Genomic DNA, 56,108 nt, shown 5'->3' with positions numbered 1-56,108 from the left:
CGCGGTCACCACCGAACGGGGCGAGTACGCCTACTACATGGACACGCCGGGCCGGCTGGTCGAGGTGTCCTGGCTCGGCGAGGAGGGCTGGTCGGTCCATGACGTGACCTCCGGTGTCGAGGGGTGTCCGGCCCCCTCCGCGCTCAGCCGACTCGCCGCCGTCGGCCACGGGACCGACTCCCGCCTCGTGTTCTTCCTGGACGAGGACAACCGCCCGGTCCAACTGGAGCACACGGTCGTCGCGGGCACCAAGAAGCGGCCCGAGGGCGGCGAGGAGTGGCGGGTGCGCCGCCTGTCCGCGTACGGGGCGCCGGTTGCGGCGGCGGGCGGTCAGCAGGCGGTCGTGCTCTGCGCCGACGGTCATCCGCGGCTCTACTACCTGGACGTGGACCGGATGGTGGTCGAGGTGGGGTTCAACGGTCGCGGGTGGGAGGTCAACCACGCCGGGGCGGAAGCCGATCGGGGCACGGGGGCGCCCGCCGCGGCCGCGGCGAGTTCCCTGGCCGCCGTGCCGGAGGCCGACGGCCGGGCGGTCCAGGTGTTCTACCTGGGCGCCGTCGACCCGGGTGACGGCGCGGGCGCGGGTGATCACCACCTGATCGAACTGCGCGGGTCCGGGGCCCGGTGGAGCTCCCGCGACCTGGGCGCCGAGCTGGACCTCCCCGACGTCGCCACCGGCGTCCCCAGCCCGCTCGCCGCCATCCGCACCACCGGCCCGCGTGTCTACTACACCAGCGAGGAGTAGGCGGCGGCGCGGCCCGCGGGCCGTACGCGCGAAGGAGCGACCCATGCAGACGGACGACACGTACCGGGACGCCGTGAACGGCACGCTCGTGTCCGTGGACAACGGCAACCGGACCACCATGACGGTCACCAACGGGACCCCGGTGCACCTGCTGGTGTACTGGGTCGGCCTCGACGGCCTGCTGTACGGCCGCAACCCGCGGACCCGCAGGCTCGCCCCCGGCTACCCGGGCCAGCTCCTGGACCCCGGGGCGAACGCGACCTGGACGAACATCGACCGCTCGTACTACTTCGTCGCCAAAGCCGGGTACTCGGGCGCCTTCGCGGCGGTCTGGTGCGCCGCGGAGGACAACGCCGCGGTGACCCTCACCGGCCGGGACCTGAGGGATCCGGACGACGTCGGGGAGACCCCGGTGCCGACCAGGTCCGTGATCGTCCCCCCGAACGGGCCGAGGATCCTGGTGGGCGCGGGCACGCTGCCGAACGGCAATCCCGTCACCCGCGAGCAGTTCTGGCAGCGCCTGCCGGAGTCGTACAGTCTCGCGGCGGGTGAGGAGAAGGCCGTCAACCACACCCAGACACAGGGGATGCAGTCGAACTCCTCGGACACCAGGACGGTGACGGCGTCGGTCAGCGCGAGCGCGAGCGCCGGCTGGGGCCCGTTCAGCGCCTCCGTCAACGCCTCCCTGAGCAAGTCCTCGACCAGGACCCAGCAGGTCACCGTGTCCACCCAGACGACGAGCTTCACCTCCAACCAGTACAGCAACGACACCGCCCACGGACGGCTGTGCCTGTTCTGGCAGCTCACGGACGTCCTCACGGTGTTCGACGCGACGGGGACGCCGCTGTCGTCGGTCGTCTCCGCCAAGGGCCCGACGGTCGTCTGGGGGCCGGTCGACGTCGATGCGCTGGACGCCGGGAAGCCGGGCACTTCCGCGCAGCGCGTCGACGCACCGGACGTGCCCGAGCTCGTCTCGGTGCGGCCGGCGGCCGGAGCGCCCCGCCCGGCGCTCCCGCAGCGTGCAGGCACGGGCCGCGCTCCGGGCGCGGCGGCGTCCACCGGAAGCCGGAGGCCGTCATGACGACAACGCGTGCCCGCCCCCTGGGTGTGACCCCGGGCGGAGGCTACACGGCGGTCATCGAGGTGGCCCGGAAACCGGACGGCTCGTTCGGGTGGACCAACCTCAACATCGCCGCCGGGAAGGAGGTGGGCCCCGGCATCCTCCGGCCCGCCCCCTTCCCCTCCCTGACCGGCGGCTTCGCGGCGACCGGCTGGGGTACCGACAGCCGGCGGGTCTACTACGCGAACACCGACGGCGCCGTCGGCGAGTTCGCGACCGACGGGGACGGCTGGACTTACCACAACTTCACCAGCACCGAGGGGACGCCCGCGGCCGCCTGGAACAGCCCGCTGGCGACCGGCGGGATGCGGTCCGGGACGATGATGGTCCACTACGCGGACGAGACCGGCCAACTCGTCGTCATGAAGTTCACCGGCAGTTGGACCTGGGGCGCCAATCCCGCGCTCCCCCGGGTCCCGGAGTGGAGCCCGCTGACCGCGCTGCACAACGGGCGGGGCCGTTTCGGCTACTACTTCGACGCCGACGACCACCTCACCGAGGTGGAGGAGTACGGGGTGGCCGGCAGGTTCACCGATCTCACGAAATACATCGGCCTGCCCGCCGCGTCCCCGATCAGCGGACTGTCCGCCGTGGGCTGGGGCAGCGACAGCCGGCGCGTCTACTACGCCGACCGCGAGGACAACGTCGTCGAACTGGTGGGCTTCGGGGACGAACGCGGCTGGAGGTGGCAGAGCCTCACCCCGCTGAGCGTCAGGCAGGCCAAGGCGGGCAGCCCGCTGGCGGCCGCGGCGAGCTCCCAGGGCCTGGCGGGCGTCGCGCTGTGGAACCGGGCGTCCGAACCGTTCTGGGCGGGCCGGGTGGGCGGATGGCGGAGCCAGGAGATCCGCGCGACCGGGGACGGATCCCGTCCGGTGGTGGCCGCCAACAGCTCCGTGGCGTCCGCGGTGGCCGGCGACGGCCGCCCCTGGGTGTCCTACGTGGCCGAGGACAACCACCTCGCGCTGTGGCGGGGGCCGCAGGAGGACCGGCTGTGGTGGGACCTGACCGCCGACCTCGGCCTTCCGGCGGCCGCCAAGGTGGCCACGCAGGGTCCGCTGGCCCTGGTCCACACCGAGCGCGGTCCTCGGGTCTACTACCTGACCGACGAGCCCGAATTCTGACCGACCCCGCTCCGCGCGCGGACGCGCGGCAGGCGATCGGAGCCCACCATGCGCATGACCGAGACCTACCAGGCGGCCCTCGACGGGACCCTCGCCTCGCCCCCGAAGAAGTCCCGGGCCGAGGTCCTCGTGATCAACGACCTCTCGATCCCGCTCGACCTCTTCTACCTCGACCAGTCCGGCGACCTGTGCGGGCCCGTCAACGGGCGCTGGACCGCGGGCGTGCCCGGGCTCGTGCTGGAGCCCGACGGCGGCAGCGTGGTGATCAGCGGGGACTGCTGGGCGGACGGCTACTGGCTGGCCAAGTCCCACTACTCCGGTGCCTTCGCCGCCGTCCTGCGGAACCTGCCGGGCAAGAGCACCATGGCCTTCTCCGGATCCGACCTGCTGGACCCCAACAACATCGGACCGATCCCCGAGCCCACCGCCGACGTGCTCATCCCGCAGGACGGCCCCAGCGTCCTGGTGGCCACCGGTCCCGTCCAGCACGGCGCCACGACCCGCACGCCGGTGACCGTGCCGGGGGACGACCAGACCGGCCTCGGCGCGTCCGTCACCCGTGAGCAGTTCTGGCACTGCACCGGCGAGTCGTACAGCCTCGCCCCCGGGGAGAGCCGGACCGTGAGCTACACCGTCACCCAGGGGAAGCAGGACAGCAGTTCGGAGTCCGACACCACCAACGCCTCGGTCGGCGTGAGCGCGAGCGCCGGCTGGGGACCGTTCAGCGCCTCCGTCTCCGCCTCGCTGAGCGAGTCCTCCACCACCACCCAGCAACTCACCGTCTCCACCCAGTCGACCTCCTTCGTCTCCAGCACGTACATCAACCTCGGCCAGTACCCGGAGCTCAACCTCTTCTGGCAGCTGACCGACGTCGTCACCGTCCACGACCGGACCGGACAGCCCCTGGCCTCCGTGATCTCCGGCGAGGCGCCGTCCGTCGTCTCCGGCCCCTGGGAGGTCCAGGAGATCGAGGAGACGAAGAAGAAGAAGCTGGAGCAGAAGGCCGGCCACGACCGGCCCACCAGGAAGTGAGCGGACCACGGGTGCGCACGGCCGCCCTGCGGTCAGGCGCCGTGCCAGGACCTCCAGAGCGCCGCGTAGCCGCCGTCGGCCGCCAACAGCTCGGCGTGGCTGCCCAGTTCGGTCACCCGGCCGCCGTCCATGACCGCGACCCGGTCGGCGTCGTGGGCGGTGTGCAGGCGGTGGGCGATGGCGATCACGGTCCGGCCCTTGAGCACGGCCGCGAGCGAGCGCTCGGTGTGCCGGGCCGTGGTCGGGTCGAGCAGGGAGGTCGCCTCGTCCAGGATCACCGTGTGCGGATCGGCCAGGACCACCCGGGCCAGGGCGAGTTGCTGGGCCTGCTGGGCGTCCGGGCGGTATCCGCCGGGGCCGAGTCCGGTGTCCAGCCCGCCCGGCAGCCCGTCCACCCAGTCGACGTCGACGGCGGCCAGCACCGCGCGCAGCTCCTGGTCGGTGGCGTCGGGCGCGGCGATCCGCAGGTTGTCCCCGACGGTGCCGAGGAAGACGTGGTGCTCCTGGGAGACCAGCACGACGTGGCGGCGCAGCAGCGCCGGCTCCAGCTCGGCGACCGGCACCCCGCCCACCGTGACCCGGCCGGCGCGCGGCGCGTCCGCTCCGGCCAGCAGCCGGCCCAGGGTGGACTTTCCGGCGCCGGAGGGGCCGACCACCGCCAGCCGCTCGCCCGGGCGGACCGTCAGGTCGACGCCGTGCAGGACGTCCCGCTCCCCCTGGTAGGCGTACCGGGCGCCGACCACGTCGATCCGGTCGTCGGCGGGCCGCCCGCCGCCGGCCGCGACCGGCGCCTCGATCCGTCCGATGCCCTCCACCCTGGCGAAGGAGGCGTTGCCGCGCTGGAGTTGGTCGACCCAGAGCAGGACCTTGTCCAGCGGCTCGGCGAGCTTCCAGAAGTAGAGGGCGCAGGAGACCACCGCGCCGACGCTCACCGCACCGGTGCCGCGCAGGGCTCCGCCGATCAGCAGGATGCCCGCGACCGGCGCGATGTACGAGAACTCGACCACCGGGAACAGCACGCTGCGCAGCTGGAGCGTGTGGGTGCGGGTGACCCGGCAGCGCTCGATCGCCTCGGCGGCGGCGGCGATCCGGCGCTCCTCCAGGCCCAGCGCCTCGACCGTCCGGGCCCCGGCGGCGGTGGAGCCGAGCACCTCGGCGACCTCCGAGGTGGCGGCGCCCTCGGCGAGGTAGCCGGCGTGGGCGCGGCGCAGGTACCAGCGGGTGGCGAACCAGATCCCGGACAGGCAGATCACCCCGAAGGCACCCAGCGGCGGGCTGACCGCGAGCATGGCGGCCAGGATGAGGACGACCTGGACGAGCGCGACCGACACCTCGGGTCCGGCGTCGCGCAGGGTGGTGCCGACGGTGGTGACGTCGGCGGTGCCGCGTGTCATCAGGTCACCGGCGCCCGCGCGCTCGCCCACCGGGGCGGGCAGGGCGAGCACCCGCTCGACGAAGCGCTCGCGGATCCGGGCCAGGGTCCGTTCGCCGAAGCGGTACGCGGTGTACCGGGCGAAGCGGCCCAGCAGCAGCTGCGCCAGCGCGAAGCCGAGGATGCCCAGGGCCAGCCGGTCGACGTGGCCGGTCCCGGACCCGGCCCGGACGTCGTCGATGATCCGGCCGAGCAGCCAGGGGCCGCCCAGCCCGGCGATCGCCGCGAGCCCGTTGAGGGCCAGCATCGCGACGACCGCCCGGCCGTCCTGGCGCACCAGGCGCACGGCGGCCCGGCGGACCTCGGGGGCCCCGGCGACCGGGAGACCTCCGCCGCCCGGTGGTGTCGGAGCGGTCATCGCACAACCTCCTCGGGGAGCGTGGTTCCGGTGGCCAGGGGCTCGGCAGCGGCGGGCCCGGTGGCGCTGGACTCCGTGGCGGCGGGCGCGGCCGGCTCGCCGTCGCCGCGGGCCACCAGCGCGCGGTAGCCGGGCTGCGAGGCGAGCAGCCCCCGGTGCGGACCGGCGGCCACCAGGCGGCCGTCGGCGAGGTAGCAGACGGTGTCGGCCTGCTCCAGCAGGACGGGGGAGGTCGAGGTGAGCGCGGTGGTGCGCCCGGCCCGCGCCCGGCGCAGCCCGGCCGCCATGGCCGCCTCGGTGTGGGCGTCCACCGCCGAGGTGGGCTCGACCAGCAGCAGCACCTCCGGGTCGGCCAGCAGGGCGCGCGCCAGGCGCAGCCGCTGGCGCTGCCCGCCGGAGAGGTTGCCGCCCCCGGCTTCGACGGCCGTGTCGAGGCCCTCGGGCAGGGCCTGCACGACGTCCTGCGCGGCGGCGTCCCGCACGGCCCGGGCGATGGCCGCGTCGGTGTGCTCCGAGCGGCCCCCGACCACCGTCCGCAGCGGGCCGGCGAAGAGGTCGGCCTCGTTGTCCGCCACCAGGATCCGGCGGCGGACCTCGGCCGTCGTGACCTCCGCGAGCGGAACGCCGCCCCAGGTGGCGGCGGACTCGCCGTACCGGCCGAGCCGGTCCACCACGGCCGCGGACTCGGCCGGGCGGGCGCCGACGATCGCGGTCAGCCGTCCCGGGGCCAGTTCCACGCCGCTGTCGGGGTCGTACAGGGCCGCGGGGCCCTCGGGGGCCGGGCGGAGGGTCGCGGCGTCCTGGCCGGCGGGTGCCAGGTCGAGCAGGCGGACCACCCGTCCGGCGGCCACCAGTCCCCGGGTGAGGTCGTAGCCGCTCTCGATGAAGCCGGCGACCGGCACCACCAGGACGGCGACGTAGCCGTAGACGGCGACCAGGGTGCCGACCGTGATGGTTCCCTCGGCGGCCATCCGGGCGGCCAGCCAGGTCACCAGGGCGAGGAAGAGGGCGGGCAGCCCGACCGCGAGTGCCTGGATCCAGCTGGTCACGGCGCCGACCCGGTAGCCCTCGGCGCGCAGCCCCCGCGAGCCGTCGCGGTAGCGGCCGGCCAGCAGTTCCTTGCCGCCGATGCCGTTGAGGACGCGCAGGCCGCCGACGATGTCCCCGATCCTGGCGGTCAGCACGCCCTGCCGCTCGCGGTACTGCGCCTCCGCGCCCTGGAGCCGCTCCAGCAGCGGCCCGACCAGGACGGCGAGCAGCGGTACGCCGAGCAGGACGACGGCCGCGAGCAGGGCGGAGACCGGAAGCAGCAGCGCGGCCGCGACGAGGTACGCGACGACGGCGCCGACGCCCGGGCCGGTGATCGTCAGGGTCTGGCTGATCCGCGCGACGTCGCCGGTCCCGATGTTGACCACCTCGCCGACCGAGACCCTGCGGGGCAGTTCGGCCCCCAGCCGGGTGACGTGCGCGACCACGACCTTGACCGTCCGGAAGGTGGCGTCCATCCGGACCCGCGTCATGGTGCGGTGGCGCATGATGCCCAGCCAGGCGTTGAGCGCCGCGACGCCGACCAGTGCCGCCACCCAGCCGACCAGGACACCGGTGTTCCCCGGTTGGAGACCGTCGTCGATCGCCCGCGCCATGAGGTACGGCGGGAGCATCAGGCAGACCATCCAGCAGGTGCCCAGCGCCGCTCCGCCCACGACCCTCCGGCGCTGACTGGCCGTCAGCCACCACAGGTAGCGCGCCGCGCTCCGGTGATCGGGAGCACCCGGATCCGCGTACGAGTCCATCATGTGGGACACCCTAGGTGTCGCTCCGAAAGCCGATCAAGGTCTTTACGGTGATCGCGACCAGGGTGGATCTGATGATCATTCAGATAAAAGGCCTGGTCAAGGGGTGGTCAACCCCCGGGCCCGGCGGCCGATCGGGCGATCCGATCACGCTAAGATCATTTCGCAACACGACGCGAAGGAGAGCTTGTGGCGCGGGTTGCGGTGATGGGCGCGGGCATCAGCGGGCTGGGGACGGCACTGATGCTCGGGCGGCGGGGCCACACGGTCACGGTGTTCGAACAGGACACCCGCGAGGCCGGGGACGACCCGCACGAGGACTTCCACCACTGGGACCGGCCGCGGGTGCCGCAGGCCGTCCAGCCGCACTCGTTCCTCGCCCCCGTGCGCACCGTGCTGCGCGCCGAGGCCCCCGACGTCCACGCCGACCTGCTGGCGCGCGGGGCCCAGGAGTACCACGACTTCGACTGGTTCGACGAGCATCCGCCGCACCGGGACGGGGACGAGGAGCTGGTGACCCTGCGCACCCGCCGGATCGTGCTGGAGGCGGCCCTGGCGGCGGCCGTCCGACGGGAGGCCGGCGTCGAGGTGCGGCGGGGCCGCCGGGTGCGCGGCCTCACCGTCGAAGCGGGCCGTCCGCCCCGGGTCACCGGCGTGCGGACGGATGCCGGAGCGCACGCCGCGGACCTCGTCGTCGACGCGGCCGGGCGCCGCTCGCCCGTCCCCCGCTGGCTGGTCGCGGCCGGCTGCCGCCCGCCCGTGGTCGAGAGCCACCGCGCCGGGATCGCCTATCTGTGCCGCTGGTACCGGCTGCGCGCCGAGGGCCCGCGCGACCCCGGCCGGGTGCGGCCCGGCTCGGCCGCGCCGTTCGCGCTCGCCGGCGTCTTCCCCTCCGACAACGACACCTTCGCGGTGAACCTGGTGCTCTCCACCGGCGATCCGACCCGCGGCGCGCTCACCGACCCCGCCGTGTTCGAGGCCGCCGCCCGTCGCTTCCCCGCCACCGCCGCCTGGCTCGACCTGGCCCCCGAACCGCAGTCCCCCGTCCTGGCGATGGCCGGCCTGGACAACCGCTGGACCTCCCTCGTCGACGACGCCGGCCCCGTCGTCATGGGCCTGGTCAACGCGGGTGACAGCCTCATGCACACCAACCCCACCCTGGGCCACGGCGTGGCCCTCGGTCTGCGCGCCGCCCAGTACCTCGCCACCCACGCCGACCGGATCGCCGTCGACCCCGCCGGCTACCACGCCTGGACCGCCGAGGCCCTGCGCCCGTGGTACGACGCGCAGGTGACGGCCGACCGGGCCAACGAGCAGCGCCTCACCGACGACGCGCCGCTCCCGGACCGCCGCGCCGCCGCACTGGCCGCCTGCGCCTTCGACGACCCCGTCGTCATGCGGGCCCGCGCCCAGGTCCGCCACCTGCTGCGACCGGCCGACGACGCCTACGGCACGGACGAGGTCGACCGCCACGTCACCGCCTGGCTGGCCGCCCGCCCCGGGTTCGCCCCGACGCACGACGGCCCGACCCGCGACCAGTGGGACGCCCTGATCCCGGCCTGAGCGCCCACCGTCGGTGGTACGTCGTAGGGTTGCCGCTCGGATCCCGTCCACGCGACCACCCCGGGAGCAGCCCATATCCTCGCTGGAAGCCCTGCGGGCGCTGCTGGGCGCCCCCACCTGTCCGCACCGACCGGCCGGAGCGGACGGGTGGGCCGGGGTCGAGCGGTACGTCGGCCGGGCGCTGCCCGGGGACTTCAAGGCGTTCCTGGACGAGTACGGCAGCGGCGCCGTCTCCGGCGAACTCCTCGTCCTCCATCCGGAGGGGTCGATCCCACTGGCGGTCCGGATGGCCGGGATCCACTGGACGTTCTCCGAGCGCCGGCGCAGGGCGCTGGAGCGCGGCGACGCGCGGCACCTCCCCTACCCGTTCCACCCCGAGCCCGGCGGGCTGATCTCCTGGGGGTTCGACCAGAGCGGCCACGAGCACTTCTTCCTGCCGTGCGACCCCGATCCGGACCGGTGGAAGGTCGTCACCATGGTCCACGAGGAGGGCTGCGAGACCTTCGACGGCTCGTTCACGGACTTCGTCCTCGCGTTCGTCCGGGATCTCTCCGAGCTGGACCGGGACCACGGCATCGACCCCGCCGCGCTGGAGTTCCTCGAACCGGAGGACCTGGAGGAACTCGCCGCCGAGGAGGGGATCGGCCCCGTCCCGCCGGGCTTCGAACCGTTCTGACCCCAGCGGCGGGAACCGCGGGAGGAGCGACGGGAACCGCGGGAGGGCAGGGACGCGTGACGGGCGGTGGGGCCAGGGGGCAGGATGGGGCGCATGTGCGGTCGCTTCGTCTCCACCACCACCCCGTCCGATCTGGCGGACCTGCTGCGCGCGTCGGTGTGGCCGGCGACGGAGGCGTCGGCACCGTCCTGGAACGTGGCGCCGACCGACCAGGTCCCGAGCGTGCTGGAACGGGTCGACCGGGAGACCGGGGAGCTCACCCGGCAGGTGCGGTCGCTGCGGTGGGGGCTGGTGCCGTCCTGGTCCAAGGATCCCGGCTCCGGGGCGCGGATGATCAACGCGCGGGTGGAGACGGCGCACGAGAAGCCCGCGTTCCGCAAGGCGTTCAAGGAGCGGCGGTGCGTGGTGCCCGCCGACGGCTACTTCGAGTGGCGGCCGGTCCCGGCGGCCGAGGGGCGCAAGGCGTACAAGCAGCCGTACTACCTGCACCGGCCCGACGGCGGTCTGCTGCTGATGGCGGGGCTCTACGAGTTCTGGCGCGACCGCGCGGTGGAGCACGACGACGAGCCGGCCGCCTGGCTGGTCACCTGCACCGTGCTGACCACCGAGGCGACCGACGCGGCCGGCCGGATCCACGACCGGATGCCGGTCACCCTCGCCCGCGACGCGCTGGACGAGTGGCTGAACCCGTCCGTCACCGACCCGGGCGAGGTGCGTGACCTGCTGCACGCCCCGACCGGTGAGCTGCTGGTGCGCCCGGTGGCCACGACGGTCAACAGCGTGCGCAACGACGGCCCCCGGCTGCTGGACCCGGTCGAGGACCCGCTGCCGGAGGTCACCGGGGGCCACTACACCTGAGCGGCGGCCGCTCTATGACCTATCCGCGTCGTTCTTAGAATGGCCGGATGGAGGACATCGACGCGATCGCGCTGCTGCAGGACCCGGTACGCCGCCGCCTGTACGAGTACGTGGCGGCCCAGGGTCGCGAGATCGGCCGCAACGAGGCGGCCGAGGCGGCCGGAGTGGCGCGCACGCTCGCCGCGCACCACCTGGACCGGCTGGCCGAGGCCGGACTGCTGGAGACCGGCAGCCGCCGGCTCACCGGCCGTTCGGGCCCGGGGGCGGGCCGGCCCGCCAAGGTGTACACCCGGGCGCGGGCGGAGCGGACGGTGTCACTGCCCGCGCGCGACTACCGCACCGCCGCCGAACTGCTCGCCGAGGCCGCCGAGGAGGCCGGGCTGGACTCCGGGCTCGGCGCGGCCGCGCGCCGGCGGGGCGAGGCCCTGCGCACCGCGGCGGGCCCCTGCGACGGCCTCGCCGGGGCGGTGGAACTGCTGGCCGCCCGCGGCTACGAGCCGTACCTGAAGCAGGTCGGGGACGCGGGCCCGGAGGTCCTGCGGATGCGCAACTGCCCGTTCCACACCGTCGCCGAGCACTTCCCGCCACTGGTCTGCGGCATGAACCTGGCCCTGCTGGAGGGGCTGATCGGCACGGGCGGCCCGCTGCGCGCCCGGATGGACGCCCGCCCCGGCGAGTGCTGCGTGATCGTCGAGGTTTCTAAAAACAATGCTGATTGACATAGAAATCGGGGCCGTGCTGGAATGCGGGACATGACCGCGCCCACGCCCGCACCCGCGCCCGCCGTGCCCACCGCCCACCTCGCCCAGCTCAACGTCGCCACGCTCAGCCACCCGCTCGACGACCCGCGGATCGCACCGTTCGTCGACCTGCTGGACCCGGTCAACACCGCCGCCGACGGCGCGCCCGGCTTCGTCTGGCGGCTGGTCGGGGACGGCGCCGCGGACGCCACCGGACTGCGTCCGGCGGGCGAGGACGTCATCGTCAACCTGTCGGTGTGGGAGAGCCCGGAGGCCCTCTGGGACTTCACCTACCGCAGCGGGCACCTGGAGGCGGTGCGGCGGCGGCGCGAGTGGTTCGAGCGGCACGTCCAGGCGCACCTGGTGCTCTGGTGGGTCCCTGCCGGGCACCGGCCGGGCGTCGAGGAGGCGCTGGAGCGGCTGGCGGACCTGCGGGCGAACGGGCCCTCCCCGCGGGCGTTCACCTTCGCCTCGGCGTACCCGGCGGCCGACGCCCCTGTCAGTGCTGCGCGGTAACGTCGAGGCATGTCGATCACCGCGGTGTCGATCACCGCACATCTGCGCGCCTCGGTGGAGCTGCCGGACGGCGCCGCGCTGGTCAACGGCTTCGCCCTGGAGCGCCGCGGCAACGGGCCGCGCCGCGCGCTGCTGCGGCGCGGGCGGGAGTTGGAGGTGTACGACCTCGACCGGCTGCTCGCCGGGGATCCCGCGCCGGCCGGGGTCTTCCCGGTGCCCCGACCAGGGTGGGAGGACGGCGGGCAGTCGGTGAGTCCCGACGGATCGTTCGCGGTGTTCGCCGGCCAGCGCGCCGTGCGGGCCGTGGCCCGGGACGGGTCGACGCTCTGGGAGCACCCGCACACCTGCTGGGGATGCGGGAGCAACCACCCCCGCACCGCCGACGAGCGGGAGCCCTGCCCCGCCCGCGCGCACGGGTCCTGCCTGGTCTCCGACGACGGCCGGCTGGTCTGGGCGCACATCGCCTCGGTGTCGGCGGCGCAGCACTGCCGGGAGCACTGGGTGGTCCTGGACGCCGGGGACGGCGGGGAGTTGGCCCGGCTGCCCCTGCAGAGCGACTCCTCCGGCTCGTTCCAGCTCTCCCATCCGGACGGCGCCCACGTCGGCCTGGGCATCGGCATGGGCCAGGACGGCGTCCTGCTCCACTCGGCCCGGTGGGACGGCGCGGAGCTCAGCAGCTGGGACGTCAACCAGGAGCTGGACCGCATCCTGGCGGACGTCCACCCGGGCCACCCGGGGTTCCTGACGGTCGAGCACGGCGGCGCGGACGTGCGGCTGCACGCACTGGACGGCACCGTGCTCGCCGAACGGGAGCCCGAGCAGGGCGAGGACGAGGACCCGCCCTGCTGGGACCACGGCTGCGGCTTCGTCGACGCCGACACCGTCATCGCCTCCACGCTCGACTCCGACTACGACACGGACCGCGCACGGCACTGGCTGCTGGACGCCCGCACCCTGGAGATACGGGGCAGGGTCGACTATCCCGACGGTCCCGTCGACAGCTATGTGCGCCCGCTCGGCGACGGCACCTGGCTGACCTACGACGACAAGTACCGGACGCTCGACCGCTGGAGCACGACCGAGGAGTGAGCGCGGCCGAGGCGTGAGCCCTGCTGAGGTGCTGGCCCGTCAGTCCAGTGGGAGGGCCATCTCCAGCTCGCGGGCGGCCGGGTCGAGCGGGTACGGCTTGGTGGTGCCGGTGAAGGCGAAGCCGCGGCGGCGGTAGAAGGCGGCGGCCCGGCCGTTGTCCTCGTGAACGGTGAGCAGCAGGCGCCGCGCCCCTGCCTCGTCGCGCGCCCAGGCGACGACGGCGTCCAGCAGCAGGTCCGTCACCCCGCGCTCGCGACCGCGGTGCTCCGGGGCGACCCAGACGCCGACCAGCAGCGCCGCATCGGGCTCGGGGGTGAAGCCGATCATCGTACCGACCCACTCCCCCGGCGTCCCGGTGACGGCGACCAGACCGACGCTGCCGGGCTCGTTCACCCGGCGGACCCGGGCCTGCCACTCCTCGTCGCCGTGGGCGAGCGCCGTCTCGTGGGTCTCCAGGAAGGCCATGGGCGTGTCGAGCAGTTGCGCGAGACGCACCTCCCGCAGCCGCTCCCAGTCCTCCAGCCCGATCCGTTCGATCCGGTAGCTCATGGCCGTGCCTCCCCGTGAAGACGATCATTCTGTCGGCTCAGGAGCCTAGATCACCGGCCAGGGCCGCCGACAGGGCGTCGGCGCAGGTCAGGACGGCCCGGTGGATAGGGTGCAAAAGGGCACGCGGACCGTGCGTCCCGTTCCCCGCACCCGCGCCCGCACTCGCACCCGTCTCAAAGGAGCCCGCCATGCCGACCGCCCCCGCCGCCGAAGCCGTCGAACCGTCGATCGCGCGGTTCGGGCTGGGCACCGCGGCCGTCGGACGGCCCGGCTACATCACGCTCGGCCGCGACCTCGACCTGCCCGCCGACCGCACCGTCGACGCCCTGCGCGAGCGCACCCACACCCTGCTCGACGCCGCCTTCGCCGCCGGGGTGCGCTACTTCGACACCGCCCGCTCCTACGGGCGCGCGGAGGAGTTCCTCGGCGGCTGGCTCGCCGCCCGGCCGCAGGCGGCGCGGGAGGTGACGGTCGGCAGCAAGTGGGGCTACACCTACACCGCCGACTGGCGGGCCTCCGGCGTACCGGTGCACGAGGTCAAGGAGCACTCGACGGCGGTGTTCGAGCGCCAGATCGAGGAGACCCGGGCGATGCTCGGCGGCCTCCCGGACGTCTACCTGGTGCACTCGGTCACGCCGGACAGCCCCGCCCTCACCGACCCCGCGCTGCACGCCGGGCTCGCCGCGCTGGCCGCCGAGGGCGTCCGGGTGGGCCTGTCCACCAGCGGCCCGGCGCAGGCCGCGGCGGTGCGGGCGGCCCTGGAGGTGACGGTCGACGGGCGGCCGCTGTTCGCCGCCGTGCAGTCCACCTGGAACCTGCTGGAGCCCTCCGCCGGCCCCGCCCTCGCCGAGGCCCAGCAGGCCGGGTGGCTGGTGGTGGTCAAGGAGGCCATGGCCAACGGCCGGCTCGCCGACCGCAACGCCACCGGCCCCGACACCGCCGCGCTGCGCACGCTCGCGGCCCGCACCGGCGCGTCCTGCGACGCCCTCGCGCTGGCCGCCGTCGCCGCGCAACCCTGGGCGGACGTGGTGCTCTCCGGCGCGGCCACCACCGGCCAGCTGGCCTCCAACCTGGAGGCGGTCGGGCTCACCGTGGACGCCGCCGGCCTGGCCGGCCTCGCGGCGCTCGCCGAGCCGGCCGAGGAGTACTGGCGCACCCGCTCCGCGCTGCCCTGGGCCTGACGGCGCCCGACCCGCCCGGCCTGCCCACCCGGCCCCTCCGCCGCCCCCGTCAGCGCGGGGCGCGGCGGACCGTCAGCATGTCCTGGGTGTGGCCGATGGCGTAGCCGCCGTCCGGCCGGGTGAAGTGGCGCCGGACGTAGGCGGCCAGGTCGGCGCGGTCGGGCAGCGGGTCCATGACGGCCAGGTCGGCCACGTTGACCATGAACTCGGCGACGTCCACCGCCTCGTCCAGCCGGTCGGTGCGGTAGTGCAGGTCGAGGGCTTCGAGCGCGTACGCGTACTCCGCGGCGGGCCGCTCGGCGTCCTGGGCCGTCTCCCGGGCCCGGTCCTGGGCCGCCAGCTGCTCGGCCAGCGGCCGCAGGTCGTAGCGCGCGCCCGTGAAGTGCGCGGCCATCCGCATGCAGGGGCTCTCCGGGTTCTGGAGCACCACCAGCAGCGTCCCGCCGGGCGCCACCCAGTCCAGCACCCGGCGCACCGTCGGCAGCCAGTCCCGCGGCGGCACGTAGTACAGCACGTGGGAGAGGTGCACCAGGTCCGCCGGCCCGGGCGGCTCGGCCGCGCCGACCGGCTCGGGCAGCACGAGCGCGTCCGGGCAGGCCAGCCGCAGCTTCTCGCGCATCGCCGCGCTGGGTTCGACGGCCACCGTGCGCTCGAAGTACTGCGCCAGGTACGCGGTGGTGCGCCCCTCGCCGGCGCCCACGTCCAGCAGCATCCGGCGGTGGTCCAGCCCGGCGACGACCTCGCCCAGCCGGGCGTGGGTGAGCGGCTTCTCGTCGGTGCCCGCGAGGAACAGCTCGAAGGCCCGGCGGTAGTCCGGGCCGGCGACGTCCAGCACCCGGACCGGACCGGCCCCCGCCGCCCTCGTTCCCGTCTCCGTCCCCATACGACGACCTCCTCCACGACGGCATGACCTGCCGGGCCAGTGCACCCCGCCGGGGCGCGGTGCCGTTGCAGGCACGTTCCTGCCCGCGTGTCCGGCGACGGGCGCCTCGACGGGCGCCGCGACGGGCGGGGCGTCGGCCGCCCCCGCTGGACCTCCGCCGTCCGACACCCGTGCACGCCACGGCCATGTCCACGATCGCCTCGCCCGGCACGCTCGGGGCTGCCGGAGAGCGCCACCGCGCCGACCGCGCACCACCGCCCCTCCGCATCACCCCGCCGGAAGGAAGACGACCGCCCGTGTCCCGTACCGCCCGCCCCCGCCACTACCTGATGTGCCGTCCGACCCACTTCACGGTCGACTACTCGATCAACCCGTGGATGGAGCCGGCGAAGCCGACCGACGCCGCCCGCGCCGTCGCCCAGTGGGAGCAGCTGTACACGCTCTTCCGGGACCTCGGCCACACCGTCGAGCTGATCGAACCCGTCCCCGGCCTGCCCGACATGGTGTTCGCGGCCAACGGCGCCACCGTCGTCGACGGCACCGCCCTGGTGGCCCGGTTCCGGCACGCCGAGCGGGCCGAGGAGGCCCCGGCGTACCGGGAGTGGTTCGACTCGCGCGGCTACCGCACGGTGGTGCAGGCCGAGTTCACCAACGAGGGCGAGGGCGACTACCTGCTGGTCGGGGAGCGGCTGCTGGCCGGGACGGGCTTTCGCACCGACCGCCGGGCGCACGCCGAGGCGCAGCGCGTGCTCGGCCGCCCGGTGGTCACCCTGGAGCTGGTCGACCCGCGCTACTACCACCTGGACACCGCGCTCGCGGTGCTCGACGACGACGAGGTCATGTACTACCCGGCCGCGTTCTCGCCGGAGAGCCGCGCCACGCTCGCCGCGCTGTACCCGGACGCCGTGCTCGCCTCGGACGAGGACGCCGCCGTCTTCGGCCTGAACGCCGTCTCGGACGGCCGCCGGGTGGTCCTGCCGGAGGCCGCGGTCGGGCTGGCGGCCCGGCTGCGCGCGCGGGGCTTCGAGCCGATCGGGGTCGACGTCACCGAGCTGCTCAAGGCGGGCGGCAGCGTGAAGTGCTGCACCCTGGAACTGCGCGGCGCACCCGCCTGACCTGCCGTTTTCGCCGGCGGCCGCCGGCGAAAATCCGGTGTCCCGCGACGGCCGGCCGGTGTTAGGGTCGTCCGGCCGGCCGCGGGACTCCGGTGCGACTTCCGAAACGTGCCTCTACAGCGATGATTCGCAGTTCGTGCCCCCATTCCCCGGCCGGCATCCATCACGGAACCGCGCGGGCGGGACCGCGCGGACGGGACCGCACGGACGGAAGGGGACGGGGCGGTGGAGACGTACGGCGACCTGGTCGCCGCCGAGGACGTGCTGCTGTTCGTCAACGCCGCGATCACCGGCACCGGCCAGCGCGAGTTCCACAGCGGGGCCGCCGAGCAGCAGCTCTCGCTGGACTTCCTGCACACGTACATGTGCGTCAACTACCGGGGCCCGTACGCCGCCGCGCTCGCCCTCGACATCAACGACCACAACGCCGCCCTGATCGTCCGCCGGCTGCTGGAGACCTCCCGGGAGGCCACCGAGGAGCAGCGGCGCACCGAGGGCCGGCTGATCGCCCGCCGGCTGGAACTGCTGCCGCCGCAGCGGGTCTACCGGCTGATCGGCGAGCTGCGCCGGGCCAGGGTCAACAACCGCCGCACCCGCGCCATCCTGCGCGACTGGCTGGCCGCGCGCCCCGACCAGACCCTGGACGCCGTCAAGTACCGCGCCGGGCTCAAGCGGGCGCTGCGCCACGCCCACCTGCGGCCCGCCGAGGCGGAGACCGGCGACTTCCTGTACGCCCCGGGCCGGCGGGCCAAGTACCGGGCGCCGCTGCTGGACGCCTGGCGGCGCGCCCACCACCAGAAGGCCGCCGTCTTCGAGCTCCCCTACACCGTCGCCGAGTCCTTCGCGCAGCGGCACGGCATCCCGCGGGCCGCCTTCCTGGAGCGGATCGCGCCCCGGCTGACCACCCTGGAGCGGCTGCGCCTGCAGGAGTCGGCCCGTGCCCACGGGGCCGACGCCGTCGCCGCGGACCTCGCGGCAATGCCGCTCACCCGGCTCGCCTCGTACGTGCTGGGCCTGCCGCCCACCGACCGGATCGCGCGCCGCGCGGAGCTGACCGACGCCCTGCGCGGCTCGGCGCGCCGGGCCGCCCGCGCCTCCGGGGGTGTATCGGCCGGGGGCGGCTGGGGCCGGGTCGCCGCCGTACTGGACGACAGCTGGTCGGCGTACGGCTCGGGCGTCAAGCGCCGCCGGCCGCTGGCCGCCGCGCTCGCCTGCCACTTCCTGCTGGAGGCGCTGGCCGACGAGTACACGGCGCTGTGGACCTCCGGGCGCACCGACGCGCTGCTCGCCCGCCCGTCCGGACCGACCCCGCTCGGCCGCCGGATCCTGGACGCGCTCGACACCGCGCCGCAGCGGCTGGTGATCGTCTCCGACGGCTGGGACAACGCCCCGCCCGGCCTGGCCGCCGAGGTGCTGCGGGTGTGGCGCACCCGGCTGGACCCAGAGCACCGGACCAGCATCGTGCACCTCAACCCGGTCTACGACGCGGAGGGCTTCGACGTGCGCCGGCTCGCCCCGACGGTGCCCACGGCCGGGCTGCGCGACGCCGAGGACCTGCCGGCCCTGGTGGAGTTCGCCCGCTTCGCCGAGGGTCGCACCGACCTCGCGGAGCTGACGGCGCACCTCGCGGCCCGCACCGCGCGCTTCCTGTCCGCCGCTCCGGAGGGGACCGTCCGATGAGCCCCGCTTTCCCCGCCGGCCCGCCCGCCTTCCGTCTCGACCTCACCGGCCTCGACACCCGGCCCGCCCAGGTGTGGGGCGGGGTGCGCCTGGTCCCGCTGGTCCGCCCGGAGCCGATCGCCGACCTGCGGCTGCACCAGGAGCTGTACGAAGCCGAGTACGCCGCCGTCCCGGTGGGCCGCCGCGCCACCTACCACTCGTACATCCCGCACGGCTTCGTCGCCGACTGGACGCGCGACGGCACCCCGGCGGCCGCGTACGGCACCCGGCTCGACCCCGCCGCCGCCCCGTCCGCCACGCAGTCCGGCACGCTGCCCGCCGAGCCGCCCGAGCGCGTCCGGGTCCGGGTGCCACGCCGGCTGGCCAAGCGCGAGGGCCGCACCCGGCTGCGCTTCCTGCCGCTGCACCTCGCCCTGGAGGGCTACCTGGCGCTGCACTTCGGCGGCCCGTCCATCGCCTGGGAGCAGTGGTCCGACCGGGCCCTGCGGCGCGGCCTGTCCCCGCGCGCCGAGGAGGCCTACTCCGGCGACCAGGTCCGCGGCCTCGCCGACGCCCTGCGCGTCTTCGAGCTCCACCCCGGCCAGTGCGGCCTGCTCGTGTACGTCGCCGACGCCCTCGCCGCCGCCTTCGTCGTCCCGCACCCCGACGACTACCGCGCCCTGCACCGCACCCTGCTGCTGGACCTCTACGGCGAACTGATCCACCACTACGCCCTGCTGTCCGCCCCCGTCCCGGACTTCCGGGCCGACCTGCGCGGGGCCGGCCCGATCAACTCCGTCGCCGACCTGCGCGCCGCCGTCGCCCGGCAGGAGCACGCCTGGACCGCCTTCCACGACGGCACCATGGCCGGCGGCCTCCTGGACACCGCCTACCGGGCCCGCACCGTCCACCGCCTGGGCCGGTTCACCCTCAGCCGCTTCCTGCCGGAGTTCCGGCCCCGCCGGGAGAACCACATCGGCGAGGCGGTCACCGACGAGCACGGCCGCATCGCCTACCTCAAGACCTTCCGCCTCTCCGAACCCCAGATCCGCCGCGGCTACCTGCTGGACCGCCTCGCCGCCCACGACTGGCACCTGCCCACCACCGCCACCGCCCTGAACCTCACCGAACCCCAGCTCGCCCTCCGCCTGGACGCCGCCGGCTTCGGCGAACTGCTCCGCCAGGACGTCCTCGACCACTACCGCCGCGCAGCACGCGGGTAGCGCCCGACCTCCCTCGTCGACGCCGGACCTCGGGCGATCGTTGCTGACGAATTGTCAACAAGTGCCGCTCCACTCCTTGACGGTGTGCGGACAGCGCTCTACAACGTAGTCAACTGCCGGGCGCCGGGCCCACTTCCTTCGGCGTCGCCAGCCGTCTGCCCGCTCGTCCCCCCACCGAGAACGAGGCACCCTCATGCGTTTGCACCCCTGCCTTGCCCTGGCCGCGGCCGCCATCACCCTGGCCGTCGGTGCGCTGCCGGCCGCCGCGGCGCCCGCCGCCGGGTCCGTGCTGACCGCCGGCGGAACGGCCGTCGCGGTCGGCGACGTCCTTCAGGCGCCGCTCGCCGCCGGCACCCGCGCCACCTTCTCCTCGGACACCACCGGCTCGACCGGGGTCTTCTGCGGCACCTCGCCGCTGACCGCCAAGGTCCTGAGCAACCCCGCCGTGCCGGGCACCGCCACCGCCTCCCTGACCGGCCTCACCTTCGGCTCCTGCACGGCCAACGTCACCGGCGTCACCTCGGTCAAGAGCCTCACGGTCGGCAACCTCGCGTACGGCGTGACGGTCGCCGACTCCGCCGGGCTGCCGGTCACCCTCGCCGCCGGGCCGGCCGGACCGATCCAGGCCTCGGCCGTGCTCAACAGCTGGTTCGGCACCCTCACCTGTACCTACCAGCTCAGCGGCGCCTTCACCGGCAACGCCGACAACGCCGCGCACGCCCTGGTCTTCCGCAACGCGCACTTCGTCAAGAGCGCCGGTTCCGGCCTCTGCCCCGGCGAGGGCTACTTCTCCGCGACCTACGGCCCGATGGCCGACTCCACCCAGCCCGGCGGCCCGGCGGTCTCCGTGAACTGACCCCCGGCCCAACCCGACCCGGCCCCGGGGGGGGGGGCCCCCCCCCCCCCCCCGGGCGCCCCGCCGCCGGAAGGGCCGCCGCCAAAAAGTGTGGCGCCGGGGATCCCGACGTCGCTAAGCTCGCGCCGATGATGATTCCTCCTCTTCACGAAGTGGGGGTCCCGTCCGCGCAAGGTGCGTGCTGATGGTCATGCACTCCGCGCGCGGGGATTCCCGGCTCTCCTTCTGGCTGCATGTGCGCGAGTTCGCCGTGCCGGCCTCGGTCATCGAGACGACGACGGCCCGGCGGCTCGCCGGGGACTGGGCGGGGGCGTGTGCCGCCGCCGGAGTCGAGGTCGACCTCGATCTGCGCACCGCCGCACGCCGGTACGGGCGCGAACTCGCCGCCCGGGTCCGGGGCGACCTCCAGGGGTTGGCACCCGACCTGCTGCGCTGGCACCTCCCGCGCATCGCGCCCGACGGGCTGCTGCGCCCCGGGCTGACCGTCCCGCTCGCCCGGTACGGTGACGTGCGGCTGGTGGTGCGCACACCTCCCGCCGGGGCGAGCGGCACGCAGCGGTTCGGGCTCGCGCTGCACGACGTCCGCGACGTCCGCGACGGCACCGCCGGCCGGGCGAACGCCCACCCCCACCCGCACCCCAGCCGACGGTTCCGGCTCGACCTGCACCGGCACCTGTGGGACGCCCGCCGCAGCGGCGAGTTGGCCGTCCGCCTCGGCGGCCCCGAACGGTGGGTGGCCGAGGCGCGGATCCTGCTCCGGACCGACGGGCACCCCGACGGGGCCGGCACCGTGCTCGTCAGGCTCGGGGCACGACGGCAGCTGGTGGTGGACACGGGCGACGGCCACGCCATGCCGCCCGACCTGCCGCGGCTTCCGCTGCTCCCGGACGCGGCGGCCCACGTGCCACCCGACCTGGAGCTGCTGCGGGCCGGGCTGATCGGGCCCGAGCGGCTGCACCCGCTGGTCGCCGAGGCCCTGGCACCCGGCCACTCGGTAGCCGCCGGCAGCCCGGATCCCGGCCCCGGCCCCGGCCCCGACGGGCCACGCCTCGTCGAGTGTCGCGGGGCCCGGCACCGGATCGGCCTGGTCGACGGGGTACTGACGGCCCTGGACCACTCCCCGGCGGAGATCCGTCGCGAGGAGCTGCTGATGGCCCTGACCGGCACCCCTCTCCCCTGCCTGCAGGCCGTCGACGACGCGCACCGCCGCCCGGAGAGCCTCGCCGACGTCCGCGCACGCCTGCTGCACGGCGACACCGCCGGCGCGCCGCCCGGCTGGGCGCGGGTGGTGCGGCTCGGGGGTGGCTGACGGCTCCCGGCCGGCTCAGGCGATCTTGGCGCAGAGCGGGTCGGCGGAGCCGTGCCGGAGGGTGAGGGTGCGGTAGCCGGTGGCGCCGATGTCGACGGTGTAGACGCCGTCGACGGTGTAGAGGTCGCGGGGCAGGTTGCCCGCGCCGGTGCCGAAGCCGAGCAGGATCGGGCCGTGCGCCTGCCAGGTCTGCGAGCCGTCGGGGCGGTACTCGACGTGGGAGCGGCCGCCGGCGTCGGCGTCGTGGTGGGCGCCGGTGAGGGTGTTGGTGAGCCGCATGACCAGGGCGCCCCGGTAGGCGACGCGGCGGACGGTGCCGTCGGGGTCGGCGGCCAGCACGTGCCGCTCGACGCGGTCGACGACGGGTTCGAGGTGCACGGGGAAGTCGCAGCGGGCGCCGGCCGGCAGGTCGAAGGACGGCGAGGGCCAGGGCTCCCAGCCGCCGCGGTCGTCGGCGCCGGCCGTCGGCGCCGCGGCCAGGACCGCGGCGAGGGCGGTGGCGGCGGTGGCGAGGCGGAGCGGAATACGGTGCACAGCGGTTCTCCTGACGGTTCGGCGGACGGTGCGGCTCCCAGCCTGGCAGCGGCCGCTGACCGGATTCAACCACCGCCTTCCCCGCTCGGGCCGCCCAACTCCTTGACGATTGCATGACATTGACGGACCATCATGCTCGCGGCGCCGCACCCGCCTCCTCACCGTTCCGTCCCTACGGACCCCCACAGGAGGACAGTCATGCGACTGCCCCGCCGAGGAACGCCCGCCACGGCCACCGCCGTCCTGCTGGCCCTCGCCCTCGCCGTCCCGCTCACCACCCAGGCCACCGCGCAGCCGGCCCCCGCGGCCGCCGCGAACGCGGGCCCCGATGCCACCTTCACCCGGCAGTACCGCCTCGACGGCCCCCGGACCGTCGCCGAGCGCACCGCCGTCGCCGCCACCGGCGCCTCCGTCGACGCCGTCCGGCCCGACTCGCTGACGGTCACCGCGACCCCCGCCGAGGCCGCCCGGCTGCGCGCGCTCGGCTGGTCGCCCGTCCCGCTGCCCGGCCCCCGGTACGGCGCCGAGCCCGGCCTGGAGGGCGTCGGCGCGGCGCTGTACGACTTCCCGTCCGCCGACTCCGGCTACCACAACTACGCCGAGGCCTCGGCCGACATCGACGCCGTCGTCGCCGCGCACCCCGACATCATGAGCAAGCGGGTGATCGGCACCTCCTACGAGGGCCGGCCGATCGTCGCCGTCAAGATCAGCGACAACGTCGGCACCGACGAGAACGAGCCCGAGGTGCTCTTCACCGCCCACCAGCACGCCCGCGAGCACCTCACCGTCGAGATGTCGCTCTACCTGCTGCACGAGTTCGGCGACAAGTACGCCACCGACCCCCGCATCGCGAACGCCGTCAACAGCCGGGAGATCTGGGTGATCCCGGACCTCAACCCGGACGGCGGCGAGTACGACATCGCCACCGGCCGCTACCGCAGCTGGCGCAAGGACCGCCAGCCGAACCCGGGCAGCAGCTACGTCGGCACCGACCTCAACCGCAACTGGGACTACAAGTTCGGCTGCTGCGGCGGCTCCTCCGGCTCCACCTCCAGCGAGACCTACCGGGGCAGCGGACCGGAGTCCGCCAAGGAGACCAAGGTGGTCGCCGACTTCGTCCGCAGCCGGGTGGTGGGCGGCAAGCAGCAGATCACCGCGGCCATCGACTTCCACACCTACAGCGAGCTGGTGCTCTGGCCGTTCGGCTGGACCACCGCCAACACCGCCACCGGCATGACCGCCGACGAGTACAACACCTTCGCCACCCTTGGCCGCTCGATGGCCGCCACCAACGGCTACACGCCCGAGCAGTCGAGCGACCTCTACATCACGGACGGTTCGATCGACGACTGGCTGTGGGGCGCGCAGCGGGTGTTCGCCTACACCTTCGAGATGTACCCCGGGCCGAACGGCGCCAGCGGCTTCTACCCGCCCGACGAGGTGATCGGACGCGAAACCTCCCGCAACCGGGAGGCCGTGCTGCGGCTGGTGGAGACGGCCGACTGCGTCTACCGCGCGATCGGCAAGCAGCAGCAGTACTGCGGCATCGCCAACTGACCGCAGGAGAAGCGGCCCGCCCGGACCCCCGTGGTCCGGGCGGGCCGTTCCCCTGTCGGCGAACGTGCCCACCGGAAGGGTCCGTTTGGGTTAGGAAGGTGGTCCGGGGCGAGTGGAACGAGGGGAATCCATGACCGGTACCGCGAAGTTCGGAAGGCTCTACCGACGGTCGTTCCCGGTGCGGTTCACCACCGTCACCCTCGCCTACCTGCTGGCGGTCCTCGCGCTCGCCTGGCTGCTGTCCAGCCGCGACCGCCACTTCCCCTGGTTCCCACCGGGGTTGCTCTACATCGCGGCGATCCTCGGCTACCCCGTGCTGCTGCTCGTCCCGTGGCAGTGGACGCAGGCGGTCTGCCGCGAGCACCGCACCGGGCCGCTGGCCAGGGCCGGCCTGGTGGCCCTGCTGCTCGGCGGCGGGGCCTTCGCCGCCCTGTCGCTCGGCCGCGCTGAGCAGCAGGCCCTGCACGAGCGGGGCACGGCGGTGGCGGCGGTGGTGGTGCGCCACGAGGAGGATCCGGGCGACCCGGAACTCGGCGCCTCCGCGTCCTACCGGTACGTGGTGCGGCTGCCGGGCGGCGGGGAGGAGTCCTTCTCCGCCGACAAGGACGAACTGCCGCTGACCGAGCAGCCGGTGACCGTCACGGTCGACCCGCTCGGCAAGGTCGACAGCATCGCGGGCACGCCCCCGTCCGCACCCGCCACCGCGCCGTGGGCGGCATCCTTCGCGCTCGCGTTCGCGGGGACGCTGACGGTCGCCGCCGCCACCCGCTTCCATCCCCGCGCCCGCCCGTCGGCCTGACCCGAGAAGCCGCTCCACCCCGGCCCGGGCCGACGGCCCCGGCGACGGCGGTCATCCGGAGGGCGTCCGAACGGCGCCGGGCGAGGCCGCGGTCAGGACGGCCCCGGGCGGGCGTAGGCGGGCGAGAGCGAGGCAGGCCGTGGTCGTGACCGCCATCGCGGCGATGCCGACCACCGCCGCCGTGGTGTAGGCGCCGTCCTTCGGGAAGGGATGGCCGGCGTCGGTGCCGGCGGACAGGATCAGGCCGCCCATGGCGCTGCCCAGGGAGTATCCGACGCTGCGGACGACGTAGTTGAAGCTCATGGCGCTCGACGTCTCACTCCTGGGGGTGACGGCCAGGATGACGCCGGGCAGAGCGGCCGAGAAGCCGCCGACGCCAAAACCCAGCACGCCCATGGCCACGAACAGCTCGGCCGGATTCGACCGGGCCGTCGCGAAGAGAACGAACCCGCCACCTACGACGACGGCGCTGCCGGCCAGGAGCAGGGGCGCGTCGATCCGCGCCCGGACCCGAGGCGTGAGCTTGCCGGCGACGAACCCCAGCGCGGAGAACGGGACGAGGACCAGCCCGGCGACGAAGGTGGTCAGCCCAAAGCCGTAGCCGGCGCTGTCCGGCGTCTGCGCGTACCGGGTGATGAGCGTGAGGAGGAGGTACATGCCGATCCCGCCGACGAACGTGGCGATGTTCGCCCCGGCGACCACCGGGTGCCGAACCGCCCGGACGTCGACCAAGGGCGTCTCGCTACGCAGCTCCGAGGCGGTCCAGACGCAGAGCAGGAGCACGGCGACGACGGCGAGGAGCACCGCCACGACGAGGTGCCGGCTCCACAGACTCGTCTGGCTCGCGAGGAACAGGACGAGGAACAGTCCGGCCGCCAGGAGCAGCGCCCCCGCCGCACCCACCGGGGCGGAGCGGCCCTCGGGAGCCATCGGCATGGAGCGCCGCGCGGCCAGGAACGCGATCGTGGTGACGACCAGACCGAGGCCGTAGGCGGCGCGCACCCCGCCGACCTCGGTGAGCAGCGCGGCAAGCGGGTAGCCGATTCCGGCCCCGATGATCGAGACCACCGAGAGCAGAGCGATCGTGGCCGCGCTGCGCTCCTCCGGGAGATGGTCCCGCGCCACGCCCATCATCAGCGCTGTCAGACCGAGCCCGACGCCTTGAGCCGCCCGCCCGACGAGCAGCCACGCGAACGGCAGTGGCAGCACCGTGAGCGCACTGCCGACGACGACGACCGCCAGCGTGACGAGAATCGTGGCACGTCGGTGCGGGCCGGCCCCGAGCCGGCCGAGGACGGGTGTGGCGACGGCGCCGGTCAGCAGCGTGATGGTCAGCGTCCACTGCGCGCTGTCGAGTGAGACGTGGAAGGTGGTCGCCACGCTGGTGATGAGAGGCGTTCCGAGGCTGCCGACCGCTGCCACGACCAGGGCTATGAACATCAGGGAGGGGACCAGCCGCCGCGCTTCGGAGCGCCCCGGGGTTCCGGCGGTCCCGCCGACCGGCCACCTCGTCGAGGATCGCCACGTCATTGTTTCGGCCCTTCTCGATCCTGGTCGTCGAGCGCCGCCAGATGCAGCAGCGCCGGAAGAGCGGCCGCCAGGGCCTCGACCTCGTCGTCGGTGAGGCTGCCGATCAGTCCTGCGAACGCATCGACACCCGTCTGGCGCCGCGCCCGGACGTAGGACGCGCCGGCCTCGGTCAGGAACACCAGCGTGACCCGCTTGTCGGACGTGTCGCGTCTCCGCTCGACCAGCCCGGACTCCTCCATCACCCGGACCAGGACGGTCATCGCGGGCTGGGTGACGCCTTCGATCGCGGCCAGATCGGTGATGCGCCGTGGGCCGGTCCTGTCCAGGGTCGCCAGGGTGGCGGCGGAGGTGAGGCTCATGTCGCGGGGAAGGCGTCTCACAGCCCTGGTGGCCAGTCCGTAGAGGACTGACCCGATGTCGGTGGTAGCGCCACGCGCGGCGTCTTGACGGCCCATGGCTGAAGCATAGTCGATTTATATGAAGTCTTTATGCATATGGCCGAGCGGCTCCACCCGCGGATCTCCGCCGCCCACACCCCCCTTTACCGCAGGCGGTGCCGTGGTGCGGGCCCCAGCAGCGTGCTGACGCGCCCGCACCACGGTGGAGTCCACCAGGATGTCCCGGTCGAGTCCCCCGTCCCGGTTCACACGGCGGGGGATTCCATGCGCTGATGTGACGTCAGAGGCTCTTGACGCTCTCGATGCGCTCCACGATCAGTTCGCAGAGTTCGTGGGTGCGCAGGGCGTCGTGGGCGTCGAGGGTGCGGCCGGTGCGGACGGCGGCGAGGAAGGCGAGGACGACCTGCTCGATGCCGCGCTGGCGGGCGACCGGGACCCAGTCGCCGCGGCGGCGGACGGTGGGCTGGCCGCGGTGGTCGATCACCTCGGCGAGGTTGTGGACCTCGCGCTTGGAGTCGGCGCCGGAGACCTCCAGGATCTCCTCCGTCGATCCGGAGAGGCGGTTCATCAGGCCCAGGGCCGTGAAGCCGTCGCCGGCGAGGGTGAGGACGACGTGCTCGACCAGGCCGTCACGCACCCGGGCGCGGACGTCCACGTGCTCGATCTCGCCGGGGGCCAGGAAGCGCAGGGTGTCGACGACGTGGATGAAGTCGTCGTAGACCAGGGTGCGGGCGGCCTCGGGCAGGCCCTCGCGGTTCTTCCGGAGCACGATGAGGTCGCGCGGGCGTTCGAGGGCCTGGGCGTAGCCGGGGGCGTGGCGGCGGTTGAAGCCGACCGCCAGGGAGCGGCCGGTGCGGTCGGCGAGGTCGACCAGGCGGCGGGCGCCGTCGAGGGTGTGGTCGAGCGGCTTGTCCACGTAGACGTCGACGCCGGCGGTGAGCAGCTGCTCGACGATCGGCACGTGCTGGTCGGTCGCCGCGTGCACGAAGGCGGCCCGGATGCCGCTGTCGATCAGTCGGCCGAGGTCGGTGAACCGCTGCTCCGGGGCGATCCGGTACGCCTCGCCGAGCCGGTCCAGCTTGGCGGCGTCCCGGGTCATCAGCCGCAGGTCCAGGCCGGGCAGCGCGCCGAGGACCGGCAGGTAGGCCTTCTGCGCGATGTCACCGAGCCCGATCACCCCGACGGGCAGTGGGGCGTCGGGAACAGCGGTCGAACTCATCAGATCTCCACAGGTGCGTGAGCCGGTGTCGCCCCCACCCTATGCACCGCCCGAACAAAACCGAACGGGGCCGGACTGGCCCGGAGTGGGCCGGTCGCGGACCGCCGGGTCCGCGACCGGCCCCAAGGAGGGATCAGGGGCAGAGCTGGTGGGTCGTCGGGGTGCACTCGGGGTCGGGGTCGATCGGGCCGGTGCCGCCGGGGTGGTAGTTGGACCACCAGAGGGGGGTGCTGCCGTAGTAGACGACCAGGTTGCCGCCGTTCTGGATGGCCAGGTAGGCGCCGGGGTGGCGGCCGGTGCGGCTCTCCCAGAGCGGGCGCCACGCGGCGTCGTAGGCGGTGAGGTTGCCGTCGGCCTGGACGTAGAAGTAGGTGCCGAGCCCGTAGGTGCCCACGGCGGTCCAGATCGCGACGCCGTTCTTGTAGAGGACGACGTGCCCGTCGTACTGCTGGTACAGGACGGTGCTGCCGTCGGGCGAGGACCAGCTCTGGCCTCGGGTCAGGCCGGCGGTGGCCTGGATGACCGTCTGGTTGGCGTCGGAAGCGGGAGCCGCGGCGACCGTGACGGCAGCGGGGGCGGAGGCGGGGGCGCCGTCGGCCGCCTGGGCGGGAGCGCCCAGCAGCCCGGTCGCCATCAGGACGGCGCCCAGCGCGACGCCGGCGCGGGGAACGAGGGAACGCGCGATGCTCATGACGGACACTCTCCTCAAGTCACTTCTCCGAACGGCCTGCTGTTGGCCTGCCGAGGAGAAGTCTCACCGCACGCGAACCGGGCGGGCAAAGCCCTTCGACCCAGCCCGAATCCGGACACCGGTCGGCCGCGATCCCCGGCTCAGGCGGTCGACAGCCCGGCCCGGCGCAGCAGGTAGAGGCCGGAGGCGGCGGCCAGCACGGCCATGCAGGCGGCGAAGACCAGGCCCGCGTCCGACAGCCCGAGGGGCTGGGCCAGCAGGCCGACGCCGATGACGGGGATCGAGATGCCGAAGTAGGCGACGACGAAGAGCGCCGAGAGCGCGCCGCCGCGGTGTTCGGCGGGGGCGGCGGCGGCGATCTCGCCGACCGCGCCGCGCAGGCCCATGCCCTGGCCGGCGCCGCCCACCAGGGCGGCGAGGACCAGCGGCGCCAGCAGGGTCCAGGCGAGCGACGAGGCCAGCAGGGCGAGCCCCGCGATGAGCACCAGGCAGCCCAGCGGGATGGCCCGGGCGGTGCCCAGCTTCGGCACCAGGAGCTGGCCGAGCGTGGAGCCGAAGAACGCCAGGAAGACGATCAGGCCGGTGGCCGCGTGGTTGTGGACGCCCAGGCCCTGCGCGAGGAAGGCGGGGCTGACCGAGGTGAAGACACCCAGCAGCGAGAAACCCGCGAAGGCGGCGAGGCCGGCCGGCACGAAGACACCGCGGACCTCCGGCGGCAGCGACGGCCGGCGCGGGCGGGCGGTGCGCAGCGGCCGGGCACCCGCGACGGTCTCCGGCAGGGAGCGGAGGACCGCGAACGAGGCGGCGAGCAGCACCAGGTGCACGGCGAACGGCAGGATCAGCGGGTGCGGCGCGTACTCGGCGAGCACGCCCGACAGCAGGGGTCCGCAGCCGAGGCCGCCCATGTTGGCGGCGGTGGCGGCGAACGCGGCCCGGGCCCGGCGGCCGGGCGGGGCGAGTTCCAGGACGTAGGCGGTGGCGGTGCCGGTGAACAGGCCGGCCGACAGTCCGGAGAGCAGCCGGCCCAGGCAGAGCATCGGCAGGCCGCCCTCGGCGAGGAAGGCGACGGCGCTGCCCGCCGCGCAGGTCAGCCCGCAGAGCAGCACGGGGCGGCGGCCGACGGAGTCGGAGACGTTGCCGACGAGCAGCAGGACGCCGATGACACCGAAGGCGTAGATGGCGAACACGACCGTGACCATCAGTTCGGAGAAGCCGATCTCCTCCTGGTAGAGGCCGTAGAGCGGGGTGGGCAGGGTGGTGCCCGCCATGCAGACGGCGAAGGCGGCGGCGGCCCCGAGGTAGTCCAGGTGGCGCGGGGTCCGCGGAGAGCCGGTCGGACGATCGGTCACCAGCCCACGGTAGGCGGCCGGGGACGGGCCCGCGGCGGCGGGCTGCGCCGAATGGCCGCCCGGGTGACCGGTGCGGGCGCCGGTCCGGGGCCGGGCAGCGGTCCCGGGTGCGGTCCCGGCACCGGGCGGGGTGCGGGCGGGGGCGGCGGATCGGGCAGCACCGGCGGCGGGCCGGGCGGCACGGGATCCGGCCCGCCGGGGCCGGGCACCGGCCCGGGCAGCGGTCCGGGGCCGGGCGCCGGTCCCGGTCCTGGGGGCGGGGTGGGGCTGGGCGGCACGGGGTCGTTCGGCGGCGTTCCCACGGCGGGTCGTTCCTCTCCGGTCCTCGGCTGCGTTCCAGCGCGCGGCTACCCCGTCGGCCGCCGTCCACACCCGCCATCGGCGGCACGCTACGGCCCGTGGCGGACGCTACGACCGGTGACGGGCACTACGACCGGTGATGGGCACTACGGCCCGTGACGGGCGCTACGCCCGGTGACCGGGTGCGTCCCGGGCCGCCGTGCGGTGGAGTGCGGCGAGCATCGCGGCGAGGGCGGCCGTGACCGGGGTGCCGCGGGTGCCGCGCTCGGCCCAGCGCCAGTCGCCGTCGGGGTTGACCTCCAGGAAGACCGGAGTGCCGGCGCTGAGCAGGAAGTCGAAGGCCCCGTACCGCAGCTCCATCGCCGCGGCCAGGGTGCGGGTCGCGGCGGCGACCCGCGCCGGGGGCGACGGCAGGAGACGGACGTCGAGCCGCTCCGGGGCGGTCCACGGATCGGCGGGGTCCGCCTTGCCGAGTTCGAAGGCGTACAGCCGCCCGGCGACGAAGTACACCCGCAGCTCCGCCTGGTGCTCGACGTACTCCTGGACCAGCACCGGCGGTCCGGGGCGCGGGCCGTCCCCGCGACCGGCGGCGAGGTCCGCCCGCTCCAGGACGGTGGGGAAGACGCCGTGCAGGCGGCCCGGCACCGGCTCGACGAAGTGCTGGTGGACCGCCTTGACCACCACCCGCGGCCCGTCGAAGGCGTCGCCGACCAGGTGCGGATCGGTGGTCAGCACGGTGCGCGGGGCGGCGACGCCGTGCCGCCGGGCGAGCCGGAGCTGGGAGAGCACGCCGGGGCGCTCGGGGCGGATCGCCGTGCCGGAGAGTTCCGCCAGCTGCCCGGCGGCCGCCTGCCAGGAGTCGCGCAGGAAGGCGGTGCGGGCGGAGTCGGGAGCGCGGTCGTCGCCGGCCGCCAGCGCGGACGCGGCGAAGTGGCGGATCCAGGTGACGGTGGGTGTCAGCGGGCGCCCGTTCAGGCGCACCGCGCGGTCGTCGGGCCCGACCGTCAGCGAGGTGGCGGCGAGCTCCTCGGCGTTCAGGCGGACGGTGCGGATCCCGGCGCCGATGAGCAGCCGCTCGACCGGGTCGAGGTCGGTGTCACAGGCGCGGCTGAGCAGCAGCACGCACCGCTCCGGCGCCGGGCTCACGTCGAACACCCGGCCCGGGTCGTCGAGTTGGGCGAGGAAGGGGGAAGCTTCAGGCATCGGCGTCGGAGGTGGCGAGCAGGTCGTCGGCCATCGCCAGCAGCTTGACGACGGTCGCGGCCACCTGGCCGGGAGCGGTCGGCAGACGGTCGGCGACGCGCTGCAGCACCGCCAGGTCGAAGGCCGGCGGCTTCGCGGTCACCGGCGCCGGGACGGCCGGGCCCGCGGCCGAGCCGGGTGCCGACAGGAGTTCCAGCACCGTCGCCATCTCGGTGGCCAGCAGCCCGAGCGAGGCCATGTCGCCGAGGTCACAGCGAGGCCGGCTGTCGCGGTCCAGCACCGACAGCACGCCGACGCAGTCTCCGTCGCAGATCAGCGGCGCCGCCATGATGCCGCGCGGCACGTAGCCGGTGGACTCGGCGGCCGAGCGGGCGAACTGCGGGCTCTGCGCCACGTCGTCCACCATCACCGGCTGGCCCGTCATCAGCGCCCAGCCGGCGATGCCGGTGCCGGCCGGGAAGCGGCTGCCCAGCAGATGGTGCTCGCCCTCCCCCGCGACCGCCGCGAAGACGAGGTCGCCGTCGCTCTCGTCCACCAGCAGGACGGAGGCTGCGGCGGCGCCGAACACGCTGCGCGCGACCTCCACGATCGACTGGAGCAGTCTGCGCCGGTGGGTCTCGGCACTCTCCAACGGGTCAGTCGACACGCGCACCTCCATCGGGTACGGCTACGTTCTCGGCGGCCAGGTAGAGGACGGACTTGAGCTGGAAGGGGGTGAGCGAGCGGTGCTTGCCGAGAATGAGCGCGCAGATGCCCGCGATGTGCGGCGTCGCGAAGCTGTTCCCGGTGCTGAGCAGCTGCCGGCCGCCGGGGCCGGCCACCGGGACGCGCACGCCGCGGGCGTAGAACTCCACCGGCGGTGACGGGTTGTAGTAGTAGGTCATCGGGTTGGGGCTGTCGTGGCTGGCCACCGAGATGACCGAGGCGAACGGCCACGGGTAGCTGCGCACCGGCATGTTGTGCGCGGAGGCGACGATGACGCAGCGGCGGAAGTAGGCGGAGTCGGTGAGGTCGCGCAGGGCGCCGCAGAACTCGGCCTTGGTGGTGGACAGGCTCAGGTTGATGACGTCGTAGCCCTCCTCGATCGCCCAGGTCAGCCCGGCGAGCAGGGCGGCGCCGCTGCCGTGCCGGCCGCCGGACAGGACGCGCACCGAGGTGAGCGCGACACCGGGGGCGATGGAGCGGATGACGCCGGCGCAGGCGGTGCCGTGGCCGGCGGTGTCGGCGGGCTCGGTGGCGACGACGGCCAGGGTGCCGTCCTCGGCCCGGACCACGTCCATCGCCCGCTCCAGGCCGCCGACCAGCGGGTGCGCGGCGTCGATGCCGCTGTCGAGGACGCAGACCCGCACCCCGGATCCGTCCGCGCCGCCCCAGGCCCACTCCCGGGTGATCCGGCCGCCGAGCGGGCTGACGTCGAAGGGCTCCTGCGGCGCGGTCGAGACGGGCAGGCTCCAGGCGGGCACACCCGGGAAGTGGTCGCGGGCGGGGCGGCGCCAGGGCGGCAGGTGGAGGGCGGTCATCGGCCGTCGCCCCCGTCCGTCCGCCGCACCGGGCCGGCCGCCCCGGCGGCGAGCCAGGCCCGGACCCGTCCGGCGGGCAGGGTGGCGCCCTTGGCCTCGAACATCCGCAACGCCTCGGTCCCTTCCGCCGTCGCCCGCCCGGCCCGGCCGGCCGCCCGGAGCACGATCGCCCGGTCGAGGAGGGTCTCCCCGATCAGGCAGGGGTCGTCGGAGCCCGCGCTCAGCGCCCGCGCCGCCTCGGCCGCGGCCAGCGCCTCGGGGTGGTGGCCCCGGGCGGAGGCGATCCGGCCGCGCAGGGCGACGGCGCCCAGCCGGGCGCGCGGGTTGCCGCCGTCCGCGCCGTCGGTCGCGCCACCGTCCGCGCCGCGGGTCAGGTCCGGGGCCGGGTCGATCAGGTCCAGGGCCGCGGCTGCGGCGTCCGTACGGCCCTGGGCGAACAGCTCGCGGGCGATGGCGACCTCGGTGGTCCGGGTGTCCGGGGTGTGCTCGGCGGCGCGCAGCACGCCGAGGCTCTGCCGGTAGCGGGCCTCGGCGACGTCATGGGCGCCGGCCAGCGACTCGACGAAACCCGCGGCGTCCAGCAGCACCGCGTCCGCGAGGTCGGCGTGCACGTCGTGGGAGTAGCCGAGCGCCTCGGCGAGGGTGCGCCGTGCGCCCGTCACGTCGCCGCCCAGGGCCTCCAGGTGGGCGCGGGCGACGAGCACCGGGATCAGCAGCGAGCGGTTGGTGGCGAAGCGCCGGCCGAGCAGTGCGCACAGCTCCAGCGCGGCGGCCACCGGGGTGGGCGTCCACTGCGTCAACTCGCAGACCGCGCACAGCAGCCGGTCCTCCTCGTAGCCGTCGGCCAGGGCCCGGGCGCGGGCCAGCGCGAGGCGGAAGGAGCGCTCGGCGGAGGCGGTGCGCTCGGCGGCGAGTTCGAGGTGGGCGTGCAGCTGGTGCAGCCGGCACCAGCTGAGGTCGTCGCCCGGGTCGCGCTCCAGCCGCTCGGTGAGGCGCCGCGCGTCGGCGGCGACGTCGGCGGGTGCGGCGAGGCCCAGCCGCAGGGCGACGATGCCGTGCTGGATCGCCCGGGTGGCCGCGGCGCGCGGGTCCTCGGGCAGCGCGGCCTCGGCGGCGGCGAGCGCGGCGCGGCAGCGGGCCTCGTCCTGCAGCCAGATCCCGGCGTCGCAGACGTGCAGCGCGAGGGCGGTGTGCGCCGGATCGCCGGCGGGCAGCAACGCCCTTCCGCGTTCCAGGAGTTGGACGGCGGCGGGGAGGTCCTTGCGGGCCAGCGCCCGCATGCCCTCGGCGATCAGGGTGCCGGCCGCCGGACCGGCCAGGGCGGGCGGCCGCGGGTCGCCGGGGCGCAGTTGGCGGCGCAGCAGGCTGGTGGCCTCGACGTGGTAGGCGACGGCCAGCGGGTCGGGCGGACGCTCGTGGGAGAGCCGGTCGGCGAGGAAGTCGTGCCAGCGCTCGCGGCGGGTCTTCGGGGTGAACTCGTAGGCGGTGTCGCGCAGCAGGGCCTGGGCGAAGCGGTAGGTGCCGGCCGGTCCGGGTTCGAAGACCCGGCGGCGGGCGAGCCGGGCGGTCGCCGCGTCGGCGGCGGGCGGGGCGGTGCCGTCGGCCTCGGCCATCGCGCGCAGCTGGGTGCGGGTGAATTCGCGCCCGACGACGGCGGCGAGCTCCAGCAGGCCGCGTTCGGTGGCGGGGAGCCGGTCGAGCCGGGCGCCGAGCAGGGCTTGCACGGTGGGCGGCACCTGGGTGCCGGGGGCGGTCTCGGCGAGGACGTCCATCAGCTGCTCGGCGAAGAGCGGGTTGCCGTCGCACAGCGCGATGACCCGGCCGGTCAGCTCCCGGTGGTCGTGGACGCGGTCCTCCTGGGCGTGGACGTCGCCGCGCAGGGCAAGGCCGCCGACCAGGGCGGCGGTCTGCTCCCCCGTCATCGGCCCGAGGTCGACGGTGAGGGCGCACGGCGTACCGGCGGACCAGCCCGGGCGCAGCTCGAACAGCTCGGGGCGGGCGAGGCAGAGCAGCAGCACGGGGACGTCGCGCAGCCGGCCGGCGATCTCCTCGACGAGGTCGAGCAGGGTCGACTCGGCCCAGTGCAGGTCCTCCCAGACCAGGACCACCGGGCGGTGGCGGCCGAGCAGCGCGAGGAGGTGGCGCACGGCCCAGGCGATGTCCGCGACGCCGACCGGCTCGGGGGCCGGAGCGGGAGCAGCGGCGGACGTGACGGCGAGGACGGGGACGGCGGCGAGGGCGGGGGCCGACTCGGCGACGGTGGCCAGGGTACGGGCGACCAGCCGCCGGGTCCGGGCGCCCTCGCCGTCCTGGTTGCCGTCCTGCCCGCCGTCCTCCCCCGCCAGCAGGCGGTCCAGGGCGGGCCGGCCGCCGGGCAGCGAGCCGAGCATCTCGGCGAGCGGCCGGTAGGTGATGCCCCGGCCGTAGGCGGAGCAGCGGCCGGACAGCACCACGGCCTCGCCGTCCGGCAGTCCGGCCAGGAACTCGCGGACCAGCCGCGACTTGCCGATGCCGGGTGCGCCGACGACGGTGGCGAGGCAGACCCGCCGCCCCTCGCGGGCCCGCCGGTAGCCGTCGGCGAGCCGTGCCAGCTCCCCGGTGCGGCCGATGAACGGGGTGAGCGGGCCCGGCCGGTCGGCCGCCGCCTCGGGGGCGGTGATCCGCCAGGCGGGCACCGGGCGGGACTTGCCCTTCAGCTCCAGCGGTTCGACGGGTTCGGTGCCGACCCGTGCGCGCACCATGGCGGCGGTGTCCGCGCAGACCAGCACCTCGCCCGGCCGGGCGGCCGTCTGGAGCCGGGCGGCGGTGTTGACGGAGTCGCCGACGACCCGGAAGTCGTCGCCGGGCCGGGTGATCACCACGACGTTGCCGGTGCAGATGCCGGCCCGGGCCTCCAGCCGTACCTGGTACTCGGCGGCGAGTTCGGCGGTCAGTGCGGCCAGCGCGGCGAGCGCGTCGGTGGCGGCGCGCACGGCGCGCAGCGCGTCGTCCTCGTGCGCGACGGTGGCGCCGAACGCGGCGAGGATCGCGTCCCCGATGAACTTCTCGACCACGCCGCCGTGTTCGGCGATGCAGGCGCCGCAGCTGGCGAAGTAGCGGTCCATGACGCGGCGCAACGGTTCGGGGTCCAGGCGTTCGGCGAGCGTGGTGGAGCCGACGATGTCGAGGAAGAGCATGGACACCTTGCGGCGGGACTCGCGCGGCTCGGGCGGCGGTTCGGCGGCGGCCGCGAGGGGTGCGCCGCAGCCGGCGCAGAACCGGTCCGCCTCGGCGGTGCGGCGTCCGCACGCGGCGCAGCTCACGGCCGGCCCTCCAGCGTCGGTTCGGCCGGTTCGGCCGGCTCGGCCGTGTCCGCGGCGGGCTTCGCAGCCGGCGCCGGGGCCGGGGCCGGCAGCGCGAGCCGCGCGTAGACGCCGGCGAGCACCACGAGCAGCCCGGCCACCGCGAAGACGGTGTCGATCGGCCCGAACCTCAGCCCGGCCAGCGAACCCGAGAAGCCCCGCAGCCCGCTGCCGACGAGCCAGCCGGAGAGCACCGCCGTCAGCATCGCCGCCAGCCTGGTGACCGGGTAGAACACGGCGACCACCCGGCCCCGGAACTCCTGCGGGGTGGCGGCCAGCAGCAGCGGCGCCATGGCGGTGTTCAGCATGGTGATCGGCACGATGAAGACGAACAGCAGCGCCACCGCGCCCGGGAACGCGGTCTGCCGCGAGTACAGCACCAGCAGGACGCCGCTGGCCATCAGCCCGATCCAGGTGGTGCGCCGCGCGCCGATCCACTGCACGACGCGGCCGGCGGCGAGCGCGCCGGCGATCCCGCCGATGCCCATCGCCATGCCCAGGTAGCCGTACAGCTCGGCGGAGGCGTGCAGGTTGCGGGTGGCGAAGAAGACGTTGAGGGTGCTGAGCGCCCCGGTGCCGAGCTGGCCGATCACGGTGAGCAGCAGCAGCGCGACCAGGAAGCGGTTGCGGGCGAAGAAGCGCAGTCCGGCGGTGAAGTCCTGGAACAGGCCGCGCCGTTCGGCCGCCTGTGCGCGCTGCTTCGCGGTGGCGGCGGCCGACCCGACGGGCGTCAGGTCCGCCCCGCGGATGGCGAGGTAGGACACCAGGTAGGAGAGCGCGTTGAACAGCAGCGCCCACTGCAGGCCGACCGTGAACAGCAGCGGCGCGGCGAGCGGCGGACCGATGATCCAGGCGGTCTGCCCGGTCGCCTGGGCCAGGCCGGCCGCCCGGGCGCGGTCGGCCTCGTCGGTGACCAGGTCGGCGATGACCGCGAACCGGGCGGGGGTGAAGAACTGGCTCGCCGCGTTGAGGGCCAGCACGGTGGCGTAGACGAGGGCGAGCCAGACGCCGGCCGGCAGGTCCTCGGCCGGCACGAAGGAGACGGCGGTCAGCACCGCCACCAGGACGCCGCGCAGCACCTCGGTGCCGAGCATGGTGGCGCGCTTGTCCCAGCGGTCGACGAAGACGCCCGCGAGGGGGCCGACGAACATCACGGCCGCGCTGGTCGCGAGGACGACGCCGCTGACCGCCTGCGGGCCCCAGGACCTGCCCTCGGCCAGCACGGTGGCCACCCACAGGACGAGCGTGGTGCTGAACACCGCGTCGCCGACCGAGGAGACGGCCTGGCCGAACCAGAGGCGGGTGTAGGTGGGGCTGATCAGGGTCGGCCGGAGCCGGGCGAGGGTGGTCATGCGGCGCCCTCCGCTCCGAGCAGCAGCGTCATCAGGGCGGTCACCAGGGTGGTGTGGTAGGCCTTGGCGAAGTAGCCGGCGGGCGGGTCGGCGGCGCTCGCCCGGGTGGCGGCGGAGCGTCCGGGGACGGAGCCGTCGGGGCGCTGGGCGCGGGCCAGGCAGCCGACGGCGGCGGCGCCCTCGGGGGTGCCGGGGGCGTCCAGGCCGAGGCAGACCCGGGTCATCACGAGTTCGGCGGCGAGGTCCCACCAGTCGTGCCGCACGCAGTGGTCCAGCAGCCGGGCGACCAGGGCGGCCGCGTCGGCCACCGCGCCCTCGGGCAGGCCGGGGCCGGTGCGGGCGAAGTCGCTGAGGTAGAAGCTGGAGTGGGTGAGCGCGTACGCCTCGGGGACGGTGACGGGCGGCTCCTCGGGGCGGCTCGCGGCGCCTCGCGCGTCCCGGCGGTCGCGGCGCGCCGCGCGGGCCAGGGCGGTGGCGGGGAGCTCGACGAGGACGTTGCGCTCGGCGAGGTCCGCGTACGGCTCCACGGTGTGCGCCACCCCGGCCTTGTCGGCGTAGTAGCGCAGTTCCAGCCGCTGGTACGGCGAGCGCCCGGCCGGGGAGAGGTCGGCCGGGGTGAGCCGGGCGAGTTCGGCCCGGCAGGGCGCGTCGTCCGTCCCGGCCGGGGCGAGGGCGGCGCAGGCGAGCCGGTACTGGGCGGCGGCGCGCGGGTCGGCGGCCAGCAGGCGCGGGAAGCCGGGGTGGTGCCAGATCGCCCGGACCCGGTCGGTGGCCTCGGTGCGGCGCGGATCGGCGCCGTCGTCGATCCGGCTCCAGCAGTGGGTGAGCAGGGCGAGCTCCAGCGCGGCCTTGGCCGGGCGGTGCGCGCCGCCGGACGCGCCGGAGCCGCGTTCGAACGCCGGGCGGCGGGTCGCGAACGGGTCGAAGTGGTCGAGGTGACGGCCGAGCCAGCCGAGCGTGCCGGCGGACAGCCGCCGCAGGTCGCCGCGGACGTCGAGGCCGGATGCCGTGGTCACAGGCGCCCCGTCTCGTCCAGGTAGTCGAGCAGCGCGGCGTCCACCGTGTCGTGGAAGTCGGCGAGGGTGCGCCGGTCCTCCTCGCGCCGGTAGAGGTCCTCGCAGGCGACCCAGCGGTCCCGGGTGTGGGCGGCGGGCAGGTAGCCGCCGGTGACGGTGCCGACCTCCCAGTCCGGCTTGCCCGCCGTCTCCCAGCAGCTGGCCAGCGTGCCGTCGGCGCTCACCACGGCGCCGTAGCGGCCGTCGCCGTGGCCGCAGGTGGCGCACGGCCGGTGGGCCTGCGGACGGCTGACGGTGAAGCCGAGGTCGAGCGCCCGGCGCTGCCAGCGGGTGAACCGGTCGGACAGGTCGCGGGTGTGCCGCAGGTCGTTGCCGTAGCCGACGCCGACGTCGCCGACCTGGGCGAAGTACAGGGTGCAGCGGGTCGGGTCGAGCGCGACGGCGAGCCGGTCGATCAGCGCGTCCACGCCCCGGTGGGTCTCCCGGGAGACGTTGACCCGCAGCAGCCAGCGCAGCGGGGAGGCCTCGGAGGCCCGGGCGAGGTTGCCGACGATGGTGTCGAAGGTCCCGCCGCCCTCGGTGCGCCGGATCCGGATCCGGTCGTGGTCGGGGCGGTCGCCGTCGAAGGTGACCTGGACGGAGCGCAGTCCGCGCTCGGCGAGCCCGGCGGCGAGCGCGGGGGTGAGCAGGGTGGCGTTGGAGATCATCCAGGCGGAGGCGAGGCCGTGGCCGGCGGCCCGCTCCAGCAGCTCCAGGCAACCGCGCGGGTTGAGCAGCGGCTCGCCTCCGAACAGCAGGATGCGAAGCTTCGCCAGGCCGGCGGCGGCCATCCGCCGGTCGGCGAAGTCGAGGATGTCGGTGATGGTGCGCGAGGTCAGGCGTTTGCGGGCGATCCGGGGCGGGCGGCTGCCGCCGTCGCCGTCCTGGCCGGTGTTCTGGAAGCAGTAGCCGCAGCCGAGGTTGCAGTGGGTGCTGGTGAGCACGGTCAGCGCGTAGCTGCGCGGGGCCGGGGCGGTCAGCAGGCCGTGTTCGCGCAGCCGGCGTTCGGTGCCGGGGCGCAGGGTGCCGTCGGCGGCCAACTGGCCGGGGCGCAGCCGGGCGAGGCCGCCGCCGGGGCCGAGGAACCACCAGTTTCGCTCGCCCCGGAGGAGCCGGGCACCGCCTTCGGCGGCGGTCGTCGCCGGGCTCACCGGGCACCTCCCAGCGCCGGTACGGCCTGCCTGCGGTGCAACAGGACCACTGTCGCCAGCGCCACCACCAGGGTGGACTGGTAGGACGCGCGGAAGTACGCGACGGGGCTCGCACCGGCGGGCGCCCGATCGGCGGCGGAGCGGCCGGGGACGGCGCCGTCGGGAGCCTGGACCTCGGCGAGCATGCGCAGCCCGGCCGCCCCGGACGGGGTGCCCAGCGGGTCGAGGCCCAGGCAGTACTGGGCGAGCACCAGCTTGCCGGTGAGGTCCCACTCGCCGCGCCGCACGCACCGCTCGGTGAGGCGGACGACCCGGTCGCGGGCGTGCGCGAGGTCGGCGGCACCCAGGCCCGGGTCGCGGAAGCCGAAGTCGGCGAGGTGGAAGACGGTGTGGGTCACGTTGCACACGTCCAGGTCGGCGAGCGGCCGCTCGTCGGTGTGGGCGGCCAGCCGGCTGATCCGGTAGAGCTCCGGGTAGTCGCCCAGGCGGTGCGGAACGGCGGCGAGTTCGGCGTAGTAGCGGGTCTCCAGGCGCAGATAGGGCGACTTGCGGCGCGGCGTCAGGAAGTCGCCCGCCACCGCCTCGGCGAGGGCTGCACGGTGCGGGCCGTCGGCGGCGGGGCCGGCCGGGGCGAGCGCGCCGTACATCAGCTGGAACTGCCGGGCGTAGCGGGGGTCGGCGGTGAGCAGGGGCGGGTGGCCGGGGTCGCGCCAGACCCGGTCGACGGTCGCGGCGACCCCGGCCGACTCCGGGTCCGCCGGATCGGCCTTCGCCCAGGCCCGGTGCAGCAGGGCGAGTTGGAGCAGCGCCTTGACCCGGGGGGTCACCGGCAGCTCGCGCTTTCCCGACGGCTCGTCAAGATATCCGCAGTGCCGACCGATCCAGCTCCGCACTCCCGCCGAGAGGCTCGCGACGGCCGCGAGGTCCGGGCCGGCTGGTCGAGTACCCATGGTTCTCCCTTGAGGTTGCGGGCTGCCGGGCGGTCTGCTCGACGAGTTCGGCGGCGCGCCGGGCGCTGCCGGTCTCGGCCTCGGCGAGGCGGTGGCCGAGGCTGCGGGCGCGGGCGCGCAGGCTCCGGTCCTGCCAGGCCGCGTCGAGCAGTCCGGCCGGGTCCGGTCGCGGTGCGCGCGGCAGGTGGACGGCGGCGCCTTCGCGCAGCAGGGCGCCGGCGAGCACCGGCTGCTCGGAGCCGTTGGGCGTGACGCCGAGCGGGCGCCCGCGCAGCAGGGCGCCGAGCACGGGGGCGGAGGTGCCGGCGGTCAGCACCAGGCCGGCGCGGTCGACCAGCGGCCCCAGCCAGGGCTTGCGGACGAGCAGCACGTCGGCCCCTGGTGCGGGCCGCGGGTCCCCGGTGCGGCCCTGTTCGACCACGGCCTGGTAACGGCCGCCGGTGAAGGTGGCGTTGAGGCGGGGCCACGGGGAGCCGCCGCCGAAGAAGCGGCCGAGGTGGACGTAGACGAGGGGCTTGCCGGTGCGGGCCAACGCGTCGTCCAGGCCGGCGAGTTCGGCCGGGTCGGCGGCGGGCTCCCAGGCGAGCGGGCCGACGTGGTGCACCCGGGGCGGCAACTCGGCGCCCGGGTGTTCGAGTTCGGGCAGCCCGCGGAGCAGCAGGGCGTCACCGAGGAGCGGGGAGTCGTCGAGCGCCGTGCGGCGGGCCGGGCGGCCGGCGAGACCGGCCTGCTCGCGGGTGGCGGTGTACAGGGCCAGGGTCTCGCGGGTCCGGTTCTCCCGGGTGCGGCCGTACTGCGGCTCGCCGGCGCCGCCGGAGCGGTAGGTCCACAGGTGGATCGAGAGCCCGATCACCACCACCGGGAGGTCCAGCGCCTCGGCGGCGAGCAGCGCGCCGTTGCACAGCACCGAGGTGACCAGCAGGTCCGCGTGGACCTGCCGGGCGGCGCGCACGGCGGCCCGGTACTGCCCGAGTCCGGTGACGCCCCAGCGGGCCGCGTCGAAGGCCCGCTCGCCGCCGAACTCCTCCGCCGCCGCGAACGGCAGGCCGGCCTCGGCCGCGAACGGTGCGGCGGCGGCGCGCCCGAGCACGGAGACCCGGTGGCCGCGGCGTTGCAGTTCGCGCCCGGCGGCGAGCGCCGGGTAGAGGTAGCCGCCGTCGCTGAGCGGGCAGAGCAGGATGTTCACGGGACCTCCGGGGCGGGTCGGGCGACGGGCCGTGCCGGGCGAACGTGGCCGGCGCGGCGAGCGGGCCACCCGGCCGCCGGCGGCTCGGGCCGGGGGCCGGACGGCCCGCTCAGGCGTCAGGCGTCAGGACGCCTCGTCCGTACGGACCGCGTCAGAGCGCCGAGCTGTTGTTGATGATGCAGACGTCCTCGACGAGGCCGTCCTCCTCCTCGATGCCGTGCGCGACGACGTCGACGTCCTCGTCCTCGGCCTCGGTCGGCTCCGGGTTGATGGAGTCGGACATGCTGTCCTCCCTCTGCTGTGCGGCGTCCGCTACGCCGGCCCGGGGACACCGTAGGGAGGACCGGTATGGCGGCGGTTGGCCGGCGGTTCGATTTCGGTATGACGGTTGGTCAGCAGCCGTTCAGCGGTGCCGCACCGGCACCCGTTCGGCGGCGCGGGCGGCCCGCTCCCGGGCGTAGGCGTAGAGCAGCGCCGGCATCGCGAACCGCACGGCGCCCGTGCGGCCGTCCGCCGGGCCGTCCGCGCCGGCGACGGTGAGCTGGCCGGCCTCCAGGAGGTCCTCCAGGGTCCGCGCCGCCGTCCCCGGGTCGCAGTCCAGCACCGCCGCGGCCTCGTCGAGCGTGAACACCGGGCGGGTGAGCAGCCCGAGCCGCAGCACCGCCCGGTGCCCGTCGCGCGGCAACTCCCCCACCGACCCGGCCAGCCGCACCCGCACCAGCGGGTCCGCCCCGCACAGCTCGTCCAGCAGGGCGCGGCCGCCGGTCAGCCGGGTGCCGTACTCGTGCAGCGGCACGTGCCGCAGGAAGGCCAGGCGGTCGGCGACCAGCCGCACCCCGAGCGGCAGCAGCCCGGCGGCGCGCACGATCCGAGCGGCGGAGTCGCGGTCCGCGTCCACCCGGTCCGCGCCGATCGTCCGCCCGAGGAAGTCCACCGCCTCCTCCACCGCGAACGGCGGCAGCCAGAACCGGTGGGCGCCCTCCAGACCGATCAGCCCGGGCCGGGCGGTGACCACCACCGCGCTCTGCCCGGCCTCCGGCAGCAGCGGCCGGACCTCCGACTCGCGCCGGGCGTCGTCGACGACCACCAGGACACGCCGGCCGGTCAGCCACAGCTGCCAGGCCCAGCGCGGATCGGACCGGGCCGCCGGGCCGGGCGGAGCTCCGCCCCGCCGAGCGGGCACGGCGGCGGCCAGCAGTCGGCGCAGCACGTCCTCCGGCGGGCGCGGGCGGCCGTCCTCCCCGCGCAGCCGCACGAACAGGCGGCCGTCCGGGAACTGCTCGCCGAGCCGGTGCGCGGTGTGCACGGCGAGCGCGGTCTTCCCGGCGCCGAGCGGCCCGGTCAGCACGGCGAGCCGGCCGGCGCCGCCGGTGAGCACCTCGCTCAGCCGGTGCACGGCGGCCGTGCGGCCGGTGAACGCGGGCGGGTCGGTGGGCAGCAGGTGCGGCGGCGGGCCCGGGTCGGCCGGGCCGGCGGGGGTCGTGGGGGCCGTCGGGCCCGTGGGGCCGACGGCGGCGGGGCGTGGCAGGACCGGGCCCGGGTCGCAGAGCAGCGCGCGGTAGCAGCGGGCCAGCGCCGGGCTGGGCGGCAGGCCGAGCTCATGGGCGAGCAGTTGGCGCAGCTCGTCGTAGACGGCGAGCGCCTCGGAGCGCCGGCCGGCCTGGCACAGCGCGGTCATCTGCAGCATCCGCAGCCGCTCGCGCAGCGGGTGGCGCTGGGCGGTCTCGGTGACGCGCTCGATCGCCTCCGCCCCACGGCCGGCGGCGAGTTCGGCGTCCAGCCAGTCCTCGAACACCCCGAGGAAGCGGCGGTCCAGGCGCTGCCCGGCGGCGTCGATCAGCGGGACGTCGCGGAACCCGTCCAGGGCCGGGCCGCGCCACAGGCCCAGTGCCTCGGCGAGCGCCCCGGCCCGGGCGCGCCGCTCGAAGCACAGGGCGTCGAGGCCGTCCTCGGTGGTGTGCAGGACGTAGCCGCCGGCCTGGTGGCTGATCCGGAGGACCGGCACGGCCGGCCCCGGGCCGCTCCCCGGCTCCGGGGCGGCTCCCGGTTCCGCGCCGAGCAGCCGGCGCAGCCCCGAGACGTACACCTGGAGGTTCTTGCGGGCGGTGCGCGGCGGCGCGTCGTCCCAGAGGGCCTCGACGAGCGCGTCGGCCGATATCCGGGTATTCGCGTGGGACAGCAGTGCCGCCAGGAGAATCTGTTGTTTCCGGGATCCCGCATCGAGTTCGCGGCCGTTCTCCAGCACGCGGAGCGGGCCGAGAATCCCGAATCCCACCGCCATCTCACGCCAACTTGATGACGAAGGAATGCCCTTCCACCTCGGCGTCCGAAACGGCGTCCAGCCGTTGTTTCACGGAATTGAGGACGGCCACCTCGTCCTCGGTGAGCCGGGACAGCACGTCCCGCTGCTCCAGGGTCAGCAGGTCGACCGGGTTGCCAGCCTGCCGGAGGGCGGCGAGGGCGTCGAAGGTCATGGTCCCCTCCTTCTCGGATTCCAGATCATCATCACCGCCCTCCGGGGGTCCGTCCATGAGACCTTTGGGCCAGGAATCGCAGCCGGCGGCCGGCCCGGGGGCGGACTCCGCGAGAATCAGCGCGAGCAGTCCGGCCTGCAGTCTTGACCGGAGTCCCAGTTTCGCCAGAATGGCGGTGACGAACCGTTTGACGGTGCGTTCACTGATATGGAGTTCGTAGGCTATCGAGCGGTTGTCGTATCCGAGGCCCAGCAGGTGCAGTACGGCGCGCTCGCGCGGTGTCAGCGCACCGGTCGGCGGCAGCCCGGCCGCCGTCGGCCGCGGCGGCGGCCCCGGCACGCGGGGCGCACCGCACTCCGGACACACCGGATCCCCACCACCCATCGACAGGATCCCCCCTCCAACGGCACATGACAGCGGTGCCCTCATGCTGACGCTCGCACCGGACACCGGCAAGAGGGCGGACGCGCCCGCCGACCGGGGCGCCCGCCACCGGTCCGCCGTCGGTCCGCTGTCGGTCCCGATGGTTAGGGTGCCCGCATGTCCTCACTGATCACCGCCATCACCGAACACACCGAGGCCGCCGACTTCCTCGCCTGGCCGGGCGACTTCGACCTCGACCGCGGCGACCACGTCGAGGAGGTCCACCTCGCCTCGGGGGCTGCGCTGGAGGGGTTCGCCGGGGACGGCGCCGGGGGCACGTTCTTCTTCTGCGGCGACGGCGGCGAGGAGCGTCCGGTCCTGTACGCCGACTCGGAAGGCCGGGCAGGCCTGCTCGCGATCGGGCTGCCGGAGCTGCTGCGACTGCTGCTGGTCGTGCCCTGGTGGCGCGACTGCCGGTCCTTCTCCGCGGCGGAGAGCGCCGAGGCGGCCGCCGAGTACCTCGCGGACCTGCCCGACCTCGCGGCCGCGCGGGACGCCGCGGCGGCGGCGCTCGGGCTCGTCCTCCCGTCCGAGGCGGAGGTCCTGGCCCGCCTCCGCGAGGTCGCCACGGGCACCGGCCGCGGCACCGACGAGGAGTACGTCCTGGTCTTCACCCCGGAGGACTCGCCCTACGAACCGCTCTTCACCGGCTGACGGCCGACCGCCGCACCGACGTCAGCGCCGGTCGGACTCGGGCGCGGCGTCGGCCAGCGCGTCCAGGACCGGGCGGATGAGCGGGTGGCCGTCGGCGCCGGCGCGCACGGCGGCGAAGACCCGGCGGGTGGCGAGCGCGCTGTCGACCGGGCGCACCGCGACCCGGGCGAGGTCGACGCCGAGCAGCGCCGAACGCGGCACCAGCGCCACCCCCGCACCGGCCGAGGCGAGGGCGACGACGGCGCGGAAGTCGTCGGAGGAGTGCAGCAGACGCGGCTGGAACCCGGCGTGCTCGCAGGCCAGCAGCACCACGTCGTGGCACGGGTTGCCCGGGTAGGGGCCGATCCACGGCTCGTCGGCGAGGTCGGCCACCGCGATCGGGCCCTCGCCGCCGGCCAGCTGGTGGGCCAGCGGCAGCACCGCCTCGAACGGTTCCGCGTAGAGCGGGACCCGGGTGAGCCGGGCGTCGTCGGCGCGCGGGGCGCCCCGGTACTCGACCGCCACCGCGAGGTCGGCGCGGCCGTCGAGCACCATCGGCAGGCTGGCGTCGCCCTCGGCGTCGAGCACCTTGAGCCGGACGCCGGGGGCGCGGGCGGCGAGGGTGCCGATGGCCGGGGCGAGGACGAGCGAGATGCCGGTGGCGAAGGAGGCGACGGTGACCTCGCCGGCCACGCCCGCGCTGTAGGCGGCGAGGTCGGCCTCGGCGCGTTCGAGCTGGGCGAGCACCGCGTCGGCGTGGCCGAGCAGGATCTCCCCGGCGGCGGTGAGCCGCACGCCCCGGCCCTCGCGGGCCAGCAGGTGATGGCCGGTCTCCTGTTCCAGCGCGGCGAGCTGCTGCGAGACGGCGGAGGGGGTGAGGTAGAGCGCGGCCGCCGCGGCCGTCACCGTCCGGTGGTCCGCCACCGCTCGCAGGGTCCGCAGCCGTCTCGCGTCGATCACAGGCCAATTCTGCCAGCGTCCGCGGGGCTCCTGGGGCGGGGGTGACGAACCGGTGTACGGGAAGCGGCGGGGCGGGCGGCTCCGGAAACCGCGGAACGGGAGTGGAAAGTCGGACGGGCCGACTTCCCACTCCCGTTTCGCGGGAGGGTGGGGCAGGTGGTCTTGGGTGCCGTGCGACGGGGGCGGGCCGGTCCGGCCCCCGCCGCACGGCGGTCGTTGAGCCCGTGGCGCGTCCGGTTCCGAGCGGACGCGCCACGGGCGATCAGGGGGTGGCTACTCGCCCAGCGCGGCGCGCGCGTCGACGAAGGCGGCCACGGCGCGCTCGACGTCCTCGGTGGTGTGCGCGGCGGAGAGCTGCACCCGGATCCGGGCCTGGCCGTGCGGCACGACCGGGTAGGAGAAGCCGATCACGTAGACGCCGCGCTCCAGCAGCAGTTCGGCGAGGCGGCCGGCCTTGGCGGCGTCGCCGATCATCACCGGGGCGATCGGGTGGTCGCCGGGCAGGATCTCGAAGCCCGCCTCGGTCATCTTCGAGCGGAACAGCGCCGTGTTGGCCACCAGCCGCTCGCGCAGCTCGTTGGACTGCTCGACGAGGTCCAGCACCTTCAGCGAGGCGGCGGCGATCACCGGCGCCAGCGAGTTGGAGAACAGGTACGGACGCGAGCGCTGGCGCAGCAGCGCGACGATCTCGCGCCGCGCGGCGACGTAGCCGCCGGAGGCGCCGCCGAGCGCCTTGCCCAGCGTGCCGGTGATGATGTCGACGCGGTCCATGACGCCGTGCAGCTCCGGCGTGCCGCGCCCGTGCGCGCCGACGAAGCCGACGGCGTGCGAGTCGTCGACCATGACCATGGCGTTGTAGCGGTCGGCGAGGTCGCAGATCTCGCGCAGCGGGGCGACGTAGCCGTCCATGGAGAAGACGCCGTCGGTGACGATCAGGCGGCGGCGGGCGTCCTGGCTCTCCTTGAGCTGCTGCTCCAGGTCGGCGAGGTCGCGGTTGGCGTAGCGGTGGCGGCGGGCCTTGCACAGGCGGATGCCGTCGATGATGCTCGCGTGGTTGAGGGCATCGGAGATGACGGCGTCGCGCTCGTCGAGCAGGGTCTCGAAGACGCCGCCGTTGGCGTCGAAGCAGGAGGAGTAGAGGATCGTGTCCTCCTGGCCGAGGAACGTGGACAGCCGCTCCTCCAGCTCCTTGTGCACGTCCTGGGTGCCGCAGATGAAGCGGACCGAGGCCATGCCGTAGCCCCAGCGGTCCAGGGCGTCCTTGGCGGCGGCGAGGATCTCGGGGTGGTCGGCGAGGCCGAGGTAGTTGTTGGCGCAGAAGTTGAGCACCTCGCCGGGGGCGCCGCCGGCGGTGACGGTGACGGCGGCGCTCTGCGGGCTGCCGATGACCCGCTCCGGCTTGAAGAGGCCGGCCTCGCGGATCTCGTCGAGGGTGGCGGCGAGATCGTCGCGCACGGTGTCGAACACAGCTGCTCCTAAGCGGGGTGGCAACGGGGATGGCGAGGGTGCCGGGCGAAGGGGGTGGGCGGGGCGGTGATCGCGGGGATCAGGCGGTCCAGTCGAGGATGACCTTGCCGCAGCGGCCGCTCGCCGCCTCGTCGAAGGCGGCCTCGAAGTCGGCGGCGGGGTAGCGGCCGGTGATCACGGGGCTGAGGTCGAGGCCGCCCTCCAGCAGGACGGACATCGCGTACCAGGTCTCGAACATCTCGCGGCCGTAGATGCCCTTGATGGTGAGCATCGAGGTGACGACGGAGGCCCAGTCGATCGGGAACTGCTCGGCGGGCAGGCCGAGCATGGCGATCTTTCCGCCGTGGGTCATGTTGGCGATCATCGACTGGAGCGCCTCGGGGCGGCCGGACATCTCCAGGCCGACGTCGAAGCCCTCGCGCAGGCCGAGCTTCTGCTGGCCCTCCTCGATGGTGTGCTCGGAGACGTCCAGCGCCAGCGAGACGCCGACCTTGCGGGCGAGGTCGAGGCGGTAGGGCGAGACGTCGGTGATCACCACGTTGCGCGCGCCGGCGTGCTTGGCGACGGCGGCGGCCATGATGCCGATCGGGCCGGCGCCGGTGACCAGCACGTCCTCGCCGACCAGCGGGAAGGACAGCGCGGTGTGCACGGCGTTGCCGAAGGGGTCGAAGATCGCGGCGACGTCGAGGTCGACGGGGACGCGGTGCACCCAGACGTTGGAGGCGGGCAGGGCCACGTACTCGGCGAAGGCGCCGTCGCGGTTGACGCCGAGGCCCACGGTGTTGCGGCACAGGTGGCGGCGGCCGGCCAGGCAGTTGCGGCACTTGCCGCAGACCAGGTGGCCCTCGCCGCTGACCAGGTCTCCGACGGTGATGTCCGCGACGCCGGCGCCGATCTCGGCGACCTCGCCGACGAACTCGTGGCCGAGGACGAGCGGGGTCTTGATGGTCTGCTGGGCCCAGCCGTCCCACTTGCGGATGTGCAGGTCGGTGCCGCAGATGCCGGTGCGCAGCACCTTGATGAGGACCTCGCCGGGGCCGATCACCGGGGTGGGGACGTCCATCAGCGAGAGTCCGGGCTCGGCCTTCTGCTTGACGAGTGCCTTCACGGCGGTGGCTCCTGACGCGCGGTGGGGACGGCCTGGTGTGGGCAGGACGACGGGGCCCGGTGGGTGGCGGCCCGAGGGCCGACGGGTCCTGGCGGGGCCAGGGCCTGCGGAACCGGTTCCGGTGTCCGCATTCCGGGCAGGCAGAAATCTGCCTGGTGGGAGGGGGTGCGGTCCATCGAGGAATTCTTAAGGGCCGCGACAGCTCGGCTAAACGATCGTGCCCGAGCTGGGGTCGGGGACCACTGCGGCGTGCCGGTCGGCACTCCGACGGCGCAGCGCGCGAGGCATGTCCGGGGCGCGCGGAGCGCTGCGCCGAGGCCGGTCCTCCCCCGGTGCGGCCGGGTCAGTCGCGGCGGGCGGCGACAGCGTGCACGAGGGCGGCCGCGGCGGCGAGGAGGGCGGCGGCGAGCGCGAGCAGCAGTGCGGTGGAGGCCAGCAGTTCGGCCGAGCGGTGGTGGGTGGAGAGCCGGGTGAGCAGCAGGTTGACCGGAGGCAGGCCCCTGCTCACGGTGAGCGCGAGCAGCAGGCCGAGGGCGAGCAGCAGGCCGAGCCCCGGGCGGCGGACCAGCGGCCGGGAGGCGAGCAGGCCGACGGCGGTACCGGTGAGGGCGCAGGTGAGCTGGGCCTCGGTGCCGAGCAGCAGGTCGGCGGCGGTGGGGCTGTGGGTGCCGACGAGCAGCGGCAGGGCGAGGCCGAGGGCGGTGAGCGGCAGACAGCCGAGCAGGGCAGTGAGCACGGTGCCGGTGAGCAGGCGTCGGCGGCTGCCGCTGGCGGCGGTGAGGAGCGCGCGGTGGGGCCGGTCCTCCAGGCCGGTGAGCGCCATGGTGAGCCAGGTGGCGGCGAGCAGCATCGCGGCGGACGCGGCGCCGTGGGCGGCGGTGAGCGGGCCGCTGTCGTCGCTGGTCAGGACGGCGACGAGGCCGGTGAACAGGATCAGCGGGGCCAGGTAGCGCTGGGAGAGCAGCAGGGTGGTGAGCTGGTAGCGGACGAGGGCGGTCATCGGCTGGTGGTCCTCGTGGCGGCGGGGGCGAGGGCGGGCGCGGGGCGGGTGACGGCGCGCACCGACCACCGGTGGCGCAGCGCGGTGAGCAGGACGGCGTCGGCGTGCGCCTGCTCCACCCGCAGGTGGAGTTCGGGGCCGCGGCGCTCCAGCGTGAGGATGCCGGGCAGGGCCCGCCAGTCGGGGGCGTCCGGGTCGGGTCCGGTGAGCACGAGCTCGGCGGGCGGCACGGCGGGCCGCTCGGCGGCGGACCGGGCGGACGCGGGCGCGGACGGGGACCCGCTCACCCGGCCGTCGGCGATCGTGCGGATGGTGGTGGCGTGCGCCTCGGCGACGGCTTCGCGGTGGTCGGTGAAGACCACGGCCCCGCCCTCGGCGGCGGTCTCGGCGATGAGTTCGGCGAGCACGCTGTGCGCGGAGGCGTCGAGGCCGGACCAGGGTTCGTCGAGCACCAGCAGATCGGGCGGGACGAGCAGGGCCTGGGCGAGCGCCACCTTCTGGGCGTTGCCCTTGGACAGCGTGCGCAGGGCGGCGTCGGAGCCGCCGACGAGGGCCAGCCGGTCGAGGAGTTCCGCGGCCCGGTGGCGGGCGGCGGCGGTGGGCAGGCCCCGGACGCGGCCGAGGTGGGTGAGGTAGCCGGCGGCGGTGTGGCGCTCGTGGGCGGTGAACCGGTCGGGGACGTAGCCGACGGCGGCCCGGTGGCCGGTGGCGGCGGGGCGGGCGGTGACGGCGCCGGTGAGGCGGCCGGTGGTGGGGCGGGTGAGGCCCGCGAGGATCCGCAGCAGGGTGGATTTGCCGGAGCCGTTGGCGCCGAGCACGGCGAGGACGTCGCCGGGGGCAACACGCAGCTCGACGTCGCGCAGGATCCAGGGCCCCCGTCCGTAGCGCTTTCCGACGCCGACGGCTACGGCCACGGCTCCGGCTCCGGCTCCGGCTCCGGCTCCGGATTCGCTGTGCAGCACCTCGGTGTTCCCCTCCCGTCGGCTCCGGCGGTGCGCACCCTACTCGGGCGCGGGTAGGGGGCGGGTAACGGCGCTGGTGGGCGTGTGTCGGGGGCACGCGAGCGGGGTTGCGGCGGGTGGCTGACGCGTGGGTCCGTTCGGTCCAGCGGGCGGGCGGTGGGCGCGCGGGGCGCGGCGGGCGCGCATACGGTGGCGATCGCTCCCCCTTTGCGGGCCCGTCGAGCGCTGCTCCGGGTCCGTCCGGCCCAGAGAGGCGCCCCGAAGATGACGAACCGTGTGTCGACCCGAGCCACCGCCTCCCGGTGTTGGCCCCTCGCCCGGCCGGCGCCGGTGGCGCTGCTGCTGGCGCTGGCCGGACTGCTGGCCGCCGGGTGTTCGGGCGGCTCGCCGTCCGGACACCCGGCGGCGGCCGGGGCGGTGACGGCCGAACCGGCGGCGCTGAGCCCGACCGCCACGCCGAGTCCGACGCCCACGCCGAGTCCGACGGGGACCACGAGTCCGACCGGAACCGCGAGTCCGACCGCGACGCCCAGCCCCACCCAGGCGCCGAGCGGCACCACGGTGCCGCTGACGTCGGACGTCACCTCCCGGCTGGACGCCGCGATCGGGCGGGTGCTGACGGAGGCCTCGGTGCCGGGCGTGATCGTCGACGTGGCGACGCCGCAGGGCGAGTACCTCAAGGCGTTCGGGGTGTCCGAGCGGGTGCCGGGCACCGCGATGGTGACCGGGCTCAACATGCGGATCGGCAGCGTGACCAAGACCTTCACGGTCACCGGTGTGCTCCGGCTGGTGGACCAGGGCAAGGTGGCACTGGACGACCCGATCGGCAAGTACCTGACCGGCGTGCCGAACGGCGAGCAGATCACCCTGCGCCAGCTGGCGGGCATGCGCAGCGGCCTGTTCTCGTACACCAAGGACGAGGACTTCGTGCGCGCGTTCCAGGCGGATCCGCAGCGCCCGTTCACGCCTGACCAGTTGACGGCGTACGCGTTCCGGCACCCGGTGAACTTCGCGCCGGGCACGGATTTCGAGTACTCCAACACCAATACGGTGCTGCTGGGCCAGGTGATCGAGAAGGTGGACGGGCGGCCGCTCGGGGACTTCCTGAAGAAGGAGGTGTTCGAGCCCGCGGACCTGGGCCGCACGGTCTTCCCGACGGACAACGCGTTCCCGCAGCCGCACGCGCGCGGTTACACCGACCAGACGGCGAGCGGGACGATCCAGGACGCCACCGACTGGAACCCGTCCTGGGGCTGGGCGGCGGGCGCGGCCATCTCGGACCGGGCGGACATGAAGAAGTGGGCGAAGGTGCTGGCCACCGGCTCGCTGCTGAAGCCGCAGACCCAGGCGCAGCGCCTGGAGCCGCAGCCGACGACGGCGCAGGGCACCTCGTACGGGCTGGGGATCTTCAACAACCACGGGTGGATCGGGCACAACGGTTCGCTGCCGGGCTACCAGGCGGTGGTGGTGTACCTGCCGTCGGCGCAGGCGTCGCTGGTGGTGCTGTTGAACACCGATGTGGCGTACCGGGGTTCGGAGCCGTCCACGCTGTTCGCGAAGGCGATCACGGAGATCGTCTCGCCGGCGAACGTCTACGACCTGCCGGCCGTTCCGCAGGCGGACGAGCCGTCGCAGTCCGGGTCCGGGTCACCGTCGCCGGAGGTGTCCTCGTCGGTGACGCCGCCCGGGCAGTCGGCCTGACGGCACCGCAGGCCTCGGCCGCCGGCTCAGCCGCCGAGCACCCGGGCCAGGTCGTAGGAGACCGGCTCCTCCAGCTGCGCGTAGGTGCAGCTGTCGGGCGTGCGGTCGGGGCGCCAGCGGCGGAACTGGGCGGTGTGCCGGAAGCGGCTGCCCTCCATGTGGTCGTAGGCGACCTCGACGACGCGTTCGGGGCGCAGCGGGATCCAGGAGAGGTCCTTGCCGCCGGTCCAGCGGCTGGTGGCGCCGGGCAGCCGGGCGTCGGCGTGCGCGGCTTCGTCAGCCCAGGCGCCCCAGGGGTGGGCGCCGAGGTCGGTGGTGCGCAGCGGGGCGAGTTCCTCGGCGAGTTCGCGGCGGCGGGCCATCGGGAAGGCGGCGCAGACGCCGACGTGCTGGAGGCGGCCGTCGGCGTCGTGGAGGCCGAGCAGGAGGGAGCCGACGACGGGGCCGCTCTTGTGTTCGCGGTAGCCGGCGACGACGCAGTCGGCGGTGCGCTCGTGCTTGATCTTGTACATGGCGCGTTCGCCGGGCCGGTAGGGCTGGTCGAGCGGTTTGGCGACGATGCCGTCGAGGCCGGCTCCCTCGTACTGGGCGAACCATGTCCCGGCGAGCTCGCGGTCGGTGGTGGTGGGGGCGGTGAAGACGGGGTCGGCGGCGTCGGCGAGGGCGCCCTCCAGGGCGCGGCGGCGGGCTTCGAGGGGCCGGTCCAGGAGGGGTTCGTCGCCGAGGGCGAGCAGGTCGAAGGCGACGAAGGAGGCGGGGGTGCGTTCGGCGAGGAGCCTGACCCGGCTGGCGGCGGGGTGGATGCGTTCGAGGAGTTCCTCGAAGCGCAGCCGGCCGTCGCGGGCAATGACGATCTCGCCGTCGAGCACGCAGCGCCCGGGGGTTTCGCGGCGCAGGGCCTCGACGAGCTCGGGGAAGTAGCGGGTGAGGGGCTTGCCGGTGCGGCTGCCGAGTTCGACCTCGTCGCCGTCGCGGAAGACGATGGTGCGGAAGCCGTCCCACTTGGCCTCGTACTGCATGCCGGGCGGGATCTTCGCGACGGACTTGGCGAGCATCGGGGCGAGCGGCGGCATGACGGGCAGGTCCATGGTCCCGATCCTCGCGCCGAACGCTCCGGGGCGCGCGGCGGGCAGGGCGGGCACGGCAGGCGGGGCCGGCACGGCGCGCTTAGCGTGAGAGGCATGGGCTCTGCCGTGGAACTGGATGTCGCCGGGCGCACCGTCCGGCTGTCGAACCCGGACAAGGTGTACTTCCCGGAGCGCGGGTTCACCAAGCTGGACGTCGCGGAGTACTACCTGGCGGTGGCGCAGGGGGTGCTGCGCGGGCTGCGGGACCGGCCGACGACGCTGCAGCGGTTCCCGGACGGGGTGGAGGGCGAGTTCTTCTACCAGAAGCGGGCCCCGAAGGGCCTGCCGGAGTGGCTGCCGACGGCCCGGATCGCCTTTCCGAGCGGCCGGTCGGCGGACGAGATCTGCCCGACGGAACCGGCCGCGGTGCTGTGGGCGGCGAACCTCGGGTGTCTGACCTTCCACCCGTGGCCGGTGCGGCGCTCGGACACCGAGCACGTCGACGAGCTGCGGATCGACCTGGACCCGCAGCCGGGCACGGACTTCAAGGACGCGGTGCGGGCCGCGCACGAGCTGCGGGCGGTGCTGGAGGAGCAGGGGCTGCGGGGGTGGCCGAAGACCTCGGGCGGGCGGGGGCTGCACGTGTACGTGCCGCTGGAGCCGCGGTGGTCGTTCACGGACGGGCGGCGCGCGGTGATCGCGCTGGGCCGGGAGTTGGAGCGACGGCTGCCCGGGCGGGTGACGACGGCGTGGTGGAAGGAGGAGCGCGGCGAGCGGATCTTCGTCGACTACAACCAGATGGCGCGGGACCGGACGATCGCCTCGGCCTACTCGCTGCGGGCGCGGCCACGGGCGACGGCCTCGGCACCGCTGCGCTGGGAGGAGCTCGACGACGCGCTGCCGGAGGACTTCGACCTGCGCACCCTGCCGGCCCGGTTCGCGGAGCTGGGGGACGTGCACGCGGCGATGGAGGACGAGCGGTTCCGGCTGGAGGGGCTGCTGGAGCTGTACGAGCGACAGGTCGCGGAGGGCGCCCACGGCGAGCTGCCGTACCCGCCGGACCACCCGAAGGCGGCGGGCGAGCCGACCCGGGTGCAGCCGAGCCGGGCGCGCAAGAAGTCCTGACGACGGACTGCTTCGGCCGGCTGCTTCGGCTGGCCGCTTCGGCCGGCTGCTTCGGCCGGCTGCTTCGGCGGACCACTAGGCTGGGCGCCCACGAAGGATCACGGAGGGGTGGGCGCGGCGTGGGTGCACGGGGACTGCGGGAGATTCTGGCGGACGTGGCGGGCGGGGTGTTCCCGCCGGCGGACGGGTCGGTGACGGTGGTGCCGCAGCCGTCGCCGCGCGAGGCGGGGGTGGTGGCGTTCTCCGCGCACTCGGTGGTGTTCACCGACGAGGATCCCGCCTGGGTGCGGGCCGTGCTGGCGGCGGCGCCGGGCGATCCGCTGGCCGCGCCGCTCTGTCCGCCGTTCCTGGGCGCGCTCGCCGAGCGCACGGGGCGGGTGAACGGCACCATCGACCTGCTGACGGTGGCGGACCGGCTGCCGGGCGCGCCCGCGCTGGAGCTGGCGGAGGTCGAGGACCGGGAGCATCCGCGGGTGGTGCGGGCGCTGTGCCACCGCGAGGACGTCCGGGTGTTCGACGCGGACGGTGGGCACGGGGTGCTGGTCCTGGGCCGCGGGGTGGCCGGTCGCTGGGAGTGCGCGATCGAGGTGGACGAGGCGGCGCGCGGACGCGGTCTGGGGCGGGCGCTGGCGCTGGCGGCCCGGCACCTGCTGCCGGAGGGCGAGCGGGTGTGGTCGCAGCAGGCGCCGGGCAACGCGACGAGCGTGCGGGCCTTCCAGGCGGCCGGCTACCGGCCGGTGGGCGCGGAGTCGCTGCTGGTGCTGTCGTGAGCGCGCTCGCCACCGTGCCCGAGGAGGTGCGGGCGCGGCTCACCGTACGCTTCGGGCCCGGGGCCGAGGTGTGGTGCGAGGGGCTGCCCGCACTGGTGGACGCGCTGGCCGCCCGTTGGGGGCTGACGGTGCTGGCGGCCGGCGGGGGCGGTACGGCGCGGGTGTTCCGCTGCGATCGGCTCGCGGACGGCGCGGCGGTGTGGCTGAAGCTGACGCCGGACCCGGCGGTGGCCGCGCAGGAGGCGACGGCCCTGAGCGCGTGGCGGGGTGTGCCGTCGCTGGTGCGGTTGCTGGAGCACGACGCCGGCTCGGGCGCGCTGCTGCTCGCGGACGTCGCCCCGGGCACGTCCCTGCGCGAGCGCGGCTGGCGGCCCGCGGAGGTGGCGGGGCTGCTGGGGGCGCTGCGGTCGGTGCCGGTGGACGGGGTGGCGCTGCCGCCGCTGGCCGAGCGGCTGGACTTCCTGT

51 protein-coding genes (2 of these 51 only partly in view) are annotated in these 56,108 nt (G+C 75.1%); 23 read left to right on the top strand and 28 right to left on the bottom strand.

Annotated elements, in window-relative coordinates; genetic code table 11:
• The 4 genes in view from ACFVVU_RS00950 to ACFVVU_RS00935 are tightly spaced (at most 48 nt apart) and all read left to right on the top strand, a layout consistent with a single transcriptional unit that may run on beyond the window.
• On the top strand, positions 1 to 745 hold the 3' portion of the coding sequence (locus ACFVVU_RS00950) for a hypothetical protein (RefSeq protein WP_380680993.1). It extends 500 nt beyond the left edge of the window; only the last 745 of its 1,245 coding nucleotides appear in the window; its start codon lies beyond the left edge, outside the window; the stop codon is at positions 743 to 745.
• Between the two features lie 43 nt (positions 746 to 788).
• On the top strand, positions 789 to 1,826 hold the full coding sequence (locus ACFVVU_RS00945) for a hypothetical protein (protein ID WP_387787395.1): 1,038 nt from the start codon (positions 789 to 791) through the stop codon (positions 1,824 to 1,826).
• On the top strand, positions 1,823 to 2,986 hold the full coding sequence (locus ACFVVU_RS00940) for a hypothetical protein (protein WP_387787393.1): 1,164 nt from the start codon (positions 1,823 to 1,825) through the stop codon (positions 2,984 to 2,986). The genes ACFVVU_RS00945 and ACFVVU_RS00940 overlap by 4 nt, the downstream gene beginning before the upstream one ends.
• 48 nt (positions 2,987 to 3,034) lie before the next feature.
• Entirely contained in the window at positions 3,035 to 4,018 is a 984-nt protein-coding gene (locus tag ACFVVU_RS00935; RefSeq protein ID WP_387787390.1) for a hypothetical protein, read from the top strand.
• A 32-nt stretch (positions 4,019 to 4,050) separates the two neighbouring features.
• Here the strand turns inward: ACFVVU_RS00935 and ACFVVU_RS00930 are convergent, their stop codons facing one another.
• Entirely contained in the window at positions 4,051 to 5,808 is a 1,758-nt protein-coding gene (locus ACFVVU_RS00930) for an ABC transporter ATP-binding protein (RefSeq protein WP_387787387.1), read from the bottom strand.
• Entirely contained in the window at positions 5,805 to 7,604 is a 1,800-nt protein-coding gene (locus ACFVVU_RS00925) for an ABC transporter transmembrane domain-containing protein (protein WP_387787384.1), read from the bottom strand. Before ACFVVU_RS00925 ends, ACFVVU_RS00930 begins: the two co-directional genes overlap by 4 nt.
• A gap of 186 nt (positions 7,605 to 7,790) precedes the next feature.
• On the opposite strand from ACFVVU_RS00925, the gene ACFVVU_RS00920 reads away from it, so the two are divergent.
• The 6 genes from ACFVVU_RS00920 (at position 7,791) to ACFVVU_RS00895 (ending at position 13,043) form a co-directional block, all read left to right on the top strand.
• Entirely contained in the window at positions 7,791 to 9,164 is a 1,374-nt protein-coding gene (locus ACFVVU_RS00920; RefSeq protein WP_380680975.1) for an FAD-dependent oxidoreductase, read from the top strand.
• 13 nt (positions 9,165 to 9,177) lie between these two features.
• Positions 9,178 to 9,840, top strand: coding sequence for a hypothetical protein (locus ACFVVU_RS00915; RefSeq protein WP_387787381.1), 663 nt, complete (start codon positions 9,178 to 9,180; stop codon positions 9,838 to 9,840).
• A gap of 93 nt (positions 9,841 to 9,933) precedes the next feature.
• Complete coding sequence (locus ACFVVU_RS00910; protein WP_387787378.1) at positions 9,934 to 10,698, top strand: SOS response-associated peptidase; 765 nt, start codon at positions 9,934 to 9,936, stop codon at positions 10,696 to 10,698.
• Between the two features lie 47 nt (positions 10,699 to 10,745).
• Positions 10,746 to 11,417 (top strand): helix-turn-helix transcriptional regulator, encoded by a 672-nt coding sequence (locus ACFVVU_RS00905; protein WP_387787375.1) that lies wholly within the window; start codon positions 10,746 to 10,748, stop codon positions 11,415 to 11,417.
• Positions 11,418 to 11,450: 33 nt separating this feature from the next.
• A complete protein-coding gene (locus ACFVVU_RS00900; RefSeq protein ID WP_380680963.1) occupies positions 11,451 to 11,954 on the top strand; it encodes a DUF3291 domain-containing protein in 504 nt (167 codons plus the stop codon).
• A gap of 9 nt (positions 11,955 to 11,963) precedes the next feature.
• Complete coding sequence (locus ACFVVU_RS00895; protein WP_387787372.1) at positions 11,964 to 13,043, top strand: hypothetical protein; 1,080 nt, start codon at positions 11,964 to 11,966, stop codon at positions 13,041 to 13,043.
• A 39-nt stretch (positions 13,044 to 13,082) separates the two neighbouring features.
• Here the strand turns inward: ACFVVU_RS00895 and ACFVVU_RS00890 are convergent, their stop codons facing one another.
• Positions 13,083 to 13,592, bottom strand: a complete 510-nt coding sequence (locus ACFVVU_RS00890; protein ID WP_380680958.1) for a GNAT family N-acetyltransferase — start codon at positions 13,590 to 13,592, stop codon at positions 13,083 to 13,085.
• 188 nt (positions 13,593 to 13,780) lie between these two features.
• Here ACFVVU_RS00890 and ACFVVU_RS00885 point away from each other — a divergent pair, with 188 nt between their 5' ends.
• Positions 13,781 to 14,773 carry an aldo/keto reductase gene (locus ACFVVU_RS00885; protein ID WP_387787370.1) on the top strand — a complete coding sequence of 331 codons (993 nt, stop codon included), beginning with the start codon at positions 13,781 to 13,783 and terminating at the stop codon, positions 14,771 to 14,773.
• A 49-nt stretch (positions 14,774 to 14,822) separates the two neighbouring features.
• On the opposite strand, the gene ACFVVU_RS00880 is transcribed toward ACFVVU_RS00885, so the two are convergent.
• Positions 14,823 to 15,656 carry a class I SAM-dependent methyltransferase gene (locus tag ACFVVU_RS00880; RefSeq protein ID WP_387787367.1) on the bottom strand — a complete coding sequence of 278 codons (834 nt, stop codon included), beginning with the start codon at positions 15,654 to 15,656 and terminating at the stop codon, positions 14,823 to 14,825.
• Positions 15,657 to 15,952: 296 nt separating this feature from the next.
• Here ACFVVU_RS00880 and ddaH point away from each other — a divergent pair, with 296 nt between their 5' ends.
• The 5 genes from ddaH (at position 15,953) to ACFVVU_RS00855 (ending at position 21,818) form a co-directional block, all read left to right on the top strand.
• Positions 15,953 to 16,771: a dimethylargininase gene (ddaH, locus tag ACFVVU_RS00875; RefSeq protein ID WP_387787365.1), complete on the top strand. Its 819-nt coding sequence runs from the start codon at positions 15,953 to 15,955 to the stop codon at positions 16,769 to 16,771.
• A gap of 225 nt (positions 16,772 to 16,996) precedes the next feature.
• Positions 16,997 to 18,451 (top strand): hypothetical protein, encoded by a 1,455-nt coding sequence (locus ACFVVU_RS00870; RefSeq protein ID WP_380680946.1) that lies wholly within the window; start codon positions 16,997 to 16,999, stop codon positions 18,449 to 18,451.
• Positions 18,448 to 19,653: a hypothetical protein gene (locus tag ACFVVU_RS00865; RefSeq protein ID WP_387787362.1), complete on the top strand. Its 1,206-nt coding sequence runs from the start codon at positions 18,448 to 18,450 to the stop codon at positions 19,651 to 19,653. Before ACFVVU_RS00870 ends, ACFVVU_RS00865 begins: the two co-directional genes overlap by 4 nt.
• Positions 19,654 to 19,846: 193 nt before the next feature.
• A complete protein-coding gene (locus tag ACFVVU_RS00860; protein WP_387787360.1) occupies positions 19,847 to 20,509 on the top strand; it encodes a Tat pathway signal sequence domain protein in 663 nt (220 codons plus the stop codon).
• A gap of 184 nt (positions 20,510 to 20,693) precedes the next feature.
• Positions 20,694 to 21,818, top strand: a complete 1,125-nt coding sequence (locus tag ACFVVU_RS00855) for a hypothetical protein (RefSeq protein WP_387787358.1) — start codon at positions 20,694 to 20,696, stop codon at positions 21,816 to 21,818.
• A 15-nt stretch (positions 21,819 to 21,833) separates the two neighbouring features.
• Here the strand turns inward: ACFVVU_RS00855 and ACFVVU_RS00850 are convergent, their stop codons facing one another.
• Positions 21,834 to 22,352, bottom strand: a complete 519-nt coding sequence (locus tag ACFVVU_RS00850) for a hypothetical protein (protein WP_387787356.1) — start codon at positions 22,350 to 22,352, stop codon at positions 21,834 to 21,836.
• Positions 22,353 to 22,550: 198 nt separating this feature from the next.
• Between ACFVVU_RS00850 and ACFVVU_RS00845 the strand changes: the two genes are divergently transcribed.
• Both ACFVVU_RS00845 and ACFVVU_RS00840 read left to right on the top strand, forming a co-directional pair.
• A complete protein-coding gene (locus ACFVVU_RS00845) occupies positions 22,551 to 23,909 on the top strand; it encodes a M14 family metallopeptidase (RefSeq protein WP_387787353.1) in 1,359 nt (452 codons plus the stop codon).
• A gap of 130 nt (positions 23,910 to 24,039) precedes the next feature.
• Entirely contained in the window at positions 24,040 to 24,708 is a 669-nt protein-coding gene (locus tag ACFVVU_RS00840; protein WP_387787350.1) for a hypothetical protein, read from the top strand.
• 51 nt (positions 24,709 to 24,759) lie between these two features.
• Here ACFVVU_RS00840 and ACFVVU_RS00835 read toward each other — a convergent pair whose 3' ends face one another.
• From ACFVVU_RS00835 to ACFVVU_RS00755, 17 genes are all read right to left on the bottom strand, one after another.
• A complete protein-coding gene (locus ACFVVU_RS00835) occupies positions 24,760 to 26,238 on the bottom strand; it encodes an MFS transporter (protein WP_380689193.1) in 1,479 nt (492 codons plus the stop codon).
• Positions 26,235 to 26,597, bottom strand: coding sequence for a MarR family winged helix-turn-helix transcriptional regulator (locus ACFVVU_RS00830; protein ID WP_380689191.1), 363 nt, complete (start codon positions 26,595 to 26,597; stop codon positions 26,235 to 26,237). Before ACFVVU_RS00830 ends, ACFVVU_RS00835 begins: the two co-directional genes overlap by 4 nt.
• A gap of 319 nt (positions 26,598 to 26,916) precedes the next feature.
• A complete protein-coding gene (locus tag ACFVVU_RS00825; RefSeq protein ID WP_380689197.1) occupies positions 26,917 to 27,825 on the bottom strand; it encodes a Gfo/Idh/MocA family protein in 909 nt (302 codons plus the stop codon).
• A 163-nt stretch (positions 27,826 to 27,988) separates the two neighbouring features.
• Positions 27,989 to 28,546 (bottom strand): hypothetical protein, encoded by a 558-nt coding sequence (locus ACFVVU_RS00820; protein ID WP_387787347.1) that lies wholly within the window; start codon positions 28,544 to 28,546, stop codon positions 27,989 to 27,991.
• 140 nt (positions 28,547 to 28,686) lie between these two features.
• Positions 28,687 to 29,895 (bottom strand): MFS transporter, encoded by a 1,209-nt coding sequence (locus tag ACFVVU_RS00815; protein WP_380683123.1) that lies wholly within the window; start codon positions 29,893 to 29,895, stop codon positions 28,687 to 28,689.
• 465 nt (positions 29,896 to 30,360) lie between these two features.
• A complete protein-coding gene (locus ACFVVU_RS00810; protein ID WP_387787344.1) occupies positions 30,361 to 31,398 on the bottom strand; it encodes a hypothetical protein in 1,038 nt (345 codons plus the stop codon).
• Positions 31,391 to 32,044, bottom strand: coding sequence for a GAF domain-containing protein (locus ACFVVU_RS00805; protein ID WP_387787341.1), 654 nt, complete (start codon positions 32,042 to 32,044; stop codon positions 31,391 to 31,393). Before ACFVVU_RS00805 ends, ACFVVU_RS00810 begins: the two co-directional genes overlap by 8 nt.
• Complete coding sequence (locus ACFVVU_RS00800; RefSeq protein WP_387787339.1) at positions 32,034 to 32,918, bottom strand: S8 family serine peptidase; 885 nt, start codon at positions 32,916 to 32,918, stop codon at positions 32,034 to 32,036. The genes ACFVVU_RS00805 and ACFVVU_RS00800 overlap by 11 nt, the downstream gene beginning before the upstream one ends.
• Complete coding sequence (locus ACFVVU_RS00795) at positions 32,915 to 36,220, bottom strand: AAA family ATPase (protein ID WP_387787337.1); 3,306 nt, start codon at positions 36,218 to 36,220, stop codon at positions 32,915 to 32,917. The genes ACFVVU_RS00800 and ACFVVU_RS00795 overlap by 4 nt, the downstream gene beginning before the upstream one ends.
• Complete coding sequence (locus tag ACFVVU_RS00790) at positions 36,217 to 37,611, bottom strand: MFS transporter (RefSeq protein ID WP_387787334.1); 1,395 nt, start codon at positions 37,609 to 37,611, stop codon at positions 36,217 to 36,219. Before ACFVVU_RS00790 ends, ACFVVU_RS00795 begins: the two co-directional genes overlap by 4 nt.
• Positions 37,608 to 38,627 (bottom strand): DUF6895 family protein, encoded by a 1,020-nt coding sequence (locus tag ACFVVU_RS00785; protein WP_380683115.1) that lies wholly within the window; start codon positions 38,625 to 38,627, stop codon positions 37,608 to 37,610. Before ACFVVU_RS00785 ends, ACFVVU_RS00790 begins: the two co-directional genes overlap by 4 nt.
• Entirely contained in the window at positions 38,624 to 39,817 is a 1,194-nt protein-coding gene (locus tag ACFVVU_RS00780) for a radical SAM protein (protein ID WP_387787331.1), read from the bottom strand. Before ACFVVU_RS00780 ends, ACFVVU_RS00785 begins: the two co-directional genes overlap by 4 nt.
• Positions 39,814 to 40,767 (bottom strand): DUF6895 family protein, encoded by a 954-nt coding sequence (locus ACFVVU_RS00775; RefSeq protein ID WP_387787329.1) that lies wholly within the window; start codon positions 40,765 to 40,767, stop codon positions 39,814 to 39,816. The genes ACFVVU_RS00780 and ACFVVU_RS00775 overlap by 4 nt, the downstream gene beginning before the upstream one ends.
• Positions 40,673 to 41,953: a glycosyltransferase gene (locus ACFVVU_RS00770; protein ID WP_387787327.1), complete on the bottom strand. Its 1,281-nt coding sequence runs from the start codon at positions 41,951 to 41,953 to the stop codon at positions 40,673 to 40,675. The genes ACFVVU_RS00775 and ACFVVU_RS00770 overlap by 95 nt, the downstream gene beginning before the upstream one ends.
• Before the next feature lie 151 nt (positions 41,954 to 42,104).
• Positions 42,105 to 42,236, bottom strand: a complete 132-nt coding sequence (locus tag ACFVVU_RS00765; protein ID WP_355374817.1) for a hypothetical protein — start codon at positions 42,234 to 42,236, stop codon at positions 42,105 to 42,107.
• A gap of 120 nt (positions 42,237 to 42,356) precedes the next feature.
• Positions 42,357 to 44,234, bottom strand: a complete 1,878-nt coding sequence (locus tag ACFVVU_RS00760) for a BTAD domain-containing putative transcriptional regulator (protein ID WP_387787325.1) — start codon at positions 44,232 to 44,234, stop codon at positions 42,357 to 42,359.
• Position 44,235: 1 nt separating this feature from the next.
• Entirely contained in the window at positions 44,236 to 44,766 is a 531-nt protein-coding gene (locus tag ACFVVU_RS00755) for a helix-turn-helix transcriptional regulator (protein ID WP_380683110.1), read from the bottom strand.
• A gap of 201 nt (positions 44,767 to 44,967) precedes the next feature.
• Between ACFVVU_RS00755 and ACFVVU_RS00750 the strand changes: the two genes are divergently transcribed.
• Positions 44,968 to 45,504: a hypothetical protein gene (locus ACFVVU_RS00750; RefSeq protein WP_387787322.1), complete on the top strand. Its 537-nt coding sequence runs from the start codon at positions 44,968 to 44,970 to the stop codon at positions 45,502 to 45,504.
• A gap of 21 nt (positions 45,505 to 45,525) precedes the next feature.
• Here the strand turns inward: ACFVVU_RS00750 and ACFVVU_RS00745 are convergent, their stop codons facing one another.
• From ACFVVU_RS00745 to ACFVVU_RS00725, 5 genes are all read right to left on the bottom strand, one after another.
• On the bottom strand, positions 45,526 to 46,443 hold the full coding sequence (locus ACFVVU_RS00745; RefSeq protein WP_387787319.1) for a LysR family transcriptional regulator: 918 nt from the start codon (positions 46,441 to 46,443) through the stop codon (positions 45,526 to 45,528).
• 273 nt (positions 46,444 to 46,716) lie between these two features.
• Complete coding sequence (locus ACFVVU_RS00740) at positions 46,717 to 47,910, bottom strand: glycine C-acetyltransferase (protein WP_387787317.1); 1,194 nt, start codon at positions 47,908 to 47,910, stop codon at positions 46,717 to 46,719.
• 79 nt (positions 47,911 to 47,989) lie between these two features.
• Complete coding sequence (tdh, locus tag ACFVVU_RS00735) at positions 47,990 to 49,018, bottom strand: L-threonine 3-dehydrogenase (protein ID WP_387787314.1); 1,029 nt, start codon at positions 49,016 to 49,018, stop codon at positions 47,990 to 47,992.
• A gap of 343 nt (positions 49,019 to 49,361) precedes the next feature.
• Positions 49,362 to 50,018, bottom strand: a complete 657-nt coding sequence (locus ACFVVU_RS00730; RefSeq protein WP_387787311.1) for a hypothetical protein — start codon at positions 50,016 to 50,018, stop codon at positions 49,362 to 49,364.
• Positions 50,015 to 50,932 (bottom strand): ATP-binding cassette domain-containing protein, encoded by a 918-nt coding sequence (locus ACFVVU_RS00725; RefSeq protein WP_387787308.1) that lies wholly within the window; start codon positions 50,930 to 50,932, stop codon positions 50,015 to 50,017. The genes ACFVVU_RS00730 and ACFVVU_RS00725 overlap by 4 nt, the downstream gene beginning before the upstream one ends.
• Before the next feature lie 312 nt (positions 50,933 to 51,244).
• Between ACFVVU_RS00725 and ACFVVU_RS00720 the strand changes: the two genes are divergently transcribed.
• On the top strand, positions 51,245 to 52,681 hold the full coding sequence (locus tag ACFVVU_RS00720; RefSeq protein ID WP_380714833.1) for a serine hydrolase domain-containing protein: 1,437 nt from the start codon (positions 51,245 to 51,247) through the stop codon (positions 52,679 to 52,681).
• 26 nt (positions 52,682 to 52,707) lie between these two features.
• On the opposite strand, the gene ACFVVU_RS00715 is transcribed toward ACFVVU_RS00720, so the two are convergent.
• On the bottom strand, positions 52,708 to 53,769 hold the full coding sequence (locus ACFVVU_RS00715) for an ATP-dependent DNA ligase (protein ID WP_380684569.1): 1,062 nt from the start codon (positions 53,767 to 53,769) through the stop codon (positions 52,708 to 52,710).
• A gap of 93 nt (positions 53,770 to 53,862) precedes the next feature.
• On the opposite strand from ACFVVU_RS00715, the gene ligD reads away from it, so the two are divergent.
• From ligD to ACFVVU_RS00700, 3 genes are all read left to right on the top strand, one after another.
• The gene (ligD, locus tag ACFVVU_RS00710; RefSeq protein ID WP_387787304.1) at positions 53,863 to 54,873 is read left to right on the top strand and encodes a non-homologous end-joining DNA ligase; all 1,011 of its coding nucleotides are present in this window, start codon (positions 53,863 to 53,865) and stop codon (positions 54,871 to 54,873) included.
• A gap of 119 nt (positions 54,874 to 54,992) precedes the next feature.
• A complete protein-coding gene (locus ACFVVU_RS00705) occupies positions 54,993 to 55,643 on the top strand; it encodes a GNAT family N-acetyltransferase (RefSeq protein ID WP_387787301.1) in 651 nt (216 codons plus the stop codon).
• Positions 55,640 to 56,108, top strand: partial view of an aminoglycoside phosphotransferase family protein gene (locus ACFVVU_RS00700; RefSeq protein ID WP_380684566.1) — the 5' portion only. Its footprint extends 398 nt past the window's final position; only the first 469 of its 867 coding nucleotides appear in the window; it begins with the start codon at positions 55,640 to 55,642; its stop codon lies beyond the right edge, outside the window. Before ACFVVU_RS00705 ends, ACFVVU_RS00700 begins: the two co-directional genes overlap by 4 nt.

Source organism: Kitasatospora sp. NPDC057965 (assembly GCF_042887135.1).
Taxonomy (GTDB): domain Bacteria; phylum Actinomycetota; class Actinomycetes; order Streptomycetales; family Streptomycetaceae; genus Kitasatospora.
The sequence above is the reverse complement of the archived record's forward strand: the minus strand, read 5'-3'. Positions and strand labels throughout refer to the sequence as shown.

What these genes read in the sequence shown, in the direction of transcription:
- ACFVVU_RS00945 (WP_387787395.1), top strand. Translation starts at nt 789, where the DNA reads ATGCAGACGGACGACACGTACCGGGACGCCGTGAACGGCACGCTCGTG.
- ACFVVU_RS00940 (WP_387787393.1), top strand. Translation starts at nt 1,823, where the DNA reads ATGACGACAACGCGTGCCCGCCCCCTGGGTGTGACCCCGGGCGGAGGC.
- ACFVVU_RS00935 (WP_387787390.1), top strand. Translation starts at nt 3,035, where the DNA reads ATGCGCATGACCGAGACCTACCAGGCGGCCCTCGACGGGACCCTCGCC.
- ACFVVU_RS00930 (WP_387787387.1), bottom strand. Translation starts at nt 5,808, where the DNA reads ATGACCGCTCCGACACCACCGGGCGGCGGAGGTCTCCCGGTCGCCGGG.
- ACFVVU_RS00925 (WP_387787384.1), bottom strand. Translation starts at nt 7,604, where the DNA reads ATGATGGACTCGTACGCGGATCCGGGTGCTCCCGATCACCGGAGCGCG.
- ACFVVU_RS00910 (WP_387787378.1), top strand. Translation starts at nt 9,934, where the DNA reads ATGTGCGGTCGCTTCGTCTCCACCACCACCCCGTCCGATCTGGCGGAC.
- ACFVVU_RS00905 (WP_387787375.1), top strand. Translation starts at nt 10,746, where the DNA reads ATGGAGGACATCGACGCGATCGCGCTGCTGCAGGACCCGGTACGCCGC.
- ACFVVU_RS00900 (WP_380680963.1), top strand. Translation starts at nt 11,451, where the DNA reads ATGACCGCGCCCACGCCCGCACCCGCGCCCGCCGTGCCCACCGCCCAC.
- ACFVVU_RS00895 (WP_387787372.1), top strand. Translation starts at nt 11,964, where the DNA reads ATGTCGATCACCGCGGTGTCGATCACCGCACATCTGCGCGCCTCGGTG.
- ACFVVU_RS00890 (WP_380680958.1), bottom strand. Translation starts at nt 13,592, where the DNA reads ATGAGCTACCGGATCGAACGGATCGGGCTGGAGGACTGGGAGCGGCTG.
- ACFVVU_RS00885 (WP_387787370.1), top strand. Translation starts at nt 13,781, where the DNA reads ATGCCGACCGCCCCCGCCGCCGAAGCCGTCGAACCGTCGATCGCGCGG.
- ACFVVU_RS00880 (WP_387787367.1), bottom strand. Translation starts at nt 15,656, where the DNA reads ATGGGGACGGAGACGGGAACGAGGGCGGCGGGGGCCGGTCCGGTCCGG.
- ACFVVU_RS00865 (WP_387787362.1), top strand. Translation starts at nt 18,448, where the DNA reads ATGAGCCCCGCTTTCCCCGCCGGCCCGCCCGCCTTCCGTCTCGACCTC.
- ACFVVU_RS00860 (WP_387787360.1), top strand. Translation starts at nt 19,847, where the DNA reads ATGCGTTTGCACCCCTGCCTTGCCCTGGCCGCGGCCGCCATCACCCTG.
- ACFVVU_RS00855 (WP_387787358.1), top strand. Translation starts at nt 20,694, where the DNA reads ATGGTCATGCACTCCGCGCGCGGGGATTCCCGGCTCTCCTTCTGGCTG.
- ACFVVU_RS00845 (WP_387787353.1), top strand. Translation starts at nt 22,551, where the DNA reads ATGCGACTGCCCCGCCGAGGAACGCCCGCCACGGCCACCGCCGTCCTG.
- ACFVVU_RS00840 (WP_387787350.1), top strand. Translation starts at nt 24,040, where the DNA reads ATGACCGGTACCGCGAAGTTCGGAAGGCTCTACCGACGGTCGTTCCCG.
- ACFVVU_RS00835 (WP_380689193.1), bottom strand. Translation starts at nt 26,238, where the DNA reads ATGACGTGGCGATCCTCGACGAGGTGGCCGGTCGGCGGGACCGCCGGA.
- ACFVVU_RS00830 (WP_380689191.1), bottom strand. Translation starts at nt 26,597, where the DNA reads ATGAGCCTCACCTCCGCCGCCACCCTGGCGACCCTGGACAGGACCGGC.
- ACFVVU_RS00820 (WP_387787347.1), bottom strand. Translation starts at nt 28,546, where the DNA reads ATGAGCATCGCGCGTTCCCTCGTTCCCCGCGCCGGCGTCGCGCTGGGC.
- ACFVVU_RS00810 (WP_387787344.1), bottom strand. Translation starts at nt 31,398, where the DNA reads ATGCCTGAAGCTTCCCCCTTCCTCGCCCAACTCGACGACCCGGGCCGG.
- ACFVVU_RS00800 (WP_387787339.1), bottom strand. Translation starts at nt 32,918, where the DNA reads ATGACCGCCCTCCACCTGCCGCCCTGGCGCCGCCCCGCCCGCGACCAC.
- ACFVVU_RS00790 (WP_387787334.1), bottom strand. Translation starts at nt 37,611, where the DNA reads ATGACCACCCTCGCCCGGCTCCGGCCGACCCTGATCAGCCCCACCTAC.
- ACFVVU_RS00775 (WP_387787329.1), bottom strand. Translation starts at nt 40,767, where the DNA reads ATGGGTACTCGACCAGCCGGCCCGGACCTCGCGGCCGTCGCGAGCCTC.
- ACFVVU_RS00765 (WP_355374817.1), bottom strand. Translation starts at nt 42,236, where the DNA reads ATGTCCGACTCCATCAACCCGGAGCCGACCGAGGCCGAGGACGAGGAC.
- ACFVVU_RS00760 (WP_387787325.1), bottom strand. Translation starts at nt 44,234, where the DNA reads ATGGCGGTGGGATTCGGGATTCTCGGCCCGCTCCGCGTGCTGGAGAAC.
- ACFVVU_RS00750 (WP_387787322.1), top strand. Translation starts at nt 44,968, where the DNA reads ATGTCCTCACTGATCACCGCCATCACCGAACACACCGAGGCCGCCGAC.
- ACFVVU_RS00730 (WP_387787311.1), bottom strand. Translation starts at nt 50,018, where the DNA reads ATGACCGCCCTCGTCCGCTACCAGCTCACCACCCTGCTGCTCTCCCAG.
- ACFVVU_RS00720 (WP_380714833.1), top strand. Translation starts at nt 51,245, where the DNA reads ATGACGAACCGTGTGTCGACCCGAGCCACCGCCTCCCGGTGTTGGCCC.
- ACFVVU_RS00715 (WP_380684569.1), bottom strand. Translation starts at nt 53,769, where the DNA reads ATGGACCTGCCCGTCATGCCGCCGCTCGCCCCGATGCTCGCCAAGTCC.
- ligD (WP_387787304.1), top strand. Translation starts at nt 53,863, where the DNA reads ATGGGCTCTGCCGTGGAACTGGATGTCGCCGGGCGCACCGTCCGGCTG.